At 63.6% G+C, this 57,671-nt stretch carries 47 protein-coding genes, 1 pseudogene and 1 riboswitch (1 of these 49 running past the window's edge); of the genes and pseudogenes, 24 read left to right on the top strand and 24 right to left on the bottom strand.

The genetic code is table 11. From position 1 onward, the window contains the following. Positions 1–191: 191 nt before the first annotated feature. Positions 192–962 carry a signal peptidase I gene (locus ACFVSI_RS18110; protein ID WP_387826647.1) on the top strand — a complete coding sequence of 257 codons (771 nt, stop codon included), beginning with the start codon at positions 192–194 and terminating at the stop codon, positions 960–962. Continuing rightward, entirely contained in the window at positions 955–1,380 is a 426-nt protein-coding gene (locus tag ACFVSI_RS18115; RefSeq protein WP_387826650.1) for an Hpt domain-containing protein, read from the top strand. Before ACFVSI_RS18110 ends, ACFVSI_RS18115 begins: the two co-directional genes overlap by 8 nt. On the opposite strand, the gene ACFVSI_RS18120 is transcribed toward ACFVSI_RS18115, so the two are convergent. Continuing rightward, positions 1,364–2,632, bottom strand: coding sequence for an MFS transporter (locus ACFVSI_RS18120; RefSeq protein ID WP_387826653.1), 1,269 nt, complete (start codon positions 2,630–2,632; stop codon positions 1,364–1,366). The genes ACFVSI_RS18115 and ACFVSI_RS18120 overlap by 17 nt on opposite strands. Before the next feature lie 206 nt (positions 2,633–2,838). On the opposite strand from ACFVSI_RS18120, the gene ACFVSI_RS18125 reads away from it, so the two are divergent. Together ACFVSI_RS18125 and ACFVSI_RS18130 are read left to right on the top strand one after the other, a co-directional pair. Continuing rightward, positions 2,839–3,609 carry an IclR family transcriptional regulator gene (locus ACFVSI_RS18125; RefSeq protein ID WP_387826656.1) on the top strand — a complete coding sequence of 257 codons (771 nt, stop codon included), beginning with the start codon at positions 2,839–2,841 and terminating at the stop codon, positions 3,607–3,609. A gap of 83 nt (positions 3,610–3,692) precedes the next feature. Continuing rightward, on the top strand, positions 3,693–4,880 hold the full coding sequence (locus ACFVSI_RS18130) for a 4-hydroxybenzoate 3-monooxygenase (protein ID WP_387826659.1): 1,188 nt from the start codon (positions 3,693–3,695) through the stop codon (positions 4,878–4,880). Positions 4,881–5,173: 293 nt separating this feature from the next. On the opposite strand, the pseudogene ACFVSI_RS18135 reads toward ACFVSI_RS18130, so the two are convergent. Together ACFVSI_RS18135 and ACFVSI_RS18140 are read right to left on the bottom strand one after the other, a co-directional pair. Then, positions 5,174–7,014, bottom strand: a pseudogene (locus tag ACFVSI_RS18135) (DUF222 domain-containing protein). 135 nt (positions 7,015–7,149) lie between these two features. Next, positions 7,150–9,981, bottom strand: a complete 2,832-nt coding sequence (locus tag ACFVSI_RS18140; RefSeq protein ID WP_387826662.1) for a chitobiase/beta-hexosaminidase C-terminal domain-containing protein — start codon at positions 9,979–9,981, stop codon at positions 7,150–7,152. A gap of 284 nt (positions 9,982–10,265) precedes the next feature. Here ACFVSI_RS18140 and ACFVSI_RS18145 point away from each other — a divergent pair, with 284 nt between their 5' ends. Beyond that, the gene (locus ACFVSI_RS18145; RefSeq protein WP_387826789.1) at positions 10,266–11,411 is read left to right on the top strand and encodes an LOG family protein; all 1,146 of its coding nucleotides are present in this window, start codon (positions 10,266–10,268) and stop codon (positions 11,409–11,411) included. A 9-nt stretch (positions 11,412–11,420) separates the two neighbouring features. Here the strand turns inward: ACFVSI_RS18145 and ACFVSI_RS18150 are convergent, their stop codons facing one another. The 3 genes from ACFVSI_RS18150 to ACFVSI_RS18160 all read right to left on the bottom strand — a co-directional run bounded on the left by ACFVSI_RS18150 (position 11,421) and on the right by ACFVSI_RS18160 (position 14,611). Further along, a complete protein-coding gene (locus ACFVSI_RS18150; protein ID WP_387826665.1) occupies positions 11,421–12,356 on the bottom strand; it encodes a matrixin family metalloprotease in 936 nt (311 codons plus the stop codon). Positions 12,357–12,476: 120 nt separating this feature from the next. Next, positions 12,477–13,370, bottom strand: coding sequence for a matrixin family metalloprotease (locus ACFVSI_RS18155; RefSeq protein WP_387826668.1), 894 nt, complete (start codon positions 13,368–13,370; stop codon positions 12,477–12,479). A gap of 86 nt (positions 13,371–13,456) precedes the next feature. Next, positions 13,457–14,611, bottom strand: coding sequence for a VIT1/CCC1 transporter family protein (locus ACFVSI_RS18160; RefSeq protein ID WP_387826671.1), 1,155 nt, complete (start codon positions 14,609–14,611; stop codon positions 13,457–13,459). Between the two features lie 261 nt (positions 14,612–14,872). On the opposite strand from ACFVSI_RS18160, the gene ACFVSI_RS18165 reads away from it, so the two are divergent. Then, positions 14,873–15,064 (top strand): hypothetical protein, encoded by a 192-nt coding sequence (locus ACFVSI_RS18165; RefSeq protein WP_387826674.1) that lies wholly within the window; start codon positions 14,873–14,875, stop codon positions 15,062–15,064. Here ACFVSI_RS18165 and ACFVSI_RS18170 read toward each other — a convergent pair. Both ACFVSI_RS18170 and ACFVSI_RS18175 read right to left on the bottom strand, forming a co-directional pair. After that, the gene (locus ACFVSI_RS18170; protein WP_387826677.1) at positions 15,061–15,393 is read right to left on the bottom strand and encodes a hypothetical protein; all 333 of its coding nucleotides are present in this window, start codon (positions 15,391–15,393) and stop codon (positions 15,061–15,063) included. The genes ACFVSI_RS18165 and ACFVSI_RS18170 overlap by 4 nt on opposite strands. Positions 15,394–15,409: 16 nt before the next feature. Then, positions 15,410–15,529: riboswitch (SAM riboswitch) on the bottom strand. Positions 15,530–15,731: 202 nt separating this feature from the next. Next, positions 15,732–17,267: a sodium:solute symporter gene (locus tag ACFVSI_RS18175; protein ID WP_387826680.1), complete on the bottom strand. Its 1,536-nt coding sequence runs from the start codon at positions 17,265–17,267 to the stop codon at positions 15,732–15,734. A gap of 279 nt (positions 17,268–17,546) precedes the next feature. On the opposite strand from ACFVSI_RS18175, the gene ACFVSI_RS18180 reads away from it, so the two are divergent. Then, positions 17,547–18,122 (top strand): helix-turn-helix domain-containing protein, encoded by a 576-nt coding sequence (locus tag ACFVSI_RS18180; RefSeq protein ID WP_262277625.1) that lies wholly within the window; start codon positions 17,547–17,549, stop codon positions 18,120–18,122. A gap of 3 nt (positions 18,123–18,125) precedes the next feature. On the opposite strand, the gene ACFVSI_RS18185 is transcribed toward ACFVSI_RS18180, so the two are convergent. Next, the gene (locus tag ACFVSI_RS18185; RefSeq protein ID WP_387826683.1) at positions 18,126–20,099 is read right to left on the bottom strand and encodes an APC family permease; all 1,974 of its coding nucleotides are present in this window, start codon (positions 20,097–20,099) and stop codon (positions 18,126–18,128) included. A gap of 218 nt (positions 20,100–20,317) precedes the next feature. On the opposite strand from ACFVSI_RS18185, the gene speB reads away from it, so the two are divergent. Together speB and ACFVSI_RS18195 are read left to right on the top strand one after the other, a co-directional pair. Then, positions 20,318–21,373, top strand: coding sequence for an agmatinase (speB, locus tag ACFVSI_RS18190; RefSeq protein ID WP_387826686.1), 1,056 nt, complete (start codon positions 20,318–20,320; stop codon positions 21,371–21,373). Beyond that, entirely contained in the window at positions 21,370–23,073 is a 1,704-nt protein-coding gene (locus ACFVSI_RS18195) for a thiamine pyrophosphate-binding protein (protein ID WP_387826689.1), read from the top strand. Before speB ends, ACFVSI_RS18195 begins: the two co-directional genes overlap by 4 nt. A 48-nt stretch (positions 23,074–23,121) precedes the next feature. Here the strand turns inward: ACFVSI_RS18195 and ACFVSI_RS18200 are convergent, their stop codons facing one another. After that, positions 23,122–24,450 carry an MFS transporter gene (locus ACFVSI_RS18200; protein ID WP_387826692.1) on the bottom strand — a complete coding sequence of 443 codons (1,329 nt, stop codon included), beginning with the start codon at positions 24,448–24,450 and terminating at the stop codon, positions 23,122–23,124. A gap of 29 nt (positions 24,451–24,479) precedes the next feature. Further along, on the bottom strand, positions 24,480–25,508 hold the full coding sequence (locus ACFVSI_RS18205; protein WP_387826695.1) for an MBL fold metallo-hydrolase: 1,029 nt from the start codon (positions 25,506–25,508) through the stop codon (positions 24,480–24,482). 93 nt (positions 25,509–25,601) lie between these two features. Here ACFVSI_RS18205 and ACFVSI_RS18210 point away from each other — a divergent pair, with 93 nt between their 5' ends. From ACFVSI_RS18210 to ACFVSI_RS18270, 13 genes are all read left to right on the top strand, one after another. Beyond that, positions 25,602–26,507, top strand: coding sequence for a LysR family transcriptional regulator (locus ACFVSI_RS18210; protein ID WP_387826697.1), 906 nt, complete (start codon positions 25,602–25,604; stop codon positions 26,505–26,507). Between the two features lie 96 nt (positions 26,508–26,603). Then, positions 26,604–27,086, top strand: a complete 483-nt coding sequence (locus ACFVSI_RS18215) for a MarR family winged helix-turn-helix transcriptional regulator (protein WP_387826699.1) — start codon at positions 26,604–26,606, stop codon at positions 27,084–27,086. Between the two features lie 10 nt (positions 27,087–27,096). Next, the gene (locus ACFVSI_RS18220) at positions 27,097–29,169 is read left to right on the top strand and encodes an MFS transporter (protein ID WP_387826703.1); all 2,073 of its coding nucleotides are present in this window, start codon (positions 27,097–27,099) and stop codon (positions 29,167–29,169) included. Between the two features lie 243 nt (positions 29,170–29,412). Beyond that, on the top strand, positions 29,413–31,146 hold the full coding sequence (locus ACFVSI_RS18225; RefSeq protein ID WP_387826706.1) for an ABC transporter ATP-binding protein: 1,734 nt from the start codon (positions 29,413–29,415) through the stop codon (positions 31,144–31,146). Then, positions 31,143–33,221 carry an ABC transporter ATP-binding protein gene (locus tag ACFVSI_RS18230; protein ID WP_387826709.1) on the top strand — a complete coding sequence of 693 codons (2,079 nt, stop codon included), beginning with the start codon at positions 31,143–31,145 and terminating at the stop codon, positions 33,219–33,221. Before ACFVSI_RS18225 ends, ACFVSI_RS18230 begins: the two co-directional genes overlap by 4 nt. A gap of 56 nt (positions 33,222–33,277) precedes the next feature. Then, positions 33,278–33,694, top strand: coding sequence for an acyl-CoA thioesterase (locus ACFVSI_RS18235; RefSeq protein ID WP_387826792.1), 417 nt, complete (start codon positions 33,278–33,280; stop codon positions 33,692–33,694). Between the two features lie 25 nt (positions 33,695–33,719). Further along, entirely contained in the window at positions 33,720–34,478 is a 759-nt protein-coding gene (locus ACFVSI_RS18240; protein ID WP_387826712.1) for a copper homeostasis protein CutC, read from the top strand. Between the two features lie 158 nt (positions 34,479–34,636). Further along, positions 34,637–37,177, top strand: a complete 2,541-nt coding sequence (locus ACFVSI_RS18245; protein WP_387826715.1) for a glycoside hydrolase domain-containing protein — start codon at positions 34,637–34,639, stop codon at positions 37,175–37,177. Beyond that, the gene (locus tag ACFVSI_RS18250; protein WP_387826795.1) at positions 37,174–37,764 is read left to right on the top strand and encodes a glycoside hydrolase domain-containing protein; all 591 of its coding nucleotides are present in this window, start codon (positions 37,174–37,176) and stop codon (positions 37,762–37,764) included. Before ACFVSI_RS18245 ends, ACFVSI_RS18250 begins: the two co-directional genes overlap by 4 nt. Before the next feature lies 1 nt (position 37,765). Next, entirely contained in the window at positions 37,766–39,691 is a 1,926-nt protein-coding gene (locus ACFVSI_RS18255; protein ID WP_387826718.1) for a DUF5107 domain-containing protein, read from the top strand. A 59-nt stretch (positions 39,692–39,750) separates the two neighbouring features. Continuing rightward, positions 39,751–41,982 (top strand): McrB family protein, encoded by a 2,232-nt coding sequence (locus ACFVSI_RS18260; RefSeq protein WP_387826721.1) that lies wholly within the window; start codon positions 39,751–39,753, stop codon positions 41,980–41,982. Positions 41,983–42,055: 73 nt separating this feature from the next. Beyond that, the gene (locus ACFVSI_RS18265; RefSeq protein WP_387826724.1) at positions 42,056–43,264 is read left to right on the top strand and encodes an McrC family protein; all 1,209 of its coding nucleotides are present in this window, start codon (positions 42,056–42,058) and stop codon (positions 43,262–43,264) included. A gap of 35 nt (positions 43,265–43,299) precedes the next feature. Further along, entirely contained in the window at positions 43,300–43,554 is a 255-nt protein-coding gene (locus ACFVSI_RS18270) for a PLDc N-terminal domain-containing protein (RefSeq protein ID WP_387826727.1), read from the top strand. A 3-nt stretch (positions 43,555–43,557) separates the two neighbouring features. On the opposite strand, the gene ACFVSI_RS18275 is transcribed toward ACFVSI_RS18270, so the two are convergent. Next, positions 43,558–45,228, bottom strand: a complete 1,671-nt coding sequence (locus tag ACFVSI_RS18275; protein ID WP_387826730.1) for an ATP-binding protein — start codon at positions 45,226–45,228, stop codon at positions 43,558–43,560. A 99-nt stretch (positions 45,229–45,327) separates the two neighbouring features. Between ACFVSI_RS18275 and ACFVSI_RS18280 the strand changes: the two genes are divergently transcribed. Further along, complete coding sequence (locus tag ACFVSI_RS18280; protein WP_387826733.1) at positions 45,328–46,071, top strand: response regulator transcription factor; 744 nt, start codon at positions 45,328–45,330, stop codon at positions 46,069–46,071. On the opposite strand, the gene fdxA is transcribed toward ACFVSI_RS18280, so the two are convergent. The 10 genes from fdxA to ACFVSI_RS18330 all read right to left on the bottom strand — a co-directional run bounded on the left by fdxA (position 46,068) and on the right by ACFVSI_RS18330 (position 55,652). Further along, a complete protein-coding gene (fdxA, locus tag ACFVSI_RS18285) occupies positions 46,068–46,367 on the bottom strand; it encodes a ferredoxin (RefSeq protein ID WP_387826736.1) in 300 nt (99 codons plus the stop codon). The genes ACFVSI_RS18280 and fdxA overlap by 4 nt on opposite strands. A 6-nt stretch (positions 46,368–46,373) precedes the next feature. Beyond that, a complete protein-coding gene (locus ACFVSI_RS18290; protein WP_387826739.1) occupies positions 46,374–47,840 on the bottom strand; it encodes an aldehyde dehydrogenase family protein in 1,467 nt (488 codons plus the stop codon). A gap of 17 nt (positions 47,841–47,857) precedes the next feature. Continuing rightward, the gene (locus ACFVSI_RS18295) at positions 47,858–48,670 is read right to left on the bottom strand and encodes an SDR family oxidoreductase (RefSeq protein ID WP_387826742.1); all 813 of its coding nucleotides are present in this window, start codon (positions 48,668–48,670) and stop codon (positions 47,858–47,860) included. Further along, positions 48,670–49,611, bottom strand: coding sequence for a dihydrodipicolinate synthase family protein (locus ACFVSI_RS18300; protein WP_387826745.1), 942 nt, complete (start codon positions 49,609–49,611; stop codon positions 48,670–48,672). The genes ACFVSI_RS18295 and ACFVSI_RS18300 overlap by 1 nt, the downstream gene beginning before the upstream one ends. Positions 49,612–49,665: 54 nt before the next feature. After that, complete coding sequence (locus ACFVSI_RS18305) at positions 49,666–50,469, bottom strand: enoyl-CoA hydratase-related protein (RefSeq protein ID WP_387826748.1); 804 nt, start codon at positions 50,467–50,469, stop codon at positions 49,666–49,668. Beyond that, a complete protein-coding gene (locus ACFVSI_RS18310) occupies positions 50,466–51,707 on the bottom strand; it encodes a CaiB/BaiF CoA transferase family protein (RefSeq protein ID WP_387826751.1) in 1,242 nt (413 codons plus the stop codon). The genes ACFVSI_RS18305 and ACFVSI_RS18310 overlap by 4 nt, the downstream gene beginning before the upstream one ends. A 5-nt stretch (positions 51,708–51,712) precedes the next feature. Beyond that, positions 51,713–53,077: an FAD-dependent oxidoreductase gene (locus tag ACFVSI_RS18315; RefSeq protein WP_387826754.1), complete on the bottom strand. Its 1,365-nt coding sequence runs from the start codon at positions 53,075–53,077 to the stop codon at positions 51,713–51,715. Positions 53,078–53,088: 11 nt separating this feature from the next. Next, on the bottom strand, positions 53,089–54,417 hold the full coding sequence (locus tag ACFVSI_RS18320) for an MFS transporter (protein ID WP_387826757.1): 1,329 nt from the start codon (positions 54,415–54,417) through the stop codon (positions 53,089–53,091). A gap of 164 nt (positions 54,418–54,581) precedes the next feature. Continuing rightward, a complete protein-coding gene (locus tag ACFVSI_RS18325; protein ID WP_387826760.1) occupies positions 54,582–55,181 on the bottom strand; it encodes a helix-turn-helix domain-containing protein in 600 nt (199 codons plus the stop codon). A gap of 90 nt (positions 55,182–55,271) precedes the next feature. Next, positions 55,272–55,652, bottom strand: a complete 381-nt coding sequence (locus ACFVSI_RS18330) for an Hpt domain-containing protein (RefSeq protein WP_387826763.1) — start codon at positions 55,650–55,652, stop codon at positions 55,272–55,274. Positions 55,653–55,856: 204 nt separating this feature from the next. On the opposite strand from ACFVSI_RS18330, the gene ACFVSI_RS18335 reads away from it, so the two are divergent. Next, a complete protein-coding gene (locus ACFVSI_RS18335) occupies positions 55,857–56,030 on the top strand; it encodes a hypothetical protein (protein ID WP_387826766.1) in 174 nt (57 codons plus the stop codon). Here the strand turns inward: ACFVSI_RS18335 and ACFVSI_RS18340 are convergent. Continuing rightward, positions 55,988–56,467: a very short patch repair endonuclease gene (locus ACFVSI_RS18340; RefSeq protein ID WP_387826769.1), complete on the bottom strand. Its 480-nt coding sequence runs from the start codon at positions 56,465–56,467 to the stop codon at positions 55,988–55,990. The two genes, ACFVSI_RS18335 and ACFVSI_RS18340, sit on opposite strands and share 43 nt — an antisense overlap. A 272-nt stretch (positions 56,468–56,739) precedes the next feature. Next, positions 56,740–57,671 carry the 3' portion of a biotin synthase BioB gene (gene bioB, locus ACFVSI_RS18345; protein ID WP_387826772.1) on the bottom strand. 91 nt of this gene lie beyond the right edge of the window, so 932 of the gene's 1,023 nt are visible here — the last part of the coding sequence; its start codon lies off the right edge, out of view; the stop codon is at positions 56,740–56,742.

The following is a 57,671-nucleotide window of genomic DNA, read 5'->3' on the forward strand; positions in this document are numbered from 1 at the left end:
GGACAACACCTTCCAAGGCGCCACCTCCACCATCGCCTTCGCCTTCACCGGCACCCAACGCACCGAAACCACCAAGTAACCACTGAGCCCCGCCGGGCCTGGTCGGGCGCCCCCCTGCCCGATCAGGTCCGCCGGTACTGCTTCCGCTATCCCACAAAGCAATCCCCACAGAACGAAAGGAACGCCAGGACATGAGCGCCATCGAGACCCTCAACGGACCAGCACTCCACGGCCGGCGTTCCGCTGCGAAGGCTTCGGCTTTCAAGGTCACTGCCCGGAAAGGGAGCACCACCATGAGCGACACCGCCGTCGTAAGCCCCGCCGTCGTAAGCACTGCTGTCGTAAGCCCCGCCGAAACTGCCACCAAAGCGGTCGTAGCCCCGGCAGCAAAAGGTCCCCTCCGCCGCGTTGCAGGTGCCGTGGCGCGGGTCATCGGCGTAGGCTTGCTGGTTCTGGGCGCGCTGGTGTTCCTGTTCCTGGCCATCGGTCCCCGTGTTCTGGGCTACCAAACGTCCACCATGCTGACAGGATCCATGTCTCCCCTGATCAATCCGGGAGACGTCGTAGTCACCGTTCCGACGCCGATCCAGGACATCAAAGTGGGCGACATCATCACCTACCACATCCCGGTGGAGGATCAGCGGGTGGAAACCCACCGCATCGTCGAGATCACGACGACCGCAGATGGTGGGGTCGCCGTGCAGACCAAGGGCGACGCCAACAACGGCATAGATCCTTGGATCGCCACCCTTCAGGGCAAGACCGTGGACAAGCAGGTCGCCACCATCCCCTACGTGGGCAACGCAATCCGGGTCCTCCGTGAACCGATGGTGCTGAACACACTGATGTATGGCGCGCCGGCAATTTTGGTGATCGGAATGCTGGCTTCCATCTGGACCAAAGACCCCAGCAAGACGGCGTCGGAAGGCGCTGCACAGGCCCAGGCAGCAAGCGGTGAGTGACCGTCCTGCACCCAACCCGGGCTCCAACCCGCTGGAACCGTGCAAGCTGCAGGCGCTGGCCGAGGAGTTGGGCGACTCCCGGCTGGCGCAGCGTTTCTTCTCCACCTATCTCGCGATGCTGCCCGGTCGCCTGCTCAAGTTGTCCAATGGCCTGGGCCGCCACGACCTCGACGCCAGCATGGACGCGGTTCTCAGCCTCAAGATTTCCTCGGCCATGGTGGGTGCCGTGGAAACGGAAACCCAGTGCAGGGCCATCGAAATGATGATCCGGGAGGACCACTTCGACACAGCAGTAGAGGCACTCCCGGAACTGAGGAAGTCCACCGACCGTTGTTTTGCCGCCGGGCCACAACTCCTGGGGACAGTTGGGGATACCTCCTGCCGTAGTCCCCGGAACCCGGCTAGCGGTCGGCCGTAACTGCTTCTTCGCTGTTCCTGACCTCGCGCGGGACCAGGAACAGGGCAGCAACAGCCAGCACGCCCGCCGCGGCGAACACATAGAAACCAGCCGGGTAGGCGATATTGGCCGCAACCAAGGTTCCCGTCACGGCCGGGCCGACGATGGCGCCGAGTCGGCCAACCCCAGCGGCGAAACCAAGGGCGGTTCCGCGGAGCGTCGAGGGGAAGAGCTGGCTGACCCAGGCGTACACCAGCACCTGAGAGCTGAAGACGAAAATGCCAGTCACGAACACTGCGGCGTTGAGCAGGAATTCGTTCTGGATTTTGACGCTCAGGATGGCCAGGAACACCGCCGAGAGCCCGAACCACATCAGCACGATCTTCTTGGTCCCGTGCTTGTCGGCCAGGACGCCAGCCAGGAACAGCCCTGCAACAGCCCCAAGGTTCAGAACCAGCAGGAGCGTCAGTCCAGTGCTCACGGGGTATCCTGCGGCAGCCATCAGCTGGGGCAGCCAAGTGTTGAGACCGTAAACCAGCAACAATCCCATAAACGACGCCACGCCGATTCCCAGCGCCACCACCGGATACGGCTTCTGGAGCAGGTCGCGGAAACCGGTCTTGGGTGCTGCTTTGGGTGACCGCTCGACGGCGGCAGCCGGCTTTGGAGCCGCGCCCGTCTGCGCCGGTGCTGCTTCGGGCAGAGACTCGGGCAACTTTGCCCAGAGGAACGGCAAGAGCACCAAGCCAGCAACGCCACCAATGATGAACATGAGGCGCCAGTTCGGCACGATGATGATGGCCAGAAGGGCCGTGGCGACGGCACCGACGTGATATCCGGTCATGGTCCTGGTGGTCGATTTTCCAGCTGTTCCGGCCGGGGCGTAGTCGTTCATATAGGCCAGGGCTGCGGGAAGGCATGCTCCAAGGCCAAGACCAGCCAGAAGACGCAACACAGAGAACACGGCCACGTTGGGCGCAAAAGCCACTCCAATGGTGAAAATCGAGAAGCCTGCCACGCAGGCGATCAGCAGCTTGCGGCGACCGAACTTGTCCGAGAGCGGTGCAATGAAAAGTGCGCCCAGGCCGACACCAACCAAGGAGATGGTGGCAGCGAAAGTGGCTCCAACAGCGTCAAAGCCGAGTTCGCCGGTCTTGATCAGTGTTGGGATGACGGTTCCCAGGACCACAAGGTCAAAACCGTCCAAGACCATGGCCAGCCAGCAAAGCCACACAGGCCATTGTGAGCGGTTGGCAGATGACATCGTTGGCATAGCGTCCTCATTATTGGGGGTGCCGGTCACCTGAACGACCGGTCAGTACGAGATTTGTATCACTGCTCCTTGTAACGCTGCACACGTTCTACCATTGAATGGAATCCTGACCGGTAAGAGTCTCGATTCTGAGTGAAGGCGTCATCGTTCGACGCCTTCGAGTGGTGTCACGCGTCGATGATGCGCGTGCAGGAAGGTGGCGAACCGTGGCCAACTCAACATCCGGGGACTCCGTGGTGGAGCGGGTGGTAAGGGTTATCTCCGCATTCCCGGAGGGTGCGACTTCGCTGCAGCTGAGCGAGCTCGCTGAGCGGGCTGGACTGCCGTTGTCCTCAGCCCACCGGCTGGTGCGTCAACTCGCGGAGCAGGGTCTGCTGGACCTTGGGGCGGGCGGAACGGTACGCCTCGGGCTGCGTCTGTGGGAACTCGTCAACCGGAATTCGCCGACGCTGGCACTGCGGCAGGCCGCGATGCCGTTCATGGAAGACATCCAGCAGGTGCTGAACCAGAACGTCAACCTGGCCGTACTCGACGGCTGGGAAGCTCTCTTTGTGGAGCGTCTTTCCCGGCGGGGCTCTGTGGCGAACCGGGCCAAGGTCGCAGGGAGGATGCCTGTCCACATTTCCTCGGCTGGGCTTGCGTTGATGTCCAACCAGTCCCGCGAACTGCAGGCGGAGTACCTCAAACAATTCCGCGACCCTGCCGGAAAGGTCACTGCCGACGTCGTCCGTCATCTCCTGGCCGAAGCCGCGCAACAAGGGTATTCCCAATTGGCGGGCGTGGTGGACCCGGACACGTGGGGGATCGCGGTACCGGTCGTGGACGCCAGGCGCCGGACGGTGGCAGCGCTGGGGGTGGTGGTTCCCATTGCGGAGATGCGTCTGCAGGCGTTGGTGCCTGCCCTGCAGACTGCTGCGCGCGGCATCGGCCGCCAGCTGGGTGCTACCAACGACTTCCGTTCAATGGAATTGGTGTAATGCCACTCACTTCCCGCAAGGCACACTGATTCCAAGCTCAACCCGTCCACCAGGAGGCGGGAACCGCAACGAAGCGAGGAATCATGGCACGCACACCCATCACCACACAGGTAGCCATCATGGGCGGAGGGCCCGCCGGGCTCATGCTTTCGCATCTGTTGGCCAAGCAGGGAATCGACTCCGTGGTGGTCGAGATCCGCAGCCGCAAAGACATCCAGGAGACGGTCCGTGCCGGGATCCTGGAGCACGGCACAGTGAACCTCTTGGTGGACTCAGGCGTTTCGGACCGCGTACTCCGCGAAGGCGACCGCCACGATGGCATCGAACTGCGCTTCAATGGCGAGAGCCACCGCATCAACTTCAAGGAACTTGTTGGTGAATCCGTGTGGTTGTACCCGCAGACCGACGTTTTCATGGATTTGGCCGCTCGTCGGGAGGCCGATGGCGGCGATGTCCGTTACAGCGTTTCGGACACGACCGTCCACGATCTTGAAGGCAAGCCGAAAGTTTGGTTCACGGACTCGGATGGCCAGGAGTTTGAGATCCAGGCCGACTTCCTCGTGGGGGCCGACGGCTCGCGTAGCCACTGCCGCTTCCAAATTCCTGAAGCCAACCGCAAGTGGTACTTCCACGAATACCCCTTCGCCTGGTTTGGCATCCTGGCAGAAGCCCCGCGCAGTTCGGATGAGTTGATCTACGCAAATTCCAAAGACGGCTTCGCCCTGATCAGCCAACGCACCGAGACGGTGCAGCGCATGTACTTCCAGTGCGACCCCAAGGAGAATCCCGCCGACTGGAACGACGAACGCATCTGGTCCGAATTCCGCAAGCGTGTCAACGGCAACGGCTTTGAGCTCAAGGAGGGGCCGGTCCTTGAAAAGATGGTCCTCCCCTTCCGCAGCTTTGTTCACACTCCGATGCGCTACGGCAACCTCTTCCTCGCCGGCGACGCCGCCCACACGGTCCCTCCGACTGGGGCGAAGGGTCTTAACCTGGCCATCCATGACGTCAAGGTACTGTTCGAGGGGCTCGACTCCTTCTACTCCAATGGTTCTACGGCCCTCCTGGATTCGTACAGCGACCGCGCCCTGGACCGGGTCTGGAAGGCTCAGCACTTCTCATACTGGATGACGTCCATGCTGCACACCGTTCCCGGAGCCGATGACTTCGACCGTGCCCGCCAACTTGGCGAGCTGCACTCTGTAGTCACTTCCGAGCACGCCAAGGCTTACCTCGCTGAGTCGTACACGGGGTGGCCGACCTTGCGTTGATTCGGGCGCGTTGTTTTATGCCGGGATAGCTGAGTGGACGTCTGCACCACCTCGGACCCAAGTCGCCTTGTTCTTTGCGTCCGCGTTCGACGAAACGCACCAGCGCCTTGCGGCAGGGGGGCGGGCGCACGGCATGCTTCTCTGAGCGCCCCGTCCGCGACACCCTTGCTGTCGAATCAGGCGCGGCCGACCACTTGAGTAATCGCCGACCGCCTGGGTGCTCCATGCTGTCCGCGCCCCTTCTTAGCCCCGTCGTACCTTAACCATTGGCCCGTTTCTGCTGCTGCTTTTGTTTATGTTCGCAGTGGTGTGTGGTGGTGGTTGCGGCGGGGTGTTTGGTGGGGGTCGATGTGGGGTGGGGGATGAACCAGGGTGTGCCGGTTTTCATGTCGATGCGCCATTGTTCTTTGTGGATGAGGTGGTGGTGGTGGGAGCAGAGCAGGGTGCCGTTCTGTGTTCCTGTGGTGCCGCCGTGTGACCAGTAGGTGATGTGGTGGGCTTCGCACCAGGGGGCTGGGATGGTGCAGTCGGGGAAGGCGCAGCCGTGGTCGCGGGCGGTGATGGCTTTGCGGATGTGGGGTGGGAAGATCCGGGTGCTGCGGCCGATGTCGAGGATTTGGGAGTCGGTGCCGAGCAGGACGGGGATGATGTCGGCGTCGCAGGCGATTTTGCGGATGGTGTTCGGGTGCAGGGGGCCGGTGAACGTCGCAGATCCCGTACCCATGCCTGTGCTGGGACCTGTGCTGGTGCCGGGGTCGGTGCCGGTGAACGTCGCTGTGCCGGTGCCGTTCCCGGTGGTGGTTGGTGTGGGTGTGTGGTTGTAGCGGGTGATGGTGTTGAAGAGTTCTTGGTGGTCGATGGTGACGGTGAGTTGGGGTCGGAGTCCGCCGTTGGAGGGTAGTTTTCCGGTGGTCATGGCTACGGCGCAGGCTCCGACGAGTCCGTCGAGGAGTTTCTGGGCGCGGGAGCGCCGGTCCAGTACCGGCCCGTGGTTGGCAGTGTCTGGGTCTGCTGTGCCGGTGTTGGTGTTGGTGTCTGGTTTTGTGGTGTTCGCGGTGGTGGTGAGTCGGGGGTTGGTGGCGGTGTTCATGGCGGTGGTGAGGGTTTCGTATTGTTCGGCGGTGGCGAAGATTTCGAGGTGGTGGAGTCCGTAGCGGTGTCGGCGTCGCAGGAACGCGCCTTGGGTGTGGCGGAGGGCTTCTTCGGAGGGTTCGGGGCCGTTCTGGTCGATGGCGTCGGTCCAGCGTCGGGTCATGGTGGTGAGGAAGTCGGGGTCGGATTGGGTTGCTGTGCGGGTCAGGGCCTGTTCCATCCGGGTAAGGGTGTCCGCGTCGGTCAGGTGCTGGATCTTGTCCAGGGCGGTGGCGATGATCGTGGCGGACCGGGAGGGTACCTGGGTCAGAGCGAGGGCTTGGGCGAGGTGTTCGCGCCGGGCCGGGACCTGTTGGCCGGTCATTCCCTCCCCGGGCAGGGCATCCGCGGCGAGGGCGAGGCGGCGTCGGGCTTCACCGATCCCGATCCGTAGCCGGGCCCGCAGGAACTCCGCCGGGTTCCGGTACCCATCATCAAGCACACTGCCTGCACGCGCCCCGGCACTATCAACGCCTGTACCCGCCCCAGCACCAGTCGCGCCCCCGGTTGCTGTAGGCTCGGTCCACCCTGTCCGCCACTCCGGCCCGCCCGATCCCTGCACCTGCAACCGCGCCTCATTCCGGGTCCGTTCCACGGCCTGGGCCGCAACCACCTGGACGTACTCAAGGGCCCGTGAGATCTCCTCGACCCTGCCCGCGAAATCTGCGGCTTCCATGAAGTCGAACAACCGGGCGTCCGCCGCAGCACATGAGCGCAGGAAGTCGACGGCTTCTGCGCCATCAGCAAGAGCCTCGGCCACTCCTGCGCCGGCCGTGCGTATCCCATCGCTGGTGCGCCGCGACGCGGAACCCTCGCCCGGCTGCGTGAAGGCTCCGTCTACGGCTGGGACCAGCTGACCCGTTTCGATCAACGCGGCTGTGCGTTTGATCTCGCCGGGCGGTATTAACCGCAGGACTGTGTCACTCCGGCGGGCGCGTCGGGGCAGCGCTTTGGCACCGGGCGAACCTGCCCGCCGCGCCAAGACATCCCCAATGCTTCCCATGAACCAACCCTGTCACCTGGCTCTGACATTATTGGCACCCTTCTTCGAAGGGCGGGCTATGGGGTCCGGGCATAGCTGACGCGGGCCGAAGAGTCTGGGGGAAAACTCCGACCCGCGCCAGGTTTTTGGGGTTGGCTAGCCGATTATTGTCATGGCTTGCCAACCGGTACCGAGGCTGGTGGGTGGGACGTTGCTCAGCGTCCCGCTGCCGCTGCCTGAGTAGAGCCACAGGGTGTCGCCGATCCGGCCGATCACGTCGTTCTTGCCATCGCCGTCGAGGTCCCGGGGTCCTGCGATCAATGTTCGGTTGTCCCAGCCTGCGGAGATCTGCTTCCAGGGGAGCCATCCGCGGGTTCCGTCGCCCGGGTAGAGCCAGAGGGCGCCTGTATCCGTGCGCCTGGCCAGCACATCCGTCGTACCATCTCCATTAAAGTCCCCCGTGCTCAGAATTGCATTCATAACATTCCAGCCGGTTCCAATGGTGGTTGGTGTACGAAGACCACCGCTCCCTGTGCCCTCGTAGAGTCGCAGATCCCCGCTGCTCCTCCGGGCGATGACATCCGGTATGCCGTCGCCGCTGAAGTCGCCGGGGGAGAACAGCTGGCTCATGGTGGTCCACCCAATGCTCACCTGGACCCGTGCGCCGAAGCTGCCGGCGCCGTCGCCCGGGTAGAACCACAGCACATCTCCGCCGCGGGCCAGCAGATCCGGCTTGCCGTCCTTGTTGAAGTCGCCAGGGGTGATGATGTCGGTGATGGTTGACCATGCCGGCGCAGGAAGCGCCGTCTGCCGTGGGCCGAGTCCGCCTGCGCCGTCACCCGGGTAGAGGAAGAGGTTGCCGGCGCTGTCGGAGGACAAGACATCTGACTTGCCGTCCCCATTGAAGTCATGGGACGACGGCGGACCGGCTGCGGGAACCGTGTACGTCTGGGTTCCAACGGGCGAGGCGTTCCCTGCCGTATCCACTCCGATGTACTTCAGGTTCAGTTGCGTCGTCCCCATGACAATCGGGGTGGAGTACTTGATGTTCGTTGCAGATGCCGTGGCCGTAGGAGTGCTGCCGTCGGTGGTGTAGTAGACGCTGGCGCCCGGCTCATCGGCGGAGAGGGTGATGGTTGCTCCGCTGGCCAGTGCCCGGCTGGTGGGGCTCGCCGTCACCACAGGTGCCCTGGTGTCCGGCGGAACGGTATAGGTCTGTGTCACGATGTCCGAGACGTTCCCAGCAGGATCCGTGGCGAAGAACTTAAGGGTCATCGGATCCGGGCCCGGGAACACAATGGGTGCGGAGTACGCCACGCCTGCTGCCAGGGGATCACTGCCGTCCTTGGTGTACTTGATGACGGAGTTTGCTTCATTGGATGTCAGGGTGATGGTGGTGCCCGGAGCGTATGGACCGCTTGTCGGGTTGGCCGTCACCACTGGCTTGGTGACGTCAGGACCGGTGGAGTAGTTCTGGGTGACAACGGCCGACGTGTTGTTGGCAGTATCCACCGCGAAATACTTCAGCGTCAGCGGACCATTCACGGTGATGGGAGTGGTGTATTTGGCGCTGGCCGTTGTGGGGGTGGTTCCGTCAACGGTGTAGTAGATCGTCGCGGGCTCGTTCGCGGCCAGTGTGACCTTCTGCCCGATGTCGTACGTTCCGCTTGCGGGTGTCGCTGTGACCTCCGGCGCGATGACATCGGCCGTAATGTAGGCCTCGAACTCGGACAGGCCCACGTTGGTGGTGGAGGCACTGACGGAGCTGATGTTGAAGCGGACCGAGGTGACCGTCCGGGCCGGGAAGTTCACAGTCAATCCGGAGCCGTTGTTGGGCAGTGCCCCCACAGGTACGGAGCTGCCGTCGGAGAAGGCCAGGTTGCCGCCGGTTACTTGATCGCTGAGGACCGGCCGGTCAAACAGCGTTACGGCGTTGATGGTCTTGGCAGGGGAGAAGTTGTACTGGATCCAGCTGCCCGCCTTGCCGCCGTTGGTCACCCATTCCCGGCCGGCGTCCATGGGGGAGCCCCAGGCGTACCCGTCGCGGGCCTTTTCAGGGCTCTGAGCCGAGGCCTTCTGCGAGGAAGCGCTCACGGTGGTTCCTGCCGATTTGGCGGCGTTGCCGGTCCACTCGATGGCAGTGATGTATTGCCGCTTGAGCCAGTCGCTGTAAGGGGGTGCCGGGCAGGGTGTGTCGCAGAGGTACTTGTCGAAGTCCGCGAAGCGTACAAAGGTGTTGACCTTGTTGGTCAGATCAGCGCCGGTGACATTTTGGGCGTATTCGTCGATCACGTAGGCGTCGTATGCCGATGCCGTATGGGGACCGGTGTAGGCCCTGCTGGCCAGTTGGGCGAACTTTGCCGTAGCCCAGTGGTCGCTGTGGTCGTACGGGTTCTGATAGCTCCCCGTCCAATCCTGGGTGCGGAAGGTGGTGGGTCGGTAATTGGCTACCAGCTGGTTCAACGTTGTTTGGAATTGGCTCTTGGTGAAGGCTGCCGCTCCATCAACCGGGCGGATGGAGCTGAGCCTGCCATCCCACAACTTCAGGATGCTCTGGCCGTTGTAACGATTGCTGCCCGTCCCGTCCGGGAAGCCGTCCGGAAGCCGCATGAAAACGACCGAAATGTTCGGGGCCGCGTTCAATGTTTGAAGAGTGAGGGGACGCCCGGGTATGCCGGCGTCGGAGGTGGTCCAGGCATCGGCGACGCCGGCCATCTTGGAGTAGCTTGCCCGGATTCCGGCTTCGAGGCTGTTCCAGTAGGCAGGGCCCTCGCCTGCCTCGCCGGCTGTGGTGTAGACCGTCTGCACACAGCGTTTGGCTTGGATGTCCCGCATGAAATCCGGGCTGATGAAAATCAGGTCATCATCGGTGTGGGCCACAACCTGCATGGCGCCCCCGGTGCCCGGACAAGGCGGAACGGCTGCCGAAGCAGGGGCCGCGATTCCAACGGTCAGTGCAGAGAAGGCAACTGATGAGCCCAGCAGCAAGCCAAGGATTTTTTGAGTACGAAACAGGGGAAACTGACGACGACGCCGAGCGTATTTTGGACGGTCCACAACCATTGCTCCTCGAGCAGATGTTGGGCCCCCCAGCCGGCAAATTTACGACGCCCCCCGGACGTCATTCAGTTGGGTACTGCGGTTCCTCCAACAAATGGAAGTGAAGCAGTGATCGTTACTGTACTCCTTGGGGTAACTCCATGGCTAGGGTCCAGGCCGGACCATTCGCCGGATCCCGGCAGGCCGGTGTGCACGGCCACTACGCTGAAACCATGAACCGCACCGCAGCGTTGAATCCCAGCCCTCGAACACTCGACGTCGAAAGCGTGGTTCACTTCGATCGGTTGCTTGGTGCCGGCGCAGTCTCAATGCACGGCTGGCACGCACAATCGTTGGATCTTCGGGGGTACTCACGCCAGCTCAAGGCCATGGACCCCCAGGGGGCGATCTTCCTTGGCTGCACCTTCGACGCCGGTGTGGAGGACAGCCTGCGAAGCCGCGGTGCGCTGATCTTCCCCAAGCTGCAGGGCATACCTTTCGACCCGTACCGTGGCAGTCTCTACACCCCGGCGGAACTCTATCCGGACATCCCAAGAACTGAGTACGAGGCCACTCTCGATGCGCAGGTCTACCAGTGGAGCATCCTGCCCGGCCAGCGGCAGAGCCTGGACGCGACGCTCGCCGCCGCCCTGCACGACCACGCCGTAGGCGATGCCTTGGACGAGGCACTTGACCAAGGTGCTTTCGCCGGCAGCGGGATCGTGGGAGTCATGGGTGGCCATGCTGCCCAGCGCGGTTCCAAAGAGTTTGCCGACGCTGCCCGCTTGGGGAGTTTGCTCGCCCGGGCTGGCTTTGCCGTCGCCACCGGGGGAGGCCCGGGGGCCATGGAAGCGGCGAATATGGGCGCGTACTTCAGTGAAAGGCCCGACGCCGAACTGAAGGCCGCCGTCGGTTCGCTCGCCGAGGTTCCGGGGTTCAGGCCCTCGGTGACGGCTTGGGCGCGAAAGGCGGCCGCCGTCGTCGAACGTTATCCCGACGGCACCCCGACGCTGGGCATCCCCACCTGGTTCTACGGGCACGAGCCACCCAACCTCTTCGCCACCCATATTGCCAAATACTTCGCCAATGCCATCCGGGAGGCCATCCTCCTGGAACTTTGCAACGGCGGGATCGTGTTCCTGCCCGGGGCCGCAGGAACGGTACAGGAAATTTTCCAGGACGCCTGTGAGAACTACTACGGGGCACCGGAAACCATCACGCCCATGGTTTTGGTAGGGCGCGAGCACTGGGAACGGACCTTTCCGGCGTGGCCCATGCTGCAAAGTCTCGCTGCGGGCAAACCCATGGCGGAGCGGATCTTCCTGGTGGATTCAGTGGACGAGGCACTCGCGGTCCTGACGGGTGAGCGGCGGCAGTAAGCACCCCGCTCAAAAGTCCTTGCTGCAGGGTCCGGCACCAAGCTTCGCCAGGCCCGTCAGGTCACCGGCCGCATAGTGCCGGACCCAGGAGGCCTGGCCGTACATGAGCTGCCGGGGATCGTCCACGTGGTCCAGCCCCACGAGATGGCCCAGTTCGTGCATGATGACAGCGACGCCGATTTCGTCCCCGTTTGGTGTGTCCACGATGCCGGCAAACTGCGGGGCATCCAAAGACACTGTCCCTGTTACGTACGCCTTGTATCCGTTGCTCAGGCCGATGGAGGAACTCCCGCCCAGTCCGACGGTTTGCCCGGTCAGGCGCGGAACCTGTTCCGGAGTGCTCCACGCGATGAGTACCGGCGCCCAACGATCGCCATACCTGGCAGGTTGGTAGCCGGAACGGTTCGGGGAGGGGATCTCGGAACTGGGCCCGTCGTAGATGAACCTTAAGCCGGTGGCGTTGCTGGCTTGCTGGACGGCCTTCTCCACCAAGACCTGCCAGGAAGCCGGTGCGAGGTCCGAATTCACCACGTAATGGATGGGCCTGCAGGGTGAATAGGCCAGTGGTGTTCCGTCCTCTTTGACGGCCAGGAACCTGTACGAGCTGCTGGCTTGGGCCACAGGTGGAGGCGTCCCGAGTGGTGCATCCGCTTCTTCCCGGCCGGGCAGGGGATCATCACGTTGCCCGAAAGGCGCCAGCCCGGGGCGCGCCGGCTGGCTTTGCGTTTCTGATGATCCGTAGAGAAACTGTTGCAGTTCGCCGCCGAAAAAAGCCCCGGCGCACACGAGCCCCAGGATTCCCAGCAGGAACAAAATGGCGGCGATACTGCTGTGCTTGATGGGCGGCCGGGGTTCAGGTGGTTCGTGCGGACTTGACGCCGCGGGAAGGAAACGGGGCCGGGGAGGATCCGGGTCCGGCCACTTGGACGGCCCATAAGGTTCCATGGAACCCCCTGACGTGGAGGCCGCGGACGTGCGGTGGGGCGCCGCCGTCGGCCGTATCCGTCAGCATAGGTCCAGTCCGGTCCGGAGTCCATGGCGTCGGTTTTCCGGTGAGGAAATCCGCTAGATGTCCTTGCGGCAGGGAGCTGAGGCCAGGAGATGGAGGCCGTTCAAGTCACCGGCGGCCAGGCCGTCGGGGGCGCCGATTTCCGGGTACATGAGCTGGATTGGATCGTCCACGTGATCCAGGCCCATGACGTGTCCCAGTTCATGCTGCATGACGGCGAGGACATAGTCCGAGCCGCCGGGATCTGAGAGGAGTTCGGCGATCTGGGGTGTGTCGAGCTCAAGGCTCCCGGTGATGTAACTCTTGGGGCCCTTGTCAAGGGAATACATGGTGCTGCCGCCGGTGCCGATGACCTTGCCTTCGAGCGCCGGTGCGGCGTTGGGTGTGGTCCAGGAAATCAGCAGGGGAGCCCACCGGTCGCCATAGCGCGTGGGTTGGTAAGGCTCGCGCTTGTCTGCGGGCTGTTCATCGGTTGTTCCATCACTGACGAACTGGATGCCGGAGGCGGCCGAGATGTTGGCAATCGCCGTGGCCAGGAGCGCGTCCGTTCCCTGGGGTGCGGTGGCGTTGTTCACGACGTAGTGCAGTGGTCGGCAAGGGGAGTACCCAACGGGGGTGCCGTCGTCGTTGGTCGCCAGGAACTTGTACGAATCGTTCGTGGTGCCGGGCGCCGTCGGCGAGGCCAGCGGGGCATCCGCTTCCTCCAGACCCGGCGGTGGCGCGTCCGGGACGCGCGCCGCGGTTGGCTGGGGCTTTCCGATCTGCGGGCTGCCCGGGACGTTGACCCCCGGGAACAGCGCCGTGATGCGGGGGTCAGCCTTCAGGAATCCGGTGACCAGGACCGCTGCCAGTGCGGCAACGACCGCCATGAGCAGGACACGGAGAACACGCCCGGCTGTTCCCGTGCGCCGGTGCTTTGGCACATGCGTTGTTTCCCGCTCCGCGTCCACGGTTCTCCATTCCTCATGCCCTTGGTCACGCGGGGCAGCGCGGAGGACGAACCAACATTACGGTCTGCCGGCGGAGCCGTCCAAACTCAAACGATCGCTGCGCCGAACAGCAACCCGAGGCCGTAGGTGGCAGCTGCGGCTCCGAGCCCGATGGCCAGTTGCCGCAGACCACGGCTGAGCGGTGAGGTTCCGGACAGCAAACCGACGACGGCGCCGGTCGCCAACAGCGCGACTCCCACCAGGACACCTGCCACCAGGAGGGCGGCCATGCCCGTCATGCCGAAGATGAACGGAAGGATGGGCACGATGGCGCCCGAGGCGAAGAAGCAGAAGCTGGACATCGCCGCGCCCCAGGCCGAACCCACGGATTCGTGTTCGTCGGCGACCGGTTTTTCGGGCTGCAGGGAAAGGCTGGGATCACAGTCGCAGCTGAACAGTCCCATGCGCTCGGCGGCCCGGTGCTCGGCTGCCTCCCGAGTCATGCCACGGGCCAGGTAAACGAGCACCAGTTCGTTGTGGTCGATGTCCAACGACGGGGCTGCGGTGAGTGTCGCCTGTGTGGGGAGTGTGGCGTTGAGCAGTTCGCGTTGTGAGCGGACGGAAACGTATTCGCCGGCACCCATGGACAGTGCGCCTGCCAGTAGTCCGGCCACGCCGCTCATGAGCACCACGGAGCTCGACACACCGGTGGCGGCCATGCCCATGACCAGCGAGAGGTTGCTCACCAGGCCATCGTTGGCACCGAAGACCGCTGCACGGAAGGTGCCCGACAGCCTGTTGCGGCCCCGGGTTGCCAAGCCGCGGACGACTTCCTCGTGGATTTGCTCGTCAGCAACCATCGCGGGCGTCGCCGCGGGTTCGGTGCCGTACGGGGAGCGGCCCTCTGCACGCTGTGCCAGGGCAAGGACGAAGACGGATCCAAAGTTCCGGGCCAGGAAACCCAGGAATTGGCTGCGGGCCGACGCTGCTTTGGGCATCCCGGCCTGGTCGCCCAGGAGTTTGAGCCAGTGGGCCTCGTGCCGGCCCTCGGCCTCGGCCAGGGCCAGCAGGATCTGGCGCTCCTCTCCGTCACGACGCTGGGCAAGTTCGCGGTAAACGGCGGCTTCGGCCCGTTCATCGGCCAGGTATTGCCGCCAGCGCCGGATGTCCGACGCCGAGGGCGTGGCCGTGCCTTGGGATTCTGATGATTCGGGGGTGGGATCCGGAGCGGGGCTCGACGGACTCTGGGATTCCTGGTGCATTTGCACTTTATCTCCTGTGCTTGGTGGGGTAGTTGCGGCCCCATTGCACGCCCCACACTACCGCTTATCGGCGGGTATTTTTGGCCGGTATTCCTTAGCTGGAATGTTCGGTGCACCGTAATTTCGGGCGCCGGGTGCTCCGTTTTCCGGGCCTTGACCCGCGCTTGCCCGGGTGCTCAGATGGAAGGACAGAGGCGGGTTGTTCGCAACCTCGCATTTGGCCACCGGGCTCCCGCGGGCCCACGAGACGGAGGTAGCAGCATGGACGCCACCGAATCACACTCGAACTATCCCGAACGCACAACCATCGAGTCAGACCCGGCTTACGACTACGCCGAAGACCAGGAAGTGGACGAGCCCTGGGTGGAGGAAGTGGACGCCCCCGAAGACGACGAACGGGTGGTGCCGATCGATGAGACCGAGGACTTCCGCGAGGAGGACGAGGAAATCTAGGCGCTTTCCCGGCTAAGAATGAAGGTGCATGGCCGGCCTTCCCGTTGGCCTGCCGCGGCTACGGTGACCGTCAGCGTCCCCGAATCCTCACACCACGTGGAAGGCCGGACCGCCTGCGCCAGCGCTGCGGCAATCTCCCGCGATTGTGGATGCCGGAAACACACGGGCCGGTTCCGGGCCAGTATGGTCACCGTGCCAAGGTAAAGGTCGACGGCGGGGATCACCTTGACGGTGGCGGTTGCGGCGGGGGCGCTGCGGGCGTGGCTCAGTTCGCCGTGGATCGGCTCGTTGTGGCTCGGCTGGCTGTGGCTCGGCTCGTGGTAGGGCACGGGGCTGCTCCTGTGGAGAGTGCTCTTGCCCGCTCGGTTGTCTCAGGTCCGGGACGGGCCGCTTCCTCATCCGAACCACCCGTGAACATGGGGTTGGTGCATGGCCAGTCGGAGCTTGGCGCCACATCTCTTGAAGCTGGGACAACCCTACCGCACCTCCCCCCCGTTGTGAGGCCCGCTCTGCGCTCTTTGGGTGGGGTTTGCCGCGCAGAGTGGGCCTTCCAACGTGCAGGTCCGTGGGTTGTGAGGCCTGCTCTGCGCTGTTTGGTTTGGGGGGGTACAAAACAACGGCGGCGCTGCCCCGCAAAGGGGCGGCACCGCCGTCGTGTATTGCTTGGTTAGCTGTTGCTGCCTACCGGGTGTACTTCCGGCGGCAGTTCCTCCGAGATGGCTCCGGCAACGCGCTTGTCCCAAGCCTCGCGGACAGCGGCGTCCGTGGGCGGCGTCAGCAAGGACACCACGACGTAGACCACCAGCGAAGCCCCAAGTCCCCAGTAAATGGGCTCGTTGGCGTAAACGCCGTCTTCGCTGGGGATGATGCCGACCGCGTACATGATGAGCAGGGCCAGTGTGAGCACCGAGCCAACCGCCATGGACCACGCAGCCGCGATACCGGTACCGCGCTTCCACACCAGGCCACCGAGGATGGCAACCAGCAGGCCGCCTACCAGGATGTCGTAGGCGATGGTCAGGGCGACCACCACGTCCTGCGCGGCCATGGAAATGAGCACTGCGAGGACGCCGAGGCCCAGGACCCAGTAGCGGTTTGCCTTGACATCGTGCTCGGGGTTCTCGGTGTCATCGGTGTTGATGTTCTTGCCGAACCAGCTGGCAACGAAAGGCACGACGTCGGCGCGCGCCACTGTTGCGGCGGCGATCAGGGCGCCGGATGCCGTGGACATCATGGCTGCGACTGCTGCTGCCATGACGAGGCCACCGATGCCGACGGGAAGGATGTGGGTAGCGACCTCGGCGTAGACCACGTCCTTGCCGAGGTTGGCGACGTCGATGTTGGGCAGTGCAACACGGGCTGCCAGACCAATCAAGGCGCCGGCGATGCCGTAGAGGATGCAGTAGACGCCGGCCGTGGCGCCGCCCCAGCGGGCAACCTTCGCGGTCTTGGCGGTGAAGACGCGCTGCCAGATGTCCTGGCCGATCAGCAGGCCCAGTGTGTAGACGACGAAGTAGGTAATGATCGTCTGTGTACCAATGCCGTCGATCTGGAAGAAGCTATCCTCCAGACGGGCACGGATGCCGTCCATGCCACCGGCGGCGTTCAGGGCAAAGGGGAGCATCAGGAAGAAGATGCCTACGGTCTTGATGAGGAACTGCACCTGGTCGGCCAGGGTGATGGACCACATGCCGCCGATGGTGGAGTAGACCAGGACGATTGCGCCACCGACGGCGATTGCCATCCAGCGTTCCCAATCGAAGAGCACCACGAAGATGGTGGCGTAGGCGCCGGTGGACGTGGCGCACAGCATCAGCGTGTAGGCCAGCATCACGATGCCGGACGTCTGGGTGGCCTTGCTGCCGTAACGAAGGCTCAGCATTTGGGAGACCGTGTAGATCTTCAATCGCTGGATGGTGCCGGCGAACAGGAGGCTCAGGAGCAGCACGCCGGAGCCGATGGCGACCACGAGCCACATGCCGGAGATGCCGAACTTGTAGCCGAGGCCGACGCCGCCCACGGTGGATGCGCCACCGAGGACAACAGCGGCCATCGTGCCGGTGTAGAGGAAGGGGCCAAGGCGGCGGCCGGCCACCAGGAAGTCGCTGTTGTTCTTGGTGCGGGACTTGCCCCACCAGCCGAACGCCAGCATGGCGAGCAGGTACACCACCACGATTGCGATGTTAATAGCCGAAGATTCCATGAACGGTCCTTGGAGCTGATGCACGGAGGTTGGGGTTTTCGACGATACTCCTGCAGGGCGTCGAAGTCTCCGTGCTGACGATTGGAGATTGTGTTTGAAGCTGGGGAACGTGTTGTGTGCCTCACAGACAACACTTGTTGCCTATGAGGATATGTTGTGATCGGAGTAACAGTCAAGATCCTTTGAACATGGTTACGTCCGCAGTGGCCTTGTTTACGTGCCTCCCGGCTACTATTGCTCCAATGACAGGGCCACATGACAGGCCTGAAAGGTTCGTGAATGAAGGCTCTACCCGTTGAACCGAGCAATGTTCCCGTTGCCATCGGTTCCAGAATCCGCGCAGCCCGGCAGGCGCAGCGCCTCACCATTGAGCAGGTGGCTGACGCGACCGGTCTGACCAAGGGCTTCCTGAGTCGCGTGGAGCGCGACCTGACTTCGCCGTCGGTGGCTTCCTTGGTGACGCTGTGCCAGGTACTTTCCGTTTCCGTCGGTGACCTTTTCGCGGCACCCGAGACCCATCTGACAAGGCGCGACGACGGCCCCAGGATCTCCCTGGGAGGCCAAGGCATAGTGGAACGGTTATTGACTGCGCGTTCGGAGCGGCGCCTGCAGATCCTGCAGGCCACCATCGAGCCCCGGGGCCGGGGTGAGAACGAGCTCTACGCAGTGGACTGCGATGTTGACGTGCTCCACGTGGTCAAGGGCCGCATCAAGCTGATCCTGACCAACGAGGAGTACGAGCTCGAAGAAGGAGACACACTCTCGTTCCCTGGCCGTGAACCCCACACTTGGATCAACCCCACGGACGAGACCGTTGAAGTGCTTTGGGTGCTGGTACCCGCGGCAAGCCGGTAGCGCTTAGCCCACGTGGACCCAGGGGCGGCGGGTGATATCCGGCTCGGCTTCCCGGAGCACCTCACGGGTCACGGGCGCGATCTCACCTTCGCCGAAGAACAGGAACCTGCTCAGGTTGGAGATGGGGTTGCCCTCGGTCCAGCGGAAGTAGATGTGCGGCATAAAGCCGGTGACGTCGCGGATGTGCAGGAGAACCGCGGCCAAGGTGTTGGGCACATTGTTGCTGTGGACTTCCAGGATTTTGAACCCGTGCCGTTCCTTGCCCACCACCTGGAGCTCCTGTTCGAAGTCCGAGCTGTCGTCCACGATGATCTCGATGAACACGGCGTCACAGTCCAGGGGCAGGTGGTTGGCCTGCTGGGCATGCTGCAACTTCTCCCGGTATCTGTCGGCGCTGAAGCGCTTGGGTTCGTGGGCGATGATCCGGACGGGTCCGTCTGAGTTGTTGGCCGTGAATTCCAAAGCCTTTTGGTCCATCTTGATGTGCGTAGCCCGCAGTTCAAAGGCGCGCCGCATGCGGGAGATGAAACTGACCACCAGGATCGCCAGAATGAAGAGTGCGGCGATCTTGAGGCCGTCGGGCCGCTCGATGGAGTTGACCACTGTGGTGTAGATGAACACCAGGGAGATGATGCCGAACCCGATCACCTGTGCACGCTGTTTCTTTCGGCGCGCAGACAGTGTCACGGCAATGGATGCCGAGGTGATCAGGACCAGCACGCCGGTGGCATAGGCGCCGCCTTGGGCGTTGACGTCGGCCTGGAAAATGATGGTCACGATGAAGGCGATCACTGTGAAAACGAGAACCAGCGGGCGGAGTGCCCGTGACCAGGCAGGTGCCATCCCGTAGCGGGGCAGGTACCTCGGGACAAGGTTCAGCAACCCGGCCATGGCGGAGGCTCCGGCGAACCACAGGATGGCGATGGTGCTGATGTCGTAGATGGTGCCGAAGCCATCGCCCAGGAACTTGTGGGCGAGGTAGGCCAGGGCACGGCCGTCGGCTTTCCCTCCGGACTCGAATTCGGCGGCAGGGATCAGCATGACGGTGGTGAAGCTGGAGGTGATGAGGAATGAGCTCATGATGATCGCGGCGGTGGTCAGGAGCTTGTGCGCGCCCTTGATGCGGCCGGCCGGGTTCGCCTCTGTATCCGTGGGGTGGCCCTTGATCTGGGGCATCACGGCAACGCCGGTTTCGAAACCGGACAGGCCAAGAGCCAGCCGGGGGAACACCAGCAGTGCCAGGGCGATCATCATGATGGGATCGCCGTGGGACGTTGTCAGTGCGGTCCACCAGTCCGTGATGACTCGGGTCTCGGTGAACACGTGGCCGATCGAGACGGCGATGACCACAAGGTTCAAAAGAAGGAAAGCGCCCACCAGGACGACGGCGACGTTGATGGCCTCTTTGAAGCCTCGGAGGAAGACAATGCCGAGGCCCGCGATGAGTGCCAGAGTGATCACTACATGCTGGCCTTCAAGGAAATCCGGTGCGAACGGGTTCTCGATGAGGTGGGCCGTGGCGTCGGCCGCTGAGAGCGTGATGGTGATCATGAAGTCCGTCGCCGCGAAGCCGAGCAGGGCCAGGACAAACAGCTTGCCGCCCCAGCGGGGGAGCAACCGCTCCAGCATGGAGATGGAACCTTCGCCGCGTGGGCTTTCCCTGGCCACGCGGCGGTAAACGGGAAGCGCGCCAGCAAGCGTTGCCGTGACGAGGAGCAGCGTGGCCAGAGGGGAAAGCAGTCCTGCTGCCAGTGCGGCGATGGCGGGCTGGTAGCCCAGGGTGGAGAAGTAGTCCAGGCCCGTCAGGCACATGACTTTCCACCATGCTTGCGGTTTGTGCGATTCCGAGGGCTGGCCGTGGGGGCCTTGCCGCTTGCCTGAGGTGTCCGGCATTCCTTCCAGCAGCCAGGGTTTGAGCTTGAAGGAATTCTTGGGCCGGTTGGCCGGGTCGGCCGGAGGCCTCGACAGGGTGGTCACGGTGTCCTTTCGCGCAGCACGGTACTGCTTCCGGAAGGAGCGTATGGTGGCGTCCGACGTCGGAACACCGGTTTTTATGGAATCTTTACGCCCGTTGTGAGCGGCGTCTCACCCCCTCGGTGAGATGTAAACAAGTGATGCATATTAGACAACTTTGAGTGTATGATGGGTGTCACAGTCCCAGTTATAAACCCACCAACCTAAGGAGTGGCGCAACTTTGGAAGAGCTCCGTATTGAGGCCAACGGCAACCTCGGCCCCATTGATTCATCCCGTATTCCGCGCTACGCCGGCGCTGCCACCTACGCCCGGCTTCCCCGTCTGGACCAGGTCGCCAAGGCGGACGTCACCGTCGTCGGCGTTCCTTTCGACTCCGGCGTTTCCTACCGCCCGGGTGCCCGCTTCGGTGCCAACCACGTGCGTGAAGCGAGCCGCCTGCTCCGTCCGTACAACCCGGCCTGGGACGTCAGCCCGTTCGAGAACGTCCAAGTTGCCGACGCCGGCGACATGGCCGTGAACCCGTTCAACATCAATGAGGCCATCGAGACCATCCAGCAGAACGCGCTGGACCTGACCGCCAACGGCAGCAAGCTCGTGACCCTCGGTGGTGACCACACCATCGCCCTCCCGCTGCTCCGGGCAGCCGCTGAGCGCGCCGGTGAGCCCATCGCCATGCTGCACTTCGACGCACACCTCGACACCTGGGACACCTACTTCGGCGCCGAGTACACCCACGGAACCCCGTTCCGCCGCGCCGTCGAGGAAGGCATCCTGGACACAGAGGCGATCAGCCACGTCGGAACCCGCGGTCCGCTATACGGCAAGAAGGACCTCGACGACGACCACCGCTTCGGCTTCGGCATCGTCACCTCCACTGACGTCTACTACCAGGGCGTCCTTGAGACGGTAGCCAAGATCCGCGACCGCATCGGCAACCGCCCGCTGTACATCTCCGTGGACATCGACGTCCTGGACCCGGCACACGCACCCGGCACCGGTACTCCCGAAGCCGGCGGCATTTCCAGCCGTGAGCTCCTCGAAATCATCCGTGGCTTCCGCGGCATGAACCTCGTTGGCGCCGATGTCGTGGAGGTCGCCCCGGCCTACGACCACGCTGAAATTACCGGCGTCGCAGGCAGCCACGTGGCCTACGAACTGGTAACCCTGATGGCCGACAACGCCGTCGAAGGTGACCGCCACGGCGCGCCGAACGGCTACGCGCAGCAGGCCCTGGGCGCCCGTATCGAGGAACTCGCGAAAGCTACCCGGCGATGATCGACTTCGACCCGGGCACAGCAGCCCCGACCAAGGACACGAACCAGCGCAATGGCGGGGATCTCGTCGTCGAGACCCTTGAGGCGCTGGGTGCGAAGACCGTTTTCGGTATCCCGGGCCAGCACGCTCTTGGCTTGTTTGATGCCATGGGCCGCGGGAACCTGCACTTCGTGTCTTCCCGTGTGGAGAACAACTCGGCGTTTGCCGCTGACGGCTACTCCCGCGCGACGGGCGAGGTCGGCGTGCTGTTCCTGTCGACCGGTCCGGGCGCGCTGACGTCCCTGGCCGGTCTGCAGGAGGCGTATGCCACGGGTGTCCCGATGGTGGTGGTGGCAAGCCAGATCCCACTGGACGGTTTGGGCGCGCGCCGCAAGGGCATGCTGCACCAGCTTGATGACCAGAAGGCCTCGGCCGCGAACGTCACCAAGAGCCAGCGCCTGATCCAGCACGCCTCCGGCATTCCTTCGGCCATCCAGGATGCATGGACCGAGGCGATCTCCTCGCCGCAGGGTCCGGTCTGGATCGAAATCCCGCAGAACGTGCTGCTGGATCCGATCATGGTCCCGCCGGTGGAGGACGCGCTCGCCGAGGCCTTCGACAACCCGCCCCGCGTGGAGCTGGTCCGTGAAGCAGTGAAGTGGCTTTCGACGGCGGAACGCCCGGCGATCATCGCCGGCGGCGGTACCCGTCGTGGCCGGGCAGAGAAGTCGCTGCTCTCCATCGCGGAACAGCTGCGTGCCCCGGTGATCTGCACCCCCGGCGGCAACGGCGCGTTCCCGTGGAACCACGAGCTGTCCTTGCAGTCCTGGATCGAGGACCGGTACATGACCGACGTCCTCGAGGACGCCGACGTGCTGATTGTGATCGGCTCGTCCTTGGGCGAAGTGACCTCGAACTACTTCACGTTCGAGCCCCGCGGCCGCATCATCCAAATCGACGCCGAACCCCGGGTCCTGGAGTCCAACCGGCCGGGCCTGGGCATCCGGGCGGACGCCGGTCAGGCTTTGGCTGCGCTCGATGAGGCCCTGGCCGCGGCAGGGGCCTCTGAAGCCGGCAAGCGGGACTGGCACGGCAGCAGCCCGGAGGCAGTCGTCAAGGAATCCCTGGCCAAGGTCAGGGCCCGCCTGGAATCACAGGACCTGGCCAAGGAACTGAAGTTCATGTCGGACATCCGTGAGGCTGTCCCGGCGGACATGCAGACGTTCTGGGACATGACCATTTCCGCGTACTGGGGTTGGTCCTGCTGGGACGCCCGTGAGGGGCAGTTCCACTCCGCCCAGGGCGCGGGTGGCTTGGGCTACGGTTTTCCGGCGGCGATCGGTGGGGCCGTGGGTCTGGAAACCACGGGCAAACCCAGCCGTGTGCTCGCTGTTTCCGGTGACGGTTCCTCCATGTACTCCATCTCGGAGCTTGCCACGGCCAAGCAGCACAACGTCCCGGTCACCTGGTTGATCGTGGACGACGGCGGCTACGGCATCCTGCGCGAATACATGGTGGGTGCCTTCGGACAGGCCACGGCCACCGAGCTCGCCCGCCCCGACTTCGTGAAGCTGGCCGAGTCCTTCGGCGTCCCGGCCCGCCGGGTATCCCCGGAGGATGTGGGGGACGCGCTTAAGGCATCCTTCGAAGCGGACGGACCCAACGTCGTCGTGGTTGAAACACTGCTGAAGATGTTCGGACCCACACACCTGGGCAACTAGGACACAAGGAAACCCCCGCACGGTGTTCTGTGCGGGGGTTTCCTGTGTTTAGTCGAGGTCGCGCTTGGTGCCTTCCGGGGTTGCCTTGACGGCAATGGCCGATGCCAGCATCGCGGCGATCCAGAAAACCGCAATCAACCAAATGCCACCACCGGCTGCGAGGCTCAGCCCCGCCACGATCATCGGCGTGAAGCCTGCGCCGATCATCGAAGCCCCCTGATAGGCCAGCGATGCGCCCGTGTAGCGGTTACGGGTGGGGAATTGCTCGGCGACGTAGGCGGCGATTGGGCCATACAGGAAGCCCTGCACCAGGCCGTTGCCCAGGATGATGGCTGCCGCGAAGCCCCACAGCTCACCGTTGCTCATCAGCATCAGGATGGGGTAGACCAGCACCGCGCCAAGGAGACAGGCGCCGATGAGTACCCGACGGCGACCAACCCGGTCGCTGAGGCGGGCCGAGTAGAAGCAGATCACCAGCGTCAGCAGAGCCGCCACCGCCTTGATGTTCAGCACACCGTTCTTGTCGGCGCCGCTCTCCACAGCTACGGAAACGCCCCAGACGGTGGTCATGGACTGGCAGACGTAGAACGACGTGGTGGCCAGCAGCCCCAGCACCACAGCGCGGGGGTTGTTCTTAAGGACGTCGAGCAACGGCACCCGGCGTTTTTCACCGGCCGCTTCCAGGCGCTGGAAGGCAGGCGTCTCAGCAACCTTCAAACGGATGACCATACCCACCACGATGAGCAACGCGCTCAGCAGGAAGGGCACGCGCCATCCCCACACCAGGAAGTCCTTGCCGGAGATGGCGGCGAACAAGGACAGCGCGAGTGTGCCGAGGATAGCGCCCGCTGGTCCGCCTGCATTCGCGAACGCGGCCGCGAATCCGCGGTGCTTCTTGGGCGCGTGCTCGATGGCCATGAGGGCAGCGCCACCCCATTCGCCACCAACAGCCACGCCTTGCACCAAGCGCAGGATCACCAGTGCCAGAGGAGCTGCCATGCCAATCTGGGCCGTGGTCGGCAGCAGGCCAATAGCCGTGGTGCCAAGGCCCATGATCAGCATGGAGAGAACCAGCATTTGCTTCCGGCCCAGGCGGTCGCCGAAATGGCCGAAGATGAGGCCGCCCACGGGCCGGGCAATGTATCCAACGGCGAGCGTGACGAAGGACGCGAACAAATCAAAGCCGGGGCCGAGGTTGGCGAAGAAGACCTTGTTGAACACCAGGGACGCTGCCGTGGCGTAGAGGACAAAGTCGTAGTACTCAATGGCGCTGCCTATGAAGCTGGAGGCGAGGATGCGGCGCATGTCCTTGGTGTTCAAGGACGTTTCCGTGCTGGTGGCAGCGCCTGTGTCGGGGGCTGTTGGTGCTGAACTCATGTTCTTCCTCAGGTTGGGGTTCTGGCTCGTCAGCGCTGACGGGCGAACGGAATGGTGTCAAGGTCGTTGGGGATGGTGAACGTCCCGGAGAAGTGCTCGCCGGCTTCCTGCCAGACGGATTCGGATGCGGAACCGGGGACCAGGTGGTGCAGGGCCAGGTGGCCGACGCCGGCAACCTCGGCGAGCTTCGCGGCGTCACGGACGCTGGTGTGCGACTTGTAGTGGTGATCGCGGGAGGCCCGGCTGGATTCGTCGGTCTTGTCCGCGTACAGCGACTCAACCCAGGCGAAATCAATGGCCTCATGCAGCAGCAGGTCGGTGTCCTGGGCCAGCGTGATCATGTTTTGCGTATACGCCGTGTCGCCGGAGATCGTAACGGAGCCCTCTGCGGTGTCGAAACGGAAGGCGAACGCAGGAGCCACGGGCGGATGCTCCACCAGGATCGCCGTGACAGTAACCAGTTCGTCCCGGTATACCTCGAACGGTTCCATATCCGGTGTCGGGTTGTTGTTGGGGTGGTAACCGCTTTCGGCGGGAACCTCGATGTCTTCGGCATGGAAGATGTCCAAAGGGCTCGGGCGGAGGCTGTCCAGGATGCGGTCGTTGAGGTCGGTGGCGTGGGCCTTCATGAGTTGTTCGAACATCTGGCGGGTGCCCGGCGTCGGATTCTCCGGCGCCAGCGGTTGAGGGGCGACGACGGCGCGCGGCGACACTGCGGGAAGCTCACCCCGGTTGCCCGGTCCAATGATCTTCACGGGATTCTCCGTGCGGTGGGTCAAGGCGTAGAGACCGAAGATACCCAATCCGGCGAGATCGTACACGTGGTCCGAGTGCAAATGGGTGATGAACAGGGCCCTCAGGTCCTTGAGCTCCAGGCCCGACTGGCTGAGCCGACGTCCCGCTCCCTGGCCGAAGTCGACGAGGTAGAACGCTTCTCCCACCACCACGGCGGTGGCAATTCCGGTGCGCTCGCCGGAGTCGGCCGCCGCCCACCATCGCGGTCCGCCAGCGGTTCCGAGGGTGACGATGTGCGGCTTCAGGGATGACGACGGCGTCATGGTTCTCCTTGTTCGAGGTGCTTTCCTCCAGTGTGGTCTGCGCCACGTCACTTGTATAATCAATCAATTCTAAGAAGTTCATAAGGAGAACTGATGGGTGAGTTTACGCTTCGGCAATTGGAGTACTTCGTGGCGGTGCTGGACCACGGCTCCCTCACGAAAGCCGCGAGCGAGAGCAATATTTCCCAGGCCGCTGCGTCCATGGCCATCGCGCAGCTGGAGAAAAGCCTTGGTCTGGACCTGCTGATCCGCACGCGCGCCAAGCGCGTCGAGCCAACGCCGGCGGGGGTGGAGCTCGGGGTGCGGGCCAGGCGCATCCTCCGGGAGGCGGCTGATCTCCAAGGAGCTCTTCGCGGTTCCCACCAGGACATGCGTGGCCGCGTGGTGATTGGCTGCATGATCGCGATCTCGCCGCGACTGATCCCTGAACTTATTCGTGTCTTCGCCGCCAAGTGGCCGGAGGTTGAGCTCGACTTCGTGGAGGGGAATGCCGAGGAGCTCCAGCGGGCAGTGGCGGAAGGGGAGCTGGACGTCGCCTTCATCTATTCGCTCCAGGCGATTCCCGGCGTCGAAATCCTGAAAGTAGCCGCATCCCGGCCGCAGTTCATGCTGGCAGAGGACCACCCGCTCGCGGGTAGGAAGTCCCTGAGCTTTGCTGATTTGGCGCAAGAAGACGTAGTTCTGTTCGACGTCCCGCCCAGCGCGGAGCGCGTCATTGCGATGTTCCATTCGGCGGGTATCGAACCGAAGGTCCGCTGGAGGAGCGTGGTAGCCCAGACCATCCGGGGCATTGTGGCGAGCGGGCGTGCGTATTCAGTGACCAATGTGTGGCCGGGAATCGAGTCTTTGTACACGGGCGCGCGTGTCGCGCTGGTGCCGATCGAGGACACCTTGCCCGTGAACGAACTGGTAGCGGTGGTCCCACCCGGCGTCAGCCGCCCGCGGCGAGTGGAGGAAGTCATTACCGCAGCCCGGGAATTGACGCAGCAGGAGCACTGAACTCCCGGCCTGAAGCACTTCCGCAGCTTTTTTAGTTTCCCAAAGCAATCAATCTGAGGTATAGTTGCTTTAGGCAAACAAAAAGGGGTGTTTTACATGTCTGTCGGTTCTGCCACAGCAACCGATCTTGTGCATCAGATTTTCGACCTGCAGCGGACTCTGCGCTGCGTGGTGACCGCCCACATGGCCCGCGTTCCCGACGTCGGAATGGCGGTACAGGGTGTCATGCGTTTCATCGGTGAGGGGGAGACCCGCGCCACGCACCTGGCCGCGCGCCTTGGCGTGAGTGCCCCGGTCCTCAGCCGCCACGTCGCGGAGCTCGAGGAGCTCGGCTTCGTTGCCAGGCGGCCGGATCCGGCCGACGGCAGGGCGCAACTGCTGGCCCTGACCGAGCGGGGCGCAGCGAAATTGCACGAATTCGAAGAACAACGCAGCGTGAGACTGCGGGATTACCTGGCGGATTGGAGCGAGGCTGACGCCCTCGAGGCCTCCCAGGTCATCAACAAACTCACTGAATCCCTGAAGGACTCAATCCGGGCAACGTCGGCCGGCTCCCACACAACAGACCAGACAGCTTAGGAGCCCACGCATGGCTACAGCAGCACCACAACATCCACAGGCGGTGGACGCCGCAGCCAAGGCTGCCGCGCCCATGACGCACAGGCAGATCATGGAAGCCCTGACCGGCCTCCTCGCGGCCTTCTTCACGGCGATCCTCAGCAGCACGATCGTTGCCAACGCGCTGCCCACCATCATGTCCGAACTCAAGGGCACCCAGACCGACTTCGCCTGGGTCATCACGGCCGCGCTGTTGGCCAACGCTGCCACCACACCCATCTGGGGCAAGCTCGCTGACCTCTTCGACAAGAAGCTACTGGTCCAGCTGAGCATCATCATCTTCGTGGCCGGCTCCGTCATGGCCGGACTGTCCGAGACCATCCCGCTGCTGCTGACGGCACGCGTGATCCAGGGCATCGCCATGGGCGGCCTCACGGCCCTGGCCCAGGCGATCATCGGCTCCATGATCCCGCCGCGCGACCGAGGCAAGTACTCCGGTTATATGGGCGCCGTCATGGCAGTCGGCACAGCCGGCGGACCTTTGCTGGGTGGCTTCATCGTGGACAGCCCGCTCGGCTGGCGCTGGACGTTCTTCGTCTGCGTGCCCCTTGCAGTCGTTGCCCTGATCCTGCTCCAGATCACTCTGAAGATCCAGCACATCAAGCGCCCGGCCAAGATCGACTGGCTCGGTTCCATACTGCTGACCTCGGGCGTGAGCCTGCTCCTGATCTGGGTCTCCTTCGCCGGCAACCCGGAATACTACGACTGGGTTTCGTGGCAGTCCGGCCTCATGGTCGGTGGCGGTGTTGCCCTCCTGGCCCTCCTGGTGTTCGTGGAGACCAAGGTTGCCCAGCCGATCATTCCGCTCAAGATCATCTCCGAGCGCACCACGGCGCTGGCCATCCTTGCCTCCGTCGCAGTCGGCATCGCGATGTTCGGCTCATCCACCTTCCTGGGCCAGTACTTCCAGGTGGCTCGCGGCGCCACGCCGACCGAGGCCGGCCTGCTGACCCTCCCCATGATCGCCGGCAACCTCGTGGGTTCCGTGGCCTCCGGTGTCCTCATCAGCCGCTTCGGCAAGTGGAAGAGGTTCCTGATTGCAGGTTCGGTGCTCCTGATTGGCGGCCTCGCATTCGCAGGGACCATGGACCACACCACCGAACTGTGGATCGTGGCGATCTACACCGGCGTGTTCGGCCTGGGCCTTGGCATGTTGATGCAGAACCTGGTACTGGCCGTGCAGAACACCGTGCAGGCCAAGGACATCGGAACCGCGAGTGCTTCCGTGGCGTTCTTCCGCTCGGTGGGTGGCGCGATCGGCGTCTCGGTTCTTGGTGCAGTCATGTCCAACCACGTGAAGGACCTGGCCGTGGAGGGACTGGCTGCGGCCGGTATTCCTGTCCAGGGCGGCGGCTCCGGCGCCAGCATGGATCTGGCAGACATGCCCGCGCCGATCGCTGACATCATGCGTGCGGCCTACGGTGATGCCACTGCCCAGATCTTCCTGATCTCGGCCGTCATCAGCGTGGTTGCCCTCCTTGCGGTGCTGTTCATCAAGGAGCGCCCGCTGCGCCGCACAGTTGACGCAGCTCCTGAGAAGGAACTGGTGGCAACGGCATCCGGTGAAGCCGGGATGTCGCTGGACACAGCATCCCTGGACAGCGTCTCCGTGGAAGGCTCTTCTGCCAACACTGCGAACAACGACGACGGCGCTGGCCGCCCCGATGCCGGACGTTCCCTTTCCGGTGCGGACCGTGCCGCCGGCCACCCAGGCCCGGGATCCGATCTGGATCTCGAGTTTGCCCGGATCCTGACCCAGGAGCGGCCCAACGCGACGGCCGACGTGAAGGAAGTACAGGAGCAGCTCTCCCGCACTCAGTACGTCCTGGCCGAACAGCAGCTGCAACTCAGCCGCGCCAACGTTGAACTGCAGGCCCGTTTGCGGGAGCAGCAGAGCATCGCCGAACAGCAGGCGGCCACGGCTGACGAACTGGCCGCCATCCGCAAGGAACTCAAGCGCGAACGCAGGCAACAGGAACGGATGGCGTTGCTTCTCCTGCAGGGGGCTGAAGCCCGGCAGGAACACGGCAAACACGCAGGCTAGAACCACAGCCCCTGTAAGGGAGGGCGCCGGCTGGGAATCCAGCCGGCGCTTTGCCGTTCCCAGGACGGGTTTACCCCCAAGGAAGCAGCCGCGACACGACAACTAATCCGCTGGGATGATCTTTTCCCCAAGTTGTTTCGCCGGGGCAACGGATTTCGTAGAGTGGGGAGGCTAATACTGTCAGCCCCTGCTGCAAAACTTTCTTACGTCACATTAACGCACTCTTTCTAAGGACCCGTGGGCATGCTTGTCACCCTGATACGGCGCTACTCCAAGCCGTATTTGCCGCAGATTGTGGCCGTGCTGATTTTTCAGTTGGCATCCACCATCGCCACGCTCTACCTTCCCAGCCTCAACGCCAAAATCATTGATGAGGGAGTTTCCCGCGGCGACACCGATTTCATCTGGCGAACCGGTGCGCTCATGCTCGCAGTCGCCCTTGGACAGGTGCTCACCGCCATCATCGCCGTGTACTTCGGCGCCCGCGTCGCCATGGCCATCGGCCGCGACCTCCGCCGCAGCGTGTTCCGCCAGGTCAGCAGCTTTTCCGCCCAGGACGTCAACCGCTTTGGTGCCCCCACCCTGATTACCCGCGGCACCAACGACGTCCAGCAAGTGCAGATGTTGGTACTGATGGGCCTGAACTTCATGGTGTCCACGCCCATCATGTGCGTTGGCGGCATCATCATGGCCCTCCGCGAGGACCTCAGCCTTTCCTGGCTTGTCTGGGTCTCCGTTCCGGTCCTGGTGGCAGTAGTGGGCTACCTCGTGGTTCGCCTGATGCCCTTGTTCCGTTCCATGCAAACCAAGATCGATGCCATCAACGGCGTTTTGCGCGAACAAATCATTGGCATCCGAGTGGTCCGCGCGTTCGTTCGCGAGCCCCACGAAGCAAGGCGTTTTGGTGACGCCAACCAGGACCTCACTGCCGTCTCCGTGAAGATCGGCAACCTGTTTGTCCTGATGTTCCCGGCCATTGGCATGATCCTGCACCTATCCACTGCGGCTGTTCTGTGGTTCGGTGGGCAGCGCGTTGATACCGGCGACATGCAGGTGGGCTCCCTGACGGCCTTCCTTCAGTACCTCCTGCAGATCCTTATGGCCGTCATGATGGGAACCTTCATGGCCATGATGATTCCGCGCGCCTCTGTCTGTGCAGACCGAATCGGCGAGGTCCTTGAGGTCGAGCCATCCATCCACAACCCCTCATCTCCAGTGGTGCCGGCACAAAAGAGGGGACACGTGGAGTTCCGCGATGTCACCTTCAAGTACCCGGGAGCCGAGGCGCCCGTGTTGAGCAACATCTCCTTCACCGCCGAGCCAGGCAAGACCCTCGCCATCATTGGTTCCACCGGTGCGGGAAAGACCACCCTGGTCTCGCTGCTGCCGCGGCTTTACGACGTCGCCTCAGGCGAAGTACTGCTCGACGGCGTTCCTGTCACCGAGATGGACGCCTCGGAAATCACCAGCCGTGTCTCTGCCGTGCCGCAGAAGCCGTATTTGTTCTCCGGGACCATTGAGCACAACCTGCGTTTCGGCAAGCCCGATGCCACGGACGAGGAACTCTGGGAAGCGCTGGAAACCGCCCAGGCCAAGGGTTTTGTGGAGGAGAAGTCCTCTGGCCTTAACCGTAGGATTGCGCAGGGCGGTACCAACGTCTCCGGTGGACAACGCCAGAGGCTGTCCATCGCCAGGGCCCTCGTGACCAAGCCCAACGTTTACCTGTTTGATGACTCTTTCTCAGCACTGGATGTCGCCACCGATGCCAGGCTTCGAAAGGCCCTGAAGGGCAAGACCAAGGATGCCACAGTGATCATCGTGGCCCAGCGCGTATCCACCATTGCGGACGCCGACGAAATCCTGGTACTGGACAACGGCCGCATTGTCGACCGGGGAACGCACGACGAACTACTGGAAACCTCACCCACCTACCAGGAAATCGTCGAATCCCAGCTGAGCGTGGAGGAAGTGGCATGAGCGGGCAGGACCAGCAAAAGAAGCGTGGCTGGGCTGCCAAGGCCCAAGCCGCGAAGGACGCCAAAGCCACAGCTGCGGCAGAGATCGCAACTGAAGCGTTGGATGACGAGGACTTCGTTGAGGAAGAGTACGTTCCCTCCGAAGCCGATGGCGGCATGTTCGGGGACGTTCCCGCTAAGAAGGCCAAGGAATTCTGGCCTTCAGCCAAGCGGCTCATGGGCCTGCTGAAGCCCGAACGCGTTGGCGTGTTCATCGTGATCGGTCTCGTGATTGTTTCGGTGGTCCTCAACGTGATCGCGCCCAAGGTCCTGGGCAATGCCATGGACGTCATCTTCGGTGGAGTCATGGGCAAGCAGATCCCGCCGGGCGTATCGCAGGAGCAGTTTGTTGAGCTCATGCGCCAGCAAGGCCAAGGAAACTTCGCCGACATGGTGTCCAAAATGGAACTCACGAACGGGATCAACTTCTCCAAGCTGACATTCCTGATCTCGGTAGTGCTCCTGATGTACTTCGTGGCCAACATCTTCCTGTGGGCACAGGGCTGGTTGCTCAACAGGATCGTCATGCGGGTCATCAAGAACCTGCGTGACGAAGTACAGGCCAAGCTCAACCGTCTTCCGCTGAACTACTTCGACACCCGCCAGCGTGGCGATATCCTGTCCCGCGTGACCAACGACGTCGACAACGTCCAGCAAGGCTTGCAACAGGCGTTCTCGCAGCTGGTCAGCTCCGTCCTCACGGTCCTGGGCATCACCGTCATGATGTTCATCGTGTCCTGGGAGCTGGCGCTCATCGCGTTGATCGCGCTGCCACTGTCCGGTGTCATTGCCGGTGCCATCGGTGCCCGCAGCCAGAAGCTGTTCTCGGCACAGTGGAAGAACACGGGCGCCCTCAACGGGCAGATCGAGGAATCGTTCTCCGGCCACGATCTCGTCAAGGTCTTCGGCCGCGACGCCGACATGCTGACGCGTTTCGATGAGAAGAACGAGGAACTCTACAAGGCGTCCTTCGGTGCCCAGTTTGTCTCCGGCGTCATCTTCCCGGCCATGAACTTCGTTTCCTACCTGTCCTACGTGGGCATCGCCGTCGTCGGTGGTCTTCGCGTTGCCTCCGGTTCCATGAGCCTGGGCGACGCAACGGCCTTCATCCAGTACTCCCGCGAATTCACCCAGCCCCTGGGCCAGATTGCCGGCATGGCCAACATGCTGCAGTCCGGCGTCGCTTCCGCGGAACGGGTGTTCGAATTCCTGGACGCCGAGGAAGAGACGCAGGAAAACGGCACGCGTCACCTTCCGGCCAAGACGGACGGCCATGTGGAGTTTGAGCACGTCTCATTCAGCTACGTCGAGGACAAGCCGCTGATCGAGGACTTGTCATTCAGCGCCGAGCCCGGCCACACCGTGGCAATCGTTGGGCCGACAGGTGCCGGGAAGACCACCTTGGTGAACCTGGTGATGCGTTTCTACGAACTCAACTCCGGCCGGATCACCCTGGACGGGGTGGACATCAAGGACCTGACCCGTTCTGAACTCCGGTCCAAGGTGGGAATGGTGCTCCAGGATGCGTGGCTGTTCGGCGGCACCATCTACGACAACATCAAGTACGGCAAGCTGGACGCTACCGAAGAGCAGATCATGGAAGCGGCGAAGGCTACGTACGTGGACCGCTTCGTGCGTGCCCTGCCGGACGGCTACCAGACGATCATCGATGAAGAAGGCAACAACGTCAGCGCCGGTGAGAAGCAGCTCATCACCATCGCCCGTGCCTTCGTGTCCGATCCCTCCTTGCTGATCCTGGACGAAGCCACAAGCTCGGTGGACACCCGCACTGAACTGCTGCTTCAGAAGGCCATGGCTGCTCTCCGCACCGACCGCACCAGCTTTGTCATTGCCCACCGCCTCTCCACCATCCGCGATGCCGATACCATCCTCGTGATGGAAAACGGCCAGATCGTGGAGCAGGGCAACCACACCGAGTTGCTCGCCCTGGAAGGCGCTTACTACCGCTTGTACATGTCCCAGTTCGCTGGCGAGGAAGAGTCCGCAGTGGATGATTCGACGGCGGTGCACAGCTGAGTACGGAACTACTGAACGAGTCCGTGGAACCCCGGCGCATCGAGGTCCTCGTGCCCATGCGCTGGGGCGACATGGATGCTTACGGACATATCAACAATGTCCAGATAGTTCGCATGCTCGAGGAAGCCCGAATCGCCGCGTTCGGGCCGCCCCGAGGCGCGGGCCTTCCCGGCGTGGAGCCGCCGGCTGCCCTCTTCAACGACGTTGAAGAGGGCATCATGACCCTTGTCGTGGAGCACAAGGTCCGCTACGTGCGGACGCTGGAATACCGCAACATTCCCGCTGTCGTGGAGATCTGGGTGGGCGCCATCAAGGGTGCCAGTTTCGATCTTCACTACGTCGTCAAGGATCCTGTCACCCGGGAAGATTGCGTCAAAGCCACCACTCATTTGGCCTTCGTCGCTGAGGAGACTGGACGGGTCCTGAGACTCACACCCGGGCAAAAGGAAAAGCTGGAAAGGTATAAGGCCTGACGTTCCCGGCACGTAGAGTTTCAGCATGAAACTTGAAATTGCCGTCGTCAGTGCTGCCGGAGCCGGAATTGCGGCGTCAGAAGGCGCCGACCGCATCGAGCTTTGCAGCAGCCTGGAACTCGGCGGCGTCACGCCAAGCCAAGGACTGCTGGAAGCGAGTTTGGAACACGCGGACGGGCGGCTGGAAATCCATCCGCTGGTCCGCTCCAGGCCGGGTGACTTCCTGTACTCGGCGTCGGATGTGGACACCATGGTCCACGAAGTCCGGCACCTGCTGTCCCAGGGCGCTCACGGCGTGGTGGTGGGAGCTTTGACGCCTTCGGGCGATGTGGACGTTCGCACGGTCCGGAGGCTGCTGGAGACGGCACTTGAGGCGAACTCCCGGGCGCAAGTGACCTTCCACCGTGCCATCGACCAGTCCCGGGACCCTCTGTTCGCGCTGGACCAGCTCCTGGAACTGGGCTTCACCCGGGTTCTTACCTCCGGTCATGCACCTACCGCAGGGGCAGGTCTTGCCACCCTTACCAGAATGGTTGAGCTCTCCGGAGGTGCCTTGGAGATCATGGCCGGCGGGGGACTGTCCTTGGAAGACATCCCGCCCATGCGCTCCGCCGGCTTGTCGGCAGTCCACCTTTCAGCCAAGAAGACCGTCTCGACGCTCAGCCAAGGAACGATTTCCCTGGGCACGCAGGACGGCAGCGATCCCACGGCCTACACGGTCACCGACCGGGAGATTGTGCGCGAAGCCAGGGCGAAACTCAATGCAGTCAACGCCGGCAACTGAAAGCAGCTGAAAGGGTGCCCGTTGTCCAGACCCCGGGCCGAAAATGGCAGTGAGTGAGCATCGTAATGACTCTTTACAGAGGGCAATCCTGCACCAATGATTGAAGGATTCACCAACTCGGTGGAAAGCGCCCAGAGCAACCTTCAGGAGCCCCAGCGATGCCGCTGCCTTCGCCGGTTTCACCGGCCCTCGTTACCCCGCCAACCACCACTCAAACCAACGTCATTGCTGCGGGCCATCCGGAGGTGGAATGCGCTGTGGGGGCCTGGGACAAGTTGCTTTACGGGAACCACAGGTTCGTAGTTCAGGCAGAATCGACGAGCCAGGCAGAATCGACGGGCCAGACCCGCCAGACGGGGATGCGAGCGGAGACCGGATCGGGCCACAAGACCGCCGCTCACCGGCTAGTCCTGCCGTGGCGACGGCAGGACGCCGACCCCGCGTCCGTTGAGATCATCGTTGTCTCGGAAGCCACCGGATCCAGGGTTCGCAACGTGGTGGTGGAACAGGCCACGAGAGAGGCCGGAACCTTGGTGTTCGAAGCACTGGACGGGCCTGGCATCTACTTCGTCTACTACCTGCCCTACGCCATGCTGGGCAAGCCCCACTATCCCCAGGCGGAGTACCTCCCACGGCGTCCGGCTGCAGACCCAGCCTGGGCGGCCGCCGTCGGACCTTCGGTGTGGGCGGCGGGTGGGACCGCTGAGCTGCCCCGGGCCACAGTCCTTCGATACGAGGCCGCGAGCCACCGCGACTCCTTCGCGCCCATGAACTTCACCGCCCGTGCCGAGGAATTGGAGCAGCTGCACCTGGAGCATGCCGGGGAGCCCTTCCTGTTGTTTCCCGAAGACCGCTTGAACCCGATTTCCCTGCGTACGGAGCTGCCAGCGCACTGGGTGATCAATGGCCCGTCACCTGACTTTCATGGGGCAGCCCAGGCGGGCGAGGACTACGTCGTCCAGCTCGGTCTCTATGCGCAGGAAGACGTCGATGACATCAGGGTGGAGGTAACGGGAGTGGCGGGCCATTGCATCACCACCGACGGTGTGGACCGCCATGGCCGGCCGTGGTCCGGAGGGAAACAGGGCGTGCCGATGAGGGTCGCGGCAGGCATAGTGCAGGCCCTGTATGTGGTTCTTCCTGTACCTGCAGACGCCGCGGGTACGGCGCTCTCGGCAGTGCTCACGATCACCGCAGCGAGCGCCTCCACCCAGGAGCATCAACAGTTGATCGAGGTCACCCTGGATGTGGCACCGGACAGCGACCCGGAAATCCTCGCCGGAGATTTCGGGGATCCGCGCTTCCTGCGACGGCTGGCCTGGCTGGATTCCACCATGGCCCAGGACCCGGAGCTCGTGGCGCCCTTCACGGCCATCACGCTGGACGAACCCAACAAGACGTTGGGAATCCTCGGCAGGACTCTGCAGCTTTCCGGGACGGGCCTTCCGGCCCAGGTGACCTCCAGGTTCACGGGTGCGGTTACGTCAACGGCCGGCCCCGGCGTCGAACTTTTTGGCGTCCCCACGCAGTTCGACGTTGGCGGCATCCGCTGGGACTATTCGCCGCTCACTTTCACGGTGGGAGGACCGGCGAGAGTCGGCTGGCACTGCCGCTGGACCGGCCACGATGACCACAACGCGACCGTGAGCCTGGACCTGAAAGGCGTACTCGACGCCGACGGCGCGGTGCAGTTCTCGCTGCGGCTGGCGGCGGACGCGCCTGTGGAAGTGCCCGACGTCGGACTGCAGCTTGGGTTTCATGAGGCAACAGTGCCGCTCGCCATGGGTCTTGGCGTCCCCGGTGGCCGGCGGCCCGAGAGCCTCGACTGGACGTGGGACGTAGCCACCAGGAACCAGGACGCACTTTGGCTGGGTGGGGTGAACGCCGGAGTCCAGCTGGCACTCCGGGACGAGCATTACGAACGTCCGCTCAACACCAACTTCTACCGGGAGAAACCGCTGGTGGAGCCGGTGTCGTGGGCCAACCGCCAGGCGGGAGACGGCGTGGTTCGTGGTGGTGTGGACCTGCGGACCGGCGAGGGCAAGGTGACGGTGCGCGCTTACAGTGGCGCCCGGACCCTGCAGCCCGCCGAGCCGCTCCACTTCGATTTCAGGCTCCTGCTGACTCCGTTCAAAGTGATCGAACCCGCCAAGCACCTGTCCAAGCGCTATTTCCATGAGCCAGCCGACCCTGCGCACATCAAAGCCGCCGGAGCCACAGTGGTGAACATCCACCACGCCACGGCCCCGGCTCCGTACATCAACGACCCCCTGTTGACGGAGGACTCGCTACGGGAGTACGTCGCTAAATGCCACAAGCACGGGCTCAAGGCCAAGGTGTACAACACGGTGCGCGAACTCACCTTCCACAGCCCCGAACTGCTCCCGCTGCTGCAGCTGGACCATGAGATTTTCAGCGACGGACCAGGCAAGGGCCATATGTGGCTGCAGGAGCACGCAGGCAGCGGCTACGTTTCGGCGTGGTTCGCCCCCAATGTGGACGACATCGCTGTGGTCACCACAGGCGAGTCCCGCTGGGAGAACTTCTACGTGCGCAGCCTCGCCGAACTTGCCAAGGGGGAGGACGGCATTGACGGCATCTACCTGGACGACATCGCCTATGACCGCCATGCAATGCTCCGGGTCCGCAAAGTCCTGGAACGGGCCTGCCTGGACCGGGGACTGACGGTCCGGAAATAGACCTCCATTCCGCCAACCAGTTCACGGCCCACGACGGTTACGCCTCTTCGTCCAACCTGTACATGGAGCAGCTGCCCTATGTGGACCGGCTGTGGCTGGGGGAGTACTTCGACTACAACGGCACCGGCCCCGAGTATTGGCTGGTGGAACTTTCCGGGATCCCGTTCGGCCTCATGGGCGAAATGCTCGAAGGCGGCGGCAACCCCTGGCGCGGAATGGTGTTCGGCATGACAGGCAGGGCGCCGGCAGTGGACAACTGTCCCTTGTGGGAGTTCTGGGCAGAGCACGGGCTCGAGCAAGCGCAGATGCATGGCTTCTGGGATCCCCAGGCGCCGGTGAGGACCAACCATCCTGATGTCCTGGCCACCACGTGGATTTCCGGGGACAGGGCAGTGGTGGCGCTGGCTTCCTGGGCCGAGGAGACTGTGCACGTGAGCTTGAATTTCGACGCCGGATCGGCCCACCTCGCGTCCCTGCCCATCGAGGCCCCGGCGATCCGTGGCTTCCAATCCGCAGTGAGCCATGGGCCCGCCGAAACAATGACCATCGAGCCGCAGCGCGGCGTCCTCTTGACGATCGGATTCTGACGTGCCAAGCACCGTAACCTCCACCACCATTGCCCTGACCATGGCCGAACTCGGCCCGCTGAACCCGCTTCCCGTTGTCGCAGCCGAACTCGACCAGCCCTACACCGTGGGAAACGGCGTGCCTGAGGCACTGCAGGCCTCGACCCGCTACGGAGTAGTGCCGAACGTGTACCCATACCTCATGCAGGACGGCTACAGCCGGGACGCCGCACCCCGGGAGGTACCCGCCGTCGTGCTTGAAAACAGCAAACTCAAGGTGACGGTCCTGCCGTCGCTGGGTGGCCGCATCTGGGAGATCTTCGACAAGGCGACCGGCAAGCAGCTCCTCCACACCCACGATGCCCCGCAGCTGGCCAACATCGCACTGCGAAAGGCCTGGTTCGCCGGCGGTTTGGAGTGGAACATCGGCACCCGTGGGCACTCGCCCACCAGTTGCGACCCCCTGCACACGGCGATCGTCCACACCCCGGACGGCAAACATGTCCTGCGCATGTGGGAGTACGAGCGGCTCCGGGAGGTTGTGTTCCAGGTGGACATCTGGCTGCCGGCGGATTCTCCCGTGGTGTTCGCCGCGGTCCGGATCCGAAACCCGAACGACCACGATGTGCCGATGTATTGGTGGAGCAACGCCGCCATCCCGGAAACTGACCGTACCCGCGTGATCGCACCGGCCGACGAGGCCTACGGCAGCGACTACACCACGGACATCACGCGCGTCCGTCCCACCATCCACCAGGGCTATGACGGCACCTGGCTGGTCAACAACCCGCACGCGGCGGATTTCTTCTTCGACATCGACCCCTCCGAACGCCGATGGGTGGTGGCAGCGGACGACGACGGCGACGGGCTTGCGATGCTGTCCACGGGGCTCCTGCGGGGAAAGAAGCTCTTCGTGTGGGGGCAAGGCCACGGCGGCAAACGTTGGCAGGAATGGCTGAGCCCGGGAGCAGGTCCCTATGCAGAGATCCAGGCCGGCCTGGCGCAGACCCAGTTCGAGCACTTGGTGATGCCGGCGGGGGCGGAGTGGGCGTGGGTTGAGGCGTATGGCAACGGACATCTGGATGCCGGGACCTCGCACGGGACCGATTGGGATGCGGCCGTCGCCCACGCTGGAGAACGCCTGGAGGGCCTCCTTGCCCACGACGAACTTGAGGCCATGCTGCCCGCAGCGATCAGCAACGCCGACGTGCCGCCGTCGAAAATGCTGTTGCCGGGAAGCGGCTGGGGCGTTGTGGAGCGGGCCCGGCGTCGGCGCCTGGGCCGGGAATGGGTGGATGAGAGCGGGACGCCATTCGTGGACGAAAGCATCACAGCGGATCAGGAACCGTGGCTCGGGCTGCTGAAGGGACAAGCGTTCGACGGCGCCCCCAGTTACGTTGCGGGGGCGGACTGGGAAGAGTTGCTGGCAATGAAGGACAACCCTGAGGCGCTTTTCCAGCTGGCCACCATGCGCCATGCCAGGCAGGACCTGGCCGGCGCGAAGGAAGGCTACCTGCAGGTCTTGGAAGCCAAGGGTGTCCGGCGTCGGACCCGGGCTTTGGCGCACCGTGGACTGGGCTTGGCCCTGCTGGCGGCGGGGAAGGACGAAGAAGGCCTCGCCGAACTCCGGACAGCCGTTGAAACCGATTCGACTGCAACTGCCATGCTGCTGGAAGCGGTGACGCTGAGCATCCGGCACGGCGACCCCGTCATGGCGCTGGACCTGGTGGAGTCGGCACCCAGCGGGGGACCCGCCGTCGGGCGCTTGAGGTTCCTCAGGGCGCTGGCGCTCGCCAGGGGTGGGCACGGAGCCGAGGCTGCCGCGATCCTGCGGGAGGGTGTGGAGGTTCCCGATCTCCGCGAGGGAGAGGATGCCATCGCGGCACTCTGGCAGGAAGTGTGCCCGGAAGAGCCGGTGCCTGCGGCCTACCAATTCGGGATGCATTAGCACGGAAAGCTTGTGGATATCCAGATGCTTGGCTAAAGCAAACAAGGTAAGTTGGCAGGGTGATTCCCTCCTTGAAACCTGCCATTGACCGCGCCCCCGGAGTCTCCAAAGAGATCGAGGACGCAGCGTGGTATGTGCTCGGTCCGGCGCTTCACGGCAAACCCTCGGCGCTGGACGGCCGCACACTCACCTGGACTGCGGATGCTGCTGCCGAGCTGCTGGAAAGGCTTGAGCGCGGCGTCGAAGATTCCAAGGCGCCCATGATGACCAACCTGCGGCAAAACCTGGAAGGCGCGTCCCGGGAAGCCAAGCTGCTGGCCGTGGAATTGCTGTTCCTGCAGTCGTTGCCGCTGGCCCACGAGGTCAAGTCGCTCAGGGTGAAACGCGCCCGCGTGGCCGAGGCAGCGTCCTGGGTTGAGCCACCCATCGAGCTTCCGGAAGAGCTGTACCAGGGCATGACGGACCACGGCGTGATCCGTGACCGCACTGCGGAGTTCAACTGGACCATCTGGGACCACCTGAAATGGCTGTGCCGCTTCGTCGCCCACGTGGACAGCCAGAGCACGGAGACCATCAACCGGGCACTGAACGACCCACACGCATTCCATGAACTCGCAGCCGCCACCCCGGACGACCAACCTGCGCTGCGCCGGAGCATTGAATACCTGGTATGGCCCAGCTATTTCGAGCCCGTCGTGGCCGATGTGGAACGCCAGGAGATCCGGGACGCTTTTGCCTCGCTGGTGGGCGGTGCCAAGGGTGACACGGACGAGGACATCACCGCGGACATCCACCGCATCCGCCTGCACCTGGACGAGCAAGCCGGGCAGCGCATCGATTGGTACGCCCGCCAGTTGGTCAGCCAGTGGCGCAAGGTGGGGGATCCGGGGCGCCGGTCATGGCTGCTGCGAACGCATCACGACAATGCTGAGCTGCTCGCGTCCTGGGTCGCCGAGGAAAAGGCCACCTTGGACGTCCAGCATCTGCGTACTCTGACCGCGGGAGTCACTGCCGGGGTAGTACAGCACGCGGTGGACGAGGACTACAAACACCTCGGCTACGTCGAACGCGAAGACACAAAAACGGCCGTGTTCGCCTTCCTCACGGTCATGAAACCTGGCGACCTGACCTTGTACCAGCACGCTGGCCGCGTGCGTGTGGGCGTGGTCCTTGGCGAGCCCGAGCATGATGAGGACAACCGGCGCATCCGCCGCAAGGTCCGCTGGTTCGATGACAGTTACGCCATCCCGGAGCTGCCACGTCACGCGCAGCGGCAGCTGTCCACGCCCGGCATCCTGGTGGACGTCACCAGGGTCATCCAGGCACTGCAGGAATTGCTCCCCGTGGAGGCCGAAACTGACGGTGAGGACGAGGCCCCGCCGACGGTCGCCGTCGAGGTCGTCCAGCAGGGGTTCCGGCCGCTCACGGAAGAATTTGCCGCCTCGCTGCACATGGACCTTGAGCCGCTTCAGGAGATCGCGGAACTGCTCGAGGAGAACCGTCAGCTGGTCCTTTATGGCCCTCCGGGTACCGGCAAGACCTACCTCGCCAAGCACTTGGCTGCAGAGCTGGCAGGCGACCATACGGACGAACGAGTGAAGCTGGTGCAGTTCCATCCTTCGTATGCGTACGAAGACTTCTTTGAGGGGTACCGGCCCGACAAGACCGACGACGGCCAGGTCTCCTTCAAGCTCGTGGCCGGACCCCTGCGGCGGCTTGCGGAGGAGGCCGCCAAGCCGGAGAACGCCCACAAACCGTACTTCCTGATCATCGACGAAATGAACCGCGCCAACCTGGCCAAGGTCTTCGGTGAGCTGTACTTCCTGCTGGAGTACCGGGACGACCGCATCTACCTGCAGTACAGCCCGAATGAGCCCTTTAGCCTGCCCGACAACCTGTACATCATCGGCACCATGAACACTGCTGACCGCTCCATCGCCATGATGGACGCCGCCATCCGCCGCCGCTTCGCTTTCATTGAGCTGCACCCGAAGGTTGAGCCGGTCCGCGGCTCGCTGCGCCGTTTCCTGGAAGCACGCGGCTTGGACACGCTGAACGCGGACCTGCTGGACGCCCTCAATGACGCGATCGACGACTGGGACCGCGACCTCATGATCGGACCGTCGTACTTCATGAAGAACGCGGCGCAGAACCCCGCCGGCCTGCGCCGCATCTGGAAGTACGAGCTCATGCCATTGCTGGAGGAGCATTACCACGGGCAATTGAACCGCGCCCAGTTGGAAGAACGCTTCGGCCTGGACCAGTTGCTGGGACGTCTTGGCGACCGCTAACGCCATCCCCCCGAGGCCGGCAAGGGCACCGGCCAGTGCCCGGAATCCCGTCACGGGGCCACGGCACATCGTCATGGACGAGCTCTCCGGCGGGGTGGTGGAAAAACTCGATCCCGAATCCGCTGCCTTCGTCAACACCAGCGGGCTGGCCAAGGCCTCGCCCATGGGGATGGGGCTGTACCGCATCGAGCCGGCCGGCAAGGTGGGCTCCGTGCGGACGGCCACCATCCAATTGGAGGTCCGGCCCAAGGACCGGCTGGGCCTGAACCGCCTGCTGTTCCTGCTCAGCTACGCCGGCGACCAAGGCTTCCGTGACCACTCCGTCGAAGCCGTGGAGCACCCGGACTTGTGGAGTGCGCTCGCCGAGTCCCTGGCCCAGCTGGCGGACAAAGCCCTGAGCCGGGGAGTGCTGCAGGGGTACCTCACGGTGGAAGAGTCGTTGCGTACCGTCAAGGGCCGGATCCGCATCTCGGACCAGATTTCGCGGCGGCCTGGAATGCTGGTGCCACTGGAGGTCTCCTACGACGAATTCACCGAGGACATCGCCGAAAACCGCATCCTCCGTGCCGCTTTGGAACGCATGGGACAGGTTCCGGGGGTCCGGCCCGACGTCTTGAGCCGCCTGCGGCAGCTTAAGGGAAAGCTCGACGCCGTCACCCGCCTCCAGCCCGGCGCCCCGCTGCCGCCGTGGCGCGCCAGCCGCATGAATCTTCGTTTCCATGCAGTGCTTCGATTGGCCGAAGTCATCCTGCGCAACGGCTCCGCGGAAGCCGGCCAGGGCAAGCAGCGGACGGCGTCGTTCGTGGTGGACATGGCACAGGTTTTCGAGGAGTTCGTGGGGACCGCGCTGCGGAGCGCCATGAGCGCCTATCCGGGGGAGATGCGTCTCCAATACGGCGCGCTCCTGAATGAAGCCGTCCGGGATTCCGACCGTTTGACCGTGCGGCCCGATGCCGTGCATTTCCTGGGTGGCCGCCCAGTGGTGGTGTACGACTCGAAATACAAGGCAGCGTCCGACACCGGTGCCTCCCTCAGCGCGGACCACTACCAGCTGCTGGCCTACTGCACCGCCCTGCGCGTACCTACTGCCTGGCTGGTTTATGCAGGAGCCGGGGAAGTAAAACTGCGGCGCATCCTGAACACCGACATCGACATCGTCGAGTACCCGCTGGACCTGTCCCGCCCGCCGTCGGAAATCCTGGCAGCCGTCGCTGACCTCGCGGAACAGTCGTGGGGCGAAGTAGTACGCCAGGCTGTGGCGGGACGCTCGGCGTCGGACTAGCCTGAGATGTACACCGTTCGCCGATAGGAGGCACTATGGCCGGCAAGAAGTCTTGGCGGGATATGAGCAAGGGGCAGCGCCTATCCGTGGTGCTCAGTGGTGCAGTGAACCTGGCGTTGCTGGTTGCCGCCCAGCGCAGCATTGGCAGGACTCCAGACTCACAAATCCGGGGCAAGAAGGCACTCTGGCGCGCTGCGTCGTTTATCAACTTCTTCGGCCCGGTCAGCTACTTCCTGTTTGGCCGACGCCGCGAGTCCGGGTTGGTTGGCGGGACACCCGCCACGCGGTAAGGGCTAAGCGGGCATCTTCACGGTGAAGGTGGTTCCCTGCCCGGGAACGCTTTCCAGGGTGATGGTTCCGCCGTGGGCTTCGACAATTGCTTTGCTGATGGGCAGACCCAGTCCGACGCCCGGTATTGCACTCTTGCGGACGCTGCCGGCGCGGAAGAACTTGGTGAAGGCTTCAGCCTGTTCCTCTTCGCTCATGCCCATGCCCGTGTCGGTGACCCGGCAGAAAATGAAGTCCTCGTCCTCCCAGGCAGCGACTTCCACATCGCCGCCGTCGGGGGAGTACTTGATGGCGTTCGAGACCAGGTTGTCCAGCACCTGGGCCAGCCGGGAAGAGTCGACGCGGGCTTCCAAGGCATCGGGAAGGTCCATGGAGAGCTTGATGCCGGCTTTTGCGGCGCGGGGTTCGGCGGAGGTAACACTGCCGCGAACCAGCTCCGCCACGTCTGCCGTATGCCGTTGAATAACGATCTGGCCTGACCGTACAGCCAACAGGTCGGACACCAGGGTGAGCAGCCGCTCCGCATTCCGTTTGACGATGTCCAGCTGTTTACGGGAATGGCTGTCCAGGGTATTGGCGTCATCCAGGATCAGCTCAACATAACCCAGGATGGACGTCAGCGGGGTGCGGAACTCGTGGGAGACGTTGGCAACGAACTCGTCCTTGGCAGCCAGCGCGTTCACGAGGTCGGTGACATCGCTGAAAACCACCACGGAGCCGGCAAACTTGCCGTCGTCGTCGAGCATGGGGCGGGCGCTGGTGGTGAAGGCCCGCTGCTCGGGGCCAGTGCCAAGCCACACCAGTTGGTCGGTGAAGCGTTCGCCCAGGACAGCCCGCCGTACAGGCCGCTGGTCCGGGGGCAGGGGCGTTGTCCGGTCCGTGTCGAAGACCAACAGCTGCGATTCGTTGGGATCGGCATTGTCCGCAGGGGTGGCCAAAGCGTGGCTCTGGCGCTGGCGGCGGTTCATGAGGATGTCGTGCCCGTCGCCGTCAACGGCCACCACGCCCAGAGGCAGGGCTTCCATGACCGTGTTCAGCAACCGTTCCTGCTTGGTGCTGATGTCCAGGGCTTCCTTCAATGCCTCATCTTTTTGCTCGAGGGCCCGCTGCTGACGGACCATGCTCAGGGTCAGGACGCTGACTGAGACACCGATGCCGAGGATCAGGATCGGGAACAGCAGCGGTTTTGTGAGTGCCTGCTCGCTGACTTGGTCATGGACGAACACCGGAACCCAAACGATGCCCAGAGGACCCAAAAAGGATAGTGCTATTGCCAATCTCGGATACAGGCCGGAGGCGCACAACCAGATGACTGGCAACACCACCAGGACGCTGAGACCGGTGAGCGCCTCCTGTCCACCTTCGCGGCCGAACGCTATGGACACCATGTCCAGGATGGGGATCGTGAGGAAGCTGGCAAACGGCAGCCGGTGCCACGGAACCACTATGCACAGGCCCAACAGGAAGGCCTGGCTCAGCAGGAATATGAGGAACAGCGGGTTCTCGAGGGTGGCGGGGAAAAACAGCCACACCAGAATGGCGGAAATACAGACACACACGGACAACGGCAATTGGCTGAGGACAACCCGCATCCGCAGTGTATGTTCATGGAACGAGCGCTGAAAAACCAGCAATTTCTTCTTTTCGCCAATATCCCACGCTGAGGGTTGGGTCATGGCACAACCACCACGGATACGGAAGAAATTCGGTTCATGAGATCAGCCTAACCATAACGGATATACTTCTGAGGTTATCGAAGGGGCTGAGGGGCAGCGATGAGTGAAGTACGTGTGGGGCTGGTTATCGAAGATGACCAGGATATTCGCGAATTGGTGCGGGTTGTTCTTTCCCAGGCAGGGTTTGACGTCCACACAGCGTCTACAGGTTCAGCAGGCGTGACTTATGCCCGCCAGCTCAAGCCCGACGTCATCACCTTGGACCTTGGCCTCCCAGACATTGATGGTTTCGAGGTCGCACGTCAGATCCGCAAGTCATCGGACGCGTACATCATCATGCTCACCGCCCGTGCCGAGGAACTCGACACGCTCATGGGCTTGGAAGCCGGAGGCGACGATTACCTCACCAAGCCTTTCCGGCCGCGCGAGTTGCGCGCCCGTGTGGAGGCCATGATGCGGAGGCCGCGGTCGTCGTCGGACGTTAAGAGCGCGCCCGAAGAAGCTGATCCCGAGATGATCCACAACGGCCTGGCCGTTTCCGCCGGTTCCCGCACCGCAACCTTGAACGGCACCGAGCTGAAGCTCACCCGCACGGAATTCGACCTCCTGCTGGCGCTGTTGGAAACCGGGCGGATTGTGCGGACCAAGGCCGATCTCGCCCGTCGCCTACGGAATGAACCGTACGACGTCGGCAGTTATGTCAGCGACGCGGACGAACGCGCCGTTGAGGTGCACATGGGCAACCTGCGCAAGAAGCTCGGCGACAGCATTCAAAACCCGCGCTGGCTGGAAACCGTGCGTGGCGTCGGCTACAGGCTCGCGCCGGCAGTCCAAAGCAACTAACCGCGGGTGGGTTCGGCCTGGATGACCGGGTGGTCCGTCTCCGGCAACGAGCGCCCGGGGCCGTCGTCGAAGAATTCCGCGTTGGCCCGGACATAGTCTGCCCATTCGTCGGGGACGTCTTCTGAGAAGAAGATGGCTTCCACAGGGCACACGGGATCGCACGCCCCGCAGTCCACGCACTCTGATGGACGGATGTAGAGGGAGCGCGCGCCCTCGTAGATGCAATCGACGGGGCATTCATTGATGCATGCCTTGTCTTTCACATCCACGCAGGGCTGCGCGATCACGTAACTCATACCCGACTACACGCCGGTGTAGACGGTTTTGCCCCACGTGAAGAAGTCCAGTGCCGACCGTCCTTGCTCGCGGAACGTGTTGGTGGAGGAGTCCTTGACCCCGCCGAACGGTACGTTGAGATCCAAGCCGGCGGTGGGCCGGTTGACCTTGACCACGCCGGCCTGTGCGCGGGCAGCGAAGTCACTTGCCAGCGCCAGCGAATCCGTGCAGATGCCTGCTGTGAGTCCATAGCGGGAGTCGTTGATGGCGGCAAGCCCCGCTTCATAGTCAGGTACCTCGAGCACGGCCACCACGGGACCGAAGATCTCCTCTGTTACCGCGGCGTCGTCGAACGGCAGGTCGGTGAGCACCGCCGCCGGGAAGAACAACGCGCCGGTCGGGTCGCCGTCGTAGTTTCCGTGCAGCAGGGTGGCGCCGCGTTCGACGGCGGTACGCACCGCTGCCTGGTCCTGCTCAAATTGCTGCCTGCTGACCACGGCACCCATCCGCGTGCCGTCCGCGAGGCCGTCACCGGTGCTGTATGCGGCGGCTTCGGCCACCAGTGCGCCAAGGAACGCGGCACGGATCCCCGGGGTCACGTACACCCGCGAGGTTGCAGTGCAGGCCTGGCCGGTCAGCCCGAAAGCTCCGGCGGCCACTACCTGGGCGGCCTTGCGGGGATCGGCGTCGTCCAGCACCAGCACGCCGTTCTTGCCCCCCATTTCCAGCTGCACCCGCGCACGCCGGGCGTTCAGGATCTCTTGGAGCCCCAGGCCCACGTTGGTGGAGCCGGTGAAGGAGAGCCCGGCTATGCGCGGATCGCGGGCCAGGGCGTCACCCACCACGCGTCCCTTGCCATGGACCACGTTGAACACCCCAGCGGGCAGTCCGGCGTCCTGCAGGGCACGGGCTAGGTGCGTTGCGGACAGCGGAGTCAGCTCAGCCGGCTTGATGACCACGGCGTTTCCGCTGATCAGGGCCGGAGCGGTCTTCCACGCGGGGATGGCGATGGGGAAGTTCCACGGGGTGATGAGGCCAACCACACCCAAGGGTTCGCGGCGGGTGGTGATGGTGGTATCCGGGAGGCCGCTTGGCAGGACTTCGCCGGTAGCTGCCCAGCCGAGGGAACCGAAGAATCGCAGGACGTCCGAGGCGCGCTTCACTTCACCCTTGGCTTCTGCCAGGGTCTTGCCTTCTTCACGGACCAAATCTTCGGCGATCGCCCCTTGGCGGTCGATCAGCAGGTTCCCGGCGGCAATGAGGATGGCGCCGCGCGACGGAGCGGGAAGCGCAGCCCAGTGTGGTTGTGCAGCGGCGGCGGCCGTAATGGCGGCATCCACGTCCTCGATGGTGCCGCTGGGGGAGAGGGCGGCCAGCTCGCCGGGCCGCGCCGGGTTCATCCGTTCCGTGTCCGCTGACCCGAGCCATTGGCCATTGATGAGGTGTTGGGCGGTGAGGGTAGTGACGTTGGTGTCCAAAGTTGTGGAAGTCATGGTTGGTCCTTAAGGGGTTAGAGGCTTCGGATCAGGCCGCCGTCGCACCTCAGTGCGACTCCGGTGATGTACGACGCCGGCGCGCTGCACAGGAAGGCGGCGGCGGCGCCGAACTCGGCGGGTTCTCCATACCGGCGGGCGGGAATGGTCTTGCGGGATTCGAGCTGGATGTCCTCCAACGTGGTGCCGCGGCGTTTGGCTGCGGCCTGGTCCAGCTGCGTGACACGGTCGGTGGCAATGCGACCGGGCAGGAGCAGGTTCACGGTGACCTCGTCCAATGCGACCTCGGCAGCGAGGGTCTTGAGGTAGCCGGCCAAGGCAGCGCGTCCGGTGTTGGAAACGGCCAGGTTGGGCAGGGGCGCGGTCACCCCGCTGGAACCGATCGCCAGGATGCGGCCCCAGCGGCGTTCCCGCATGCCGGGCAGCACCTGCGATACCAGGGCATGGTGCGGCTTGACCAGGAGGTCGAACGCAGCGGCCATGTCCTCGGAAGTCAGCGTTGCTGCGGCAGCCGGCTTGGGTCCGGGCCCGTTGAGCACCAGGATGTCGATCGGCCCGAGGTTGGCAACGGTCTGGTCCACGGCGGACTCGATGCCCTCCGGTGTGCCGAGGTCCGCTTCGATCGCGACCGCGTCAAAACCGCTGCTTCCCAACGATCCAGTCCCATACGCGGCCTGGAGTTCGGCAACAATCTCCTTGGCGCGGTCCCGACGCCGCCCCACCACCGCCACGCGGACCCCCTCGGCAGCGAGCGCCCGCGCCACGGCAAGTCCAAGGCCGCCGGTAGAAGCCGCTACGAGTGCTGTCTTTCCTGCGATTCCGAGGTCCATCAGAAACTCCCTACTGTTGCACGGGCATCCAGTGCTGACGCCGCTTCCTTCAGGTGAACTGCCATGGAGCCGCGCAGAGCCTCGGGGAACAGGGCAGCGGGCGCCCGTACTCCGGAGTCCTTGATGAGCCCGCGCTCGCGGAGGCATTCCTTGCGGATAGCCAGCGCCACCTTTGACTGCTGCTCAAAATTGATAAGCGGCAGATACGGCTGCAGTTCACGTTCGGCGGCCTCGTATCCGCCCTCCTGCCACGCCCGCACGCAGGCAATGAGTGCTTCGGGGTAGGAGAATCCGGTCATGGCACCGGCGGCGCCGGCCATAAGTTCGTCCAGGAGGCCTTGACCGCCCAGCCCGCCGAAGATGGAAACCCCGACGGCGGCGCTCAGGTCGGCGATGGCCACGCTGGTGGGCGGGGCCTCGGCTTTGACGGCGATGACGTAGTCACAGGCGTTGACCACCGAAGCCAAGGCTGCCGTGGAGATGGAGACGCCGCTGGCCAGCGGGTAATCCTGAAGGACCACTTTGGCTCCGGTTGCCCGGTGGATGGCGTCAAGGTGGTCGATCACCGCTTCCGCCCGGGCGGAGTTGGCCTGCACCATGACCGCCGCCAGGCGTGGTCCGGCAACTGCCTGCGCTGCCATGACCTCTTCGATGGCTGGCCGCGTGGCTAGCGCGGTCACACCCACCACCAAGGGGAGGGCAGTGGACTCGACCACGGTTTCCAGGACGTCCCGGCGTTCCTGCGGAGTGAGGGCGGCTGCTTCGCCGAACACGCCAAGTACCGTGAGGCCGGTTGCCCCGATGCTCTCGTAATGCTCCACGAGTTCGGCGAGGCTGTCGAGGTCAACGTCGAGTGTGCTGCCCTGGAAGGGGGTGGCCACGACGCCCCAGACACCTGACGACAGGGATTCACGGTTTTTGGGCGCAGAAGGGACAGGCATGGTGGTTCCTTTCAATGCGGACTACTGATTGGGATGGCTGGTGCCGGGGACGGTTTAGCGTCCCGGCCACACGGGTGGGCGCTTTTCCTGGAACGCCCTGACCCCTTCTGCGGAGTCCTCGCTGTCCAGTGCCGCCATGAGTGCCGGCAGCCGGAGGCTGCGGGCTTCCTTGGCCGTGAGGTGAGCGGTCTGCGTGACCATCTGCTTCACGGCCCGGACAGAGGTGGGGGCACATCCCAGGATGTGGTCCACCCAGCGCTGGACGGCTGCGTCCAGCTCCTCAGCCGGCACTACCTCATTGACCAGTCCCATGGATTGCATCTCTGCGGCATCGGCTTTGCGCCCGGTGAGCAGCATTCCCATGGCCTGCGTGTACGGGACCCTGCGCACCAACTGGTGGATGCCGCCGTCGAGCGCCAACCGTCCAACGCGGGGCTCGGTCAAACCGAACTTCGCGTTCGAGGCAGCGACCACGATGTCAGCACCGAGGACGATTTCCATGCCGCCGCCCAGGGCATAGCCGTTCACTCGGGCGATCACCGGAACATCGAGGGTGGTGCGCAGGCTCAGGCCGCCGAAGCCGTTGGGGTCCAGGCCGGCCCAGTATTCCAGGCCGGTCTTGTCCACGGCATCTGCTGACATGTCGGCGCCGACGCAGAAGGCGCGGGGTCCGGCGCCGGTGACTACGACGACCCGCACAGTCGGGTCACTTTCGAGCTGTGACCAGACCTCGTTGAGCCGGTCGTGGGTGGTGCCGTCCACTGCGTTCAGGACGTGCTGGCGGTCGATGGTCACTGTCGCCACGCCGTCGGTGATGTCCAGGGTGACCTCGTCGACCCGTTCTGCGACAACGCTCACCGGAGGACCCCCAGCTGCTGCAGGCGTTCGATGGTTTCCTTATCGAAGCCGTTCTCGAGCAGGACCTCCACATTATGCTCACCCAGGCGGGGAGCGGCGCGGCGGATCGACGGCGGGGTTGCCGAGAGCCGGATGGGTGCATTAAGCATCTTCACCGTTCCCACCGAGGGGTGTTCGGCTTCGACGATCATGCCGTTCGCTTCAGTCTGGGCGTCTGCGAGCGCCTGTTCCAGGGTGTGGACCGGCGCATTCAGGAGCCCCTGCTCTTCAAGTTTCGCCGTCCAGTAAGCGGTGGTGTTGGTGGCGAAGTGTTCGCGGAAGATGGCCTGGAGCGCGGGCTTGTTCTTGAATTGCTGCTCGAGGGTAGCGAAGCCGGGCCGTTCGGTGAGGTCCTCATCAAGTTCCAAGGCGTCGGAGATGCGGGCGAGCGGGTCAGGAGTGAAGCCGCCCACCATGCACACGGCGCCGTCGGTGGTTTCGAAGACGCCACTGAGCGGCATGGCACCCCAGTTGACCTCGTAGCCGCGGTTGAGCTGCATGCACGCTTCCTGCATCTGCAGGTGAAGCATGGAGTCGTACATGGTGACTTCCACTTTTTGGCCCACCCCGGAGGTGTCCCGGGTGCGGAGGGCCAGAAGGATCCCTTGCATGAGGTGCATGCCGGTGATGTAGTCGCACAGGGTGGTGGGGTAGATCGCGGGTTTGGTGTCCTCGGACTCGCGGCGCCACATCACGCCGGAGTAGGCCTGCGCGATCGCGTCCTGACCACCCTTGTGGGAATAGGGACCCTCCGGACCGAAGCCGGTGCCCGAGGCCCAGATGATGCCGGGGTTGTTCGCATTCAGGTCCTCGTAGCCGAAGCCCATACGTTCCATGACGCCCGAACGGAAGTTGCTGACCACTACGTCCGCGTCGGCCATGAGCCGGTGGAGGACGTCGCGGCCTTCGTCGGTACGGGTGTCCACGGAGACGCTGCGCTTGTTCCGGTTGATGGACAGGAAGATCGGGTTGTCCTGGCCGTCCTGGTCCGGGAAGGAATTGCGTGAGATGTCGCCGGCTCCTGGACGCTCCACTTTGATGATGTCTGCGCCGTAATCGCCCAGCAGCTGCGTGCACGACGGCCCCATGAACACTTGGGTGAAGTCCACGACCTTGATGCCGTCCAGGGGGAGCGGTACCTGTGCCGGAGCTGCCGCGGCGAGTGACGCCGTCGTGCTTTCAGTTTTTTCTGCAGTCATGAGGCTCATGCCAGCACCGCTGCTTCGGAGTCGAGGGTGGCGTTCGACGACGGGACGTCGCCCGGGTCGGCGCCGTGCTGCCGCATGCCCAACTGGATATCCGCTGACGCGACATCGCGGACCAGGATGTTGTTATCGACGGCCAGCGCGGCTGCCACGCCGACGGCCTGGCCCATGGCCATGCAGGGCGGAATTTCGCGGGACATTTTCTGGGCCTCCGGAGTTGCCGAGTAGTGGCGGCCGGCCACCAGGAGTTGGTCAACTTCCTTGGGCAGCAGCGAGCGGTACGGGTAGTAGTAGTCGCGGCCGCGGGCCACAGTGTCTTCGAAATGGCGGCGCTGGGTGACGTCGTCCTTGGTCATGACGTACTCGCCCTGCAGGAGGCGGGTCTGGCGGACGCCCATCTGGGAGGCGACGTCCAGCATGTAGGCGTTTTCGAAGCCCGGCAGGTTGGCGCGGACGTAATCCACGGCCTCGGAAATGCGGTCGCGGGCGGCGAACTCGGCTGCGGTCATGTCTGCCGGGTCTACGCCGTCGAAACCGGTCATGTGCGGGGCGTTGCACCACACCACGCCTTCGATGGGGGTCTTGAGCCACCACAGTTCCCAGGCTCCGCCGAGGATGCGCTTGATCTTGCGGTTGATGGCGCGGGCTTCCTTGGGGTTGGCCTGTTCGAAGGCTTCGGCTGCGTTGGTGTCCACGTTGCCGAGGCGGAAGACGAGGGTGGTGAGGTAGTTGTCCTTTGCGTAGCTGGCGCCGGCACGCGAAGCAACATCAATATCGCCGGTGGTGTCGATGACGACATCGGCCAGGAAGGCCTGCGGGCCCAGTTTCGTTTCGCAGATGACGCCCTTGATCACGCCGTTGTCCACGATGGGGCGGGAGAACCAGGAGTGGAGGCGGAGGTCCACTCCGGCCTCGCGGACGAGGTCGTTGGACACGCGCTTCCAGCCATCGGGGTCGAAGGCGGCGGCGTAGCAGATCGGCTTGGGGTTGGTGTGGGAGTGGAAATCGAAGGTGCCGTAGCGTCCCCACTTGTTCCACAGTTCCTCGGAGGTCTTGCGGTCATCGGCGGGAGGAACGATGGCCAGGCCGAGCTTCTGGAGGCGCTCCACGTATTCGGAGACAATGCCTGTGACCGTGATTTCCTGGCCGTTGATCATGTCGTCGAGCACCAGGACCATGCCGCCGGAGGCCAGGCCGCCCAGGGACGAGTAGCGTTCCAGCAGCGTGACTTTTGCGCCGGAGCGGGCTGCGGTGACGGCAGCGGCCACACCTGCGGGGCCACCGCCAACCACCAGTACATCGGAACGGGAGATGATGGGAGCTTTGAGGTCAGAGGTGGTGGTAGCGAGTTCGAGGGAGTTCATGTTCTTGGTCCTTACTTGCCGACGTGAATGCCGTTAGTGCGGCGTGCGGCGAGGTAGAAAACGATGCTGAGGATGGACAGGACGGCCACGTAGACCGGGAAGATCCAGCTGAGGTTCAGGGACTGGAACCAGACCAGGAGGTAGGAGGCTGTGCCGCCGAACAGGGCTACGCCGATGCCGTAGCCCAGGGCTACGCCGGTCCCGCGGATGTTCTTGGGCATCAGGGAGGAGCTGACCACGTTGTAGAGGGTCATGTTGAGCACCAGGACTATCGAGCCGCCTAGGAGGACCGCTGCGAAGCCGCCGATGCCGGGCTGCACGTAGAGCAGCATGAGGAATACGGACGGGATCGCCAGGATGCGGGTCACGAGGAACCACCGGGACATTGCCTTGCCATCTGCGAGCTTGCCGATGACCCAGCTGCCGACTACAAGGATGACGCCGAGGACCGTGGTGAGGGCGAAAACGGCGGTGGGGTCTTCCTTGAATCCGCTGCGGGCTGCGCTGGGAAGCCCTACGTTCCACGCATAGTTGTAGGCCTGCGCCGCGCCCACAACGAAGATGATCGCCAAGACGGAGAGCCAGTGCTTGCCGACGCCCTTCCACACTGCGCGGGGAGTGTTCGTGGCCATTTCCTCTTCCTTGAGGGTCTCAGGGAGGGATCGCCGCAGGTAGAGGACCACGAAGCCGAACAGTGCGCCGATGATGAATGGAACACGCCAGCCCCATTCGCCCATGGCCGCGCCGCCGATGACAAGGCTGCAGAGGAAGCTGACCAGGGACGCCATGAGGATGCCGATGTTGACATAGAAGGACATGATGCCGGCTACGTAGCCTTCGCGGCCTTCGGGTGCCAGTTCAACGGCGTGGGAGGTGGAGAGGGGAGCTTCGATGCCGGTGGAGATCCCCTGGAGGACACGGCAGGCCAGCAGGATGATGCCGGCGGCTGGGCCGATGGTGGCATAGCTCGGAGTGATCGCAATGACCAGGGTTGTTCCGGCCATCAGCATGATGGACAGGAGCATCACCCTTCGTCGGCCAATGCGGTCTGCCAGTGTTCCGAGCAGGATGCCGCCCAGCGGACGGAAAGCGAATCCGACGGCGAACACGGCCAACGCGTTCAGCGTCGCCGACAGAGGATCGGTATTGGGGAAGAAGTTGGGACCGATGAAAGCGGACAGGAGGCCGAAAACCATCCAGTCGTACCACTCAAGGGCGTTTCCCAGGCCCAGGCCGAGAAGACCCTTGCGGACTTCGGGAGTGAATTTGGCGTTCTTGGCACGGGAGTCGGTGACGGGCTTTGGTGTGGGGACGGCATTGTCCGTTTGGGTGTCGAGCATGGAAGATTCCTTACGCTTACGCCGTGGAAGGCGTGAAAGGGTATGACGCAGGGACGCCTGTCGAAGGAAGCGCCTGACGCGAAAGTGGCAAGGAGTGTCAGCGGCCACGGGATCGTGTCCGGACAGTTAAGGGAAAACGCCCAGGCCGCCTGAGGGCGGCTGCGCTACCACGCGTGTGGTGCGTTGACCCAGATGGCTACGCATACCTCTTCGTAGCTGTTCTTGTACCAGTGGGGGATCTCTGAGGAGTAGGTGATCGAGTCGCCTTCTTCAAGGCTGTAGCAGACGCCGTCCAAAAAGACGTCTTTACGGCCGGAGATGATGTAGCAGAACTCTTCACCGCTGTGGGTAAATGGGGTCGCGCTGGTGTCGTGCCCTGGGGGCGTGCTGATCCATTGCGCTTCGATGCTTCCGTCCCGGTTGGGGGTCAGCAGTTCGTGTACTGCCTCTCCCACGGATTCCCGGGTGACGTTTTGCAGGTTCCGCCTGTCCGCCTTGCGGACCACGGGGGACTGGGATTCGTTCTGGCCGATGAAGAACCTCCCTACGGGGATGTCCAGGCCATGGGCCAACTGCGCCAACGTGGTGAAGGATGGGTTGGCCATGCCGCGTTCAATCTGGCTGACGATGGCCTGGCTGAGGCCGGTGATGTCCGAGAGCTGAGCAAGAGTCATGCCCTTTGCCTTGCGCATGGTGCGCACCTTGTTTCCTACCGTCGCCAGCAGTTCGCTGGTGGCTGGTGGAGCAGGAGTCTCGGTAGTCATTGCCGCTTCCTTCGTTGGTGAGCTAACTCACACAACTATAGTGAAGATCTTTAGCGAGTCAACGGTTTTTCTTCATTAAGGTGAAGAAATTTACCGAATCTGCGATTCCAGTTCCCTGGTCGTCCCGAAGACGCACTGGTCAATCTCGTTCACCTGCGGCCTAAGTTCAAGCAGATGATCGGCGTTCGGCAGCAGGCGGATGCTGATTTCCAGCTCCGTCGCCAAACGCTCCATGCAGACGGCGCCCACCATATGGCTGGACGTTTTCAGACTGAGGACGGCATCCATGACGTCGTCGATATCCAGGTTGTCCAGGGCCCGATGCAGGCGGGATACCCGCCAGGGCAGCAACGAGACGTAGTTGCGGACGAAGGCGTCGATGATGGCCGGGTCTCCGCCAAGCTCGGCCTGGAGTTCAGCGAGGACGGTGTGATCCACCAGGGCGTCTGTGCACTCGTCATACTCAGACACCAAACCCCTCCCGCCTCGGAACAATAGATTCACGATTCAACAGTAGGACTCGTGGAACTGCCTACGTGCCATTAATCCAAAGCTTGATCCAATCTTGAGCGGACTCAGAGGGAGTCTTGATTCCCGGACCGGAAAGTAGCTGGGAACAGAAGAAATCCCGGATCTGGAGAACCTCCAGCCGCGAATCAAGGAGAGGGAAACAGCATGGACAGTGGTGCCCGCCCGTCACCTGGGCTGATGGTGATCATCGTCTTTTGCCTGACCATCCTGCTGGGTATCGGCGGGACTGCGGCCTACTCCCTGTGGGAACAGGGCTCGCACAGTGCGGGCTCCGATCATCCCGTTGAGTCGGCCCCCTCCACTACATCCAAGCCGTAACCGGCCGGGGACTCGAGGAAAGAAGTCAACCGGTTTTCGAGAATGGACACGTTCTTCATTTCGCATTCCCAGACCGTCAGGACCTCCCAACCGGAAGCGCAAAGTTCCGCCCGCTGCTGAGCGTCCCGTTCCCGGGTCCTGGTGCGCTTGGCCTCCCAGAACGCCGCGTTCGCTGCAGGAGCATGCCGGCCGGCCTTGCAGTCATGGAAGTGCCAGAAGCAGCCGTTGACGAAGATGACCTTGCGACGGCCGGCGAACACCAGATCGGGCCGGCCGGGGAGCTTCGCCGTGCCGGACTGCCCGTGCAGACGGTACCTGTAACCCTTGGCGTGCAGCAGCCTGCGGACCAGCAGCTCCGGCTTGGTGTTCTTGCCCCGGATTCTGGCCATGTTGCGGCTGCGCTGTTCCGGCGTCAGCAGATCCCGGCTCTCGCCCATGGGACCAGCCTACCCAGGGAGTTTTTGTACAGATAATGACCTTATGGAGCGCTTTTAGGAGCATTAGCTTTTAGGAGCATTATCTGTACAAAAACCCGCGAGGGGGTGGCGTGAACACTCGGCCGTCCACCCCAGCGGCGTGACCTGGACCTTCATGCGCCTGCGACACGCCGGGCAGTAGCGCGGCGGCTCCATCACCAACTGCTGTCGGCAGCTTTGGTGAGCGTCCGACGTCGGGCTGTCACCTCCGCAGTGGCCGCAAAAGGCGGCGTTCACAGCGTCTTCTGGAGTTCCTTGATGGGCATGTTCAGCTCCACCAGGAGGTTGAGATCGGCATCAGCGGGGCGGCCCAGGGTGGTGAGGTAGTTTCCGACGATCACGGCATTGATACCGCCGAGCAGGCCTTCGCGGGTGCCCAGGTCGCCGAGGGTCAGCTCGCGGCCGCCGGCGTAGCGCAGGACGGTCCGCGGCATGGCCAGTCGGAACGCCGCGATGGCGCGAAGGGCATCCTTGCCGTCCATGATCCCCTGGTTCTCAAGGGGCGTGCCCGGCCGCGGGTTGAGGAAGTTCAGCGGAACTTCGTGCGGCTCCAGGGCGGCGAGCTGGGCAGCCAGTTCGGCCCGCTGTTCCAGGGATTCCCCCATGCCGATCAAGGCACCACAGCACAGTTCCATGCCGGCGGCCTTGACCATGGCGCAGGTTTCCAGCCGTTCCTCGTAGCTGTGGGTCGTGACCACCTCGGGGAAGTAGCTGCGGGCTGTCTCAAGGTTGTGGTTGTACCGGTGAACGCCCCACTCCGCCAACTGGTCAACCTGGCGCTGGGTGAGCATGCCCAAGGAGCAGGCGATATTGATGTCCACTTCCTCGTTGATGCGCTCGATCGCGAACTTGATTTGGTTCATCAGCTTGATGTCCGGGCCACGTACGGCGGCGACGATACAGAATTCCGTGGCACCCGTTGCGGCTGTTTCCTTGGCTGCTTTGACCAGTTCCGGGATATCGAGCCACACGCCGCGGACGGGGGAGTCAAACAGCCCGGATTGACTGCAGAAGTGGCAGTCTTCGGGACAGCCGCCGGTCTTGATGGAGATGATGCCTTCCACCTCAACGTCCTCGCCGCAATGTTTCAACCGGACTTCGTGGGCAAGATCGAGGGCTGCCGGGATGGCGTCATCCGGCAGCTGCAGAATCTCTACAAGCTGGC

Source organism: Paenarthrobacter sp. NPDC057981 (genome assembly GCF_042886835.1).
Taxonomy (GTDB): Bacteria; Actinomycetota; Actinomycetes; order Actinomycetales; family Micrococcaceae; genus Arthrobacter.

Excerpts from the sequence above, each read along its gene's own strand:
- ACFVSI_RS18110 (WP_387826647.1), top strand. The coding sequence starts at position 192 with ATGAGCGCCATCGAGACCCTCAACGGACCAGCACTCCACGGCCGGCGT.
- ACFVSI_RS18120 (WP_387826653.1), bottom strand. The coding sequence starts at position 2,632 with ATGCCAACGATGTCATCTGCCAACCGCTCACAATGGCCTGTGTGGCTT.
- ACFVSI_RS18130 (WP_387826659.1), top strand. The coding sequence starts at position 3,693 with ATGGCACGCACACCCATCACCACACAGGTAGCCATCATGGGCGGAGGG.
- ACFVSI_RS18145 (WP_387826789.1), top strand. The coding sequence starts at position 10,266 with ATGAACCGCACCGCAGCGTTGAATCCCAGCCCTCGAACACTCGACGTC.
- ACFVSI_RS18150 (WP_387826665.1), bottom strand. The coding sequence starts at position 12,356 with ATGGAACCTTATGGGCCGTCCAAGTGGCCGGACCCGGATCCTCCCCGG.
- ACFVSI_RS18160 (WP_387826671.1), bottom strand. The coding sequence starts at position 14,611 with ATGCACCAGGAATCCCAGAGTCCGTCGAGCCCCGCTCCGGATCCCACC.
- ACFVSI_RS18165 (WP_387826674.1), top strand. The coding sequence starts at position 14,873 with ATGGACGCCACCGAATCACACTCGAACTATCCCGAACGCACAACCATC.
- ACFVSI_RS18175 (WP_387826680.1), bottom strand. The coding sequence starts at position 17,267 with ATGGAATCTTCGGCTATTAACATCGCAATCGTGGTGGTGTACCTGCTC.
- ACFVSI_RS18180 (WP_262277625.1), top strand. The coding sequence starts at position 17,547 with ATGAAGGCTCTACCCGTTGAACCGAGCAATGTTCCCGTTGCCATCGGT.
- ACFVSI_RS18195 (WP_387826689.1), top strand. The coding sequence starts at position 21,370 with ATGATCGACTTCGACCCGGGCACAGCAGCCCCGACCAAGGACACGAAC.
- ACFVSI_RS18200 (WP_387826692.1), bottom strand. The coding sequence starts at position 24,450 with ATGAGTTCAGCACCAACAGCCCCCGACACAGGCGCTGCCACCAGCACG.
- ACFVSI_RS18205 (WP_387826695.1), bottom strand. The coding sequence starts at position 25,508 with ATGACGCCGTCGTCATCCCTGAAGCCGCACATCGTCACCCTCGGAACC.
- ACFVSI_RS18210 (WP_387826697.1), top strand. The coding sequence starts at position 25,602 with ATGGGTGAGTTTACGCTTCGGCAATTGGAGTACTTCGTGGCGGTGCTG.
- ACFVSI_RS18215 (WP_387826699.1), top strand. The coding sequence starts at position 26,604 with ATGTCTGTCGGTTCTGCCACAGCAACCGATCTTGTGCATCAGATTTTC.
- ACFVSI_RS18220 (WP_387826703.1), top strand. The coding sequence starts at position 27,097 with ATGGCTACAGCAGCACCACAACATCCACAGGCGGTGGACGCCGCAGCC.
- ACFVSI_RS18225 (WP_387826706.1), top strand. The coding sequence starts at position 29,413 with ATGCTTGTCACCCTGATACGGCGCTACTCCAAGCCGTATTTGCCGCAG.
- ACFVSI_RS18230 (WP_387826709.1), top strand. The coding sequence starts at position 31,143 with ATGAGCGGGCAGGACCAGCAAAAGAAGCGTGGCTGGGCTGCCAAGGCC.
- ACFVSI_RS18235 (WP_387826792.1), top strand. The coding sequence starts at position 33,278 with ATGCGCTGGGGCGACATGGATGCTTACGGACATATCAACAATGTCCAG.
- ACFVSI_RS18240 (WP_387826712.1), top strand. The coding sequence starts at position 33,720 with ATGAAACTTGAAATTGCCGTCGTCAGTGCTGCCGGAGCCGGAATTGCG.
- ACFVSI_RS18245 (WP_387826715.1), top strand. The coding sequence starts at position 34,637 with ATGCCGCTGCCTTCGCCGGTTTCACCGGCCCTCGTTACCCCGCCAACC.
- ACFVSI_RS18265 (WP_387826724.1), top strand. The coding sequence starts at position 42,056 with ATGGACGAGCTCTCCGGCGGGGTGGTGGAAAAACTCGATCCCGAATCC.
- ACFVSI_RS18270 (WP_387826727.1), top strand. The coding sequence starts at position 43,300 with ATGGCCGGCAAGAAGTCTTGGCGGGATATGAGCAAGGGGCAGCGCCTA.
- ACFVSI_RS18275 (WP_387826730.1), bottom strand. The coding sequence starts at position 45,228 with ATGACCCAACCCTCAGCGTGGGATATTGGCGAAAAGAAGAAATTGCTG.
- ACFVSI_RS18280 (WP_387826733.1), top strand. The coding sequence starts at position 45,328 with ATGAGTGAAGTACGTGTGGGGCTGGTTATCGAAGATGACCAGGATATT.
- fdxA (WP_387826736.1), bottom strand. The coding sequence starts at position 46,367 with ATGAGTTACGTGATCGCGCAGCCCTGCGTGGATGTGAAAGACAAGGCA.
- ACFVSI_RS18290 (WP_387826739.1), bottom strand. The coding sequence starts at position 47,840 with ATGACTTCCACAACTTTGGACACCAACGTCACTACCCTCACCGCCCAA.
- ACFVSI_RS18295 (WP_387826742.1), bottom strand. The coding sequence starts at position 48,670 with ATGGACCTCGGAATCGCAGGAAAGACAGCACTCGTAGCGGCTTCTACC.
- ACFVSI_RS18300 (WP_387826745.1), bottom strand. The coding sequence starts at position 49,611 with ATGCCTGTCCCTTCTGCGCCCAAAAACCGTGAATCCCTGTCGTCAGGT.
- ACFVSI_RS18310 (WP_387826751.1), bottom strand. The coding sequence starts at position 51,707 with ATGACTGCAGAAAAAACTGAAAGCACGACGGCGTCACTCGCCGCGGCA.
- ACFVSI_RS18315 (WP_387826754.1), bottom strand. The coding sequence starts at position 53,077 with ATGAACTCCCTCGAACTCGCTACCACCACCTCTGACCTCAAAGCTCCC.
- ACFVSI_RS18320 (WP_387826757.1), bottom strand. The coding sequence starts at position 54,417 with ATGCTCGACACCCAAACGGACAATGCCGTCCCCACACCAAAGCCCGTC.
- ACFVSI_RS18325 (WP_387826760.1), bottom strand. The coding sequence starts at position 55,181 with ATGACTACCGAGACTCCTGCTCCACCAGCCACCAGCGAACTGCTGGCG.
- ACFVSI_RS18335 (WP_387826766.1), top strand. The coding sequence starts at position 55,857 with ATGGACAGTGGTGCCCGCCCGTCACCTGGGCTGATGGTGATCATCGTC.
- ACFVSI_RS18340 (WP_387826769.1), bottom strand. The coding sequence starts at position 56,467 with ATGGGCGAGAGCCGGGATCTGCTGACGCCGGAACAGCGCAGCCGCAAC.